The sequence below is a fragment of the Serratia sp. HRI genome (genome assembly GCF_010119335.3).
GTDB lineage: Bacteria > Pseudomonadota > Gammaproteobacteria > Enterobacterales > Enterobacteriaceae > Serratia > Serratia nevei.
On the sequence record NZ_CP083690.1, the window covers coordinates 57,672 to 114,136 of the forward strand.

General features: G+C 60.7%; 55 protein-coding genes and 1 pseudogene (1 of these 56 only partly in view). 32 read left to right on the forward strand and 24 right to left on the reverse strand.

Annotated features, from left to right (window positions below):
- The 8 genes from GF111_RS00285 to pqqF all read left to right on the forward strand — a co-directional run.
- Positions 1-708, forward strand: the 3' portion of a protein-coding gene (locus GF111_RS00285) for a LysR family transcriptional regulator (RefSeq protein ID WP_038873060.1). Its footprint begins 219 nt before the window's first position; the window shows 708 of its 927 coding nt (coding positions 220-927); the start codon falls outside the window, past its left edge; its stop codon occupies positions 706-708.
- A 133-nt stretch (positions 709-841) separates the two neighbouring features.
- Positions 842-1,891 carry a dipeptidase gene (locus tag GF111_RS00290; protein WP_147190881.1) on the forward strand — a complete coding sequence of 350 codons (1,050 nt, stop codon included), beginning with the start codon at positions 842-844 and terminating at the stop codon, positions 1,889-1,891.
- 117 nt (positions 1,892-2,008) lie between these two features.
- Entirely contained in the window at positions 2,009-2,086 is a 78-nt protein-coding gene (gene pqqA, locus GF111_RS00295) for a pyrroloquinoline quinone precursor peptide PqqA (RefSeq protein WP_004937827.1), read from the forward strand.
- A gap of 58 nt (positions 2,087-2,144) precedes the next feature.
- The gene (gene pqqB / locus GF111_RS00300) at positions 2,145-3,056 is read left to right on the forward strand and encodes a pyrroloquinoline quinone biosynthesis protein PqqB (RefSeq protein ID WP_038873055.1); all 912 of its coding nucleotides are present in this window, start codon (positions 2,145-2,147) and stop codon (positions 3,054-3,056) included.
- A gap of 9 nt (positions 3,057-3,065) precedes the next feature.
- Positions 3,066-3,821, forward strand: a complete 756-nt coding sequence (pqqC, locus tag GF111_RS00305; RefSeq protein WP_080491418.1) for a pyrroloquinoline-quinone synthase PqqC — start codon at positions 3,066-3,068, stop codon at positions 3,819-3,821.
- Complete coding sequence (gene pqqD, locus GF111_RS00310; RefSeq protein WP_016927749.1) at positions 3,821-4,099, forward strand: pyrroloquinoline quinone biosynthesis peptide chaperone PqqD; 279 nt, start codon at positions 3,821-3,823, stop codon at positions 4,097-4,099. Before pqqC ends, pqqD begins: the two co-directional genes overlap by 1 nt.
- On the forward strand, positions 4,092-5,228 hold the full coding sequence (gene pqqE, locus GF111_RS00315; RefSeq protein ID WP_147190883.1) for a pyrroloquinoline quinone biosynthesis protein PqqE: 1,137 nt from the start codon (positions 4,092-4,094) through the stop codon (positions 5,226-5,228). Before pqqD ends, pqqE begins: the two co-directional genes overlap by 8 nt.
- A gap of 2 nt (positions 5,229-5,230) precedes the next feature.
- Positions 5,231-7,552, forward strand: a complete 2,322-nt coding sequence (gene pqqF, locus GF111_RS00320; RefSeq protein WP_147190886.1) for a pyrroloquinoline quinone biosynthesis protein PqqF — start codon at positions 5,231-5,233, stop codon at positions 7,550-7,552.
- Between the two features lie 179 nt (positions 7,553-7,731).
- Here pqqF and GF111_RS00325 read toward each other — a convergent pair whose 3' ends face one another.
- Positions 7,732-10,767, reverse strand: a complete 3,036-nt coding sequence (locus tag GF111_RS00325) for an autotransporter domain-containing protein (RefSeq protein WP_047730711.1) — start codon at positions 10,765-10,767, stop codon at positions 7,732-7,734.
- Between the two features lie 223 nt (positions 10,768-10,990).
- On the opposite strand from GF111_RS00325, the gene GF111_RS00330 reads away from it, so the two are divergent.
- Together GF111_RS00330 and GF111_RS00335 are read left to right on the forward strand one after the other, a co-directional pair.
- Entirely contained in the window at positions 10,991-11,305 is a 315-nt protein-coding gene (locus GF111_RS00330; RefSeq protein WP_038873041.1) for a hypothetical protein, read from the forward strand.
- A gap of 359 nt (positions 11,306-11,664) precedes the next feature.
- The gene (locus GF111_RS00335; protein WP_038873039.1) at positions 11,665-13,758 is read left to right on the forward strand and encodes a bifunctional diguanylate cyclase/phosphodiesterase; all 2,094 of its coding nucleotides are present in this window, start codon (positions 11,665-11,667) and stop codon (positions 13,756-13,758) included.
- Here GF111_RS00335 and GF111_RS00340 read toward each other — a convergent pair.
- Positions 13,755-14,951: an MFS transporter gene (locus tag GF111_RS00340; protein ID WP_147190887.1), complete on the reverse strand. Its 1,197-nt coding sequence runs from the start codon at positions 14,949-14,951 to the stop codon at positions 13,755-13,757. The genes GF111_RS00335 and GF111_RS00340 overlap by 4 nt on opposite strands.
- 145 nt (positions 14,952-15,096) lie before the next feature.
- Between GF111_RS00340 and GF111_RS00345 the strand changes: the two genes are divergently transcribed.
- Positions 15,097-16,014 carry an ABC transporter substrate-binding protein gene (locus tag GF111_RS00345; RefSeq protein ID WP_102779662.1) on the forward strand — a complete coding sequence of 306 codons (918 nt, stop codon included), beginning with the start codon at positions 15,097-15,099 and terminating at the stop codon, positions 16,012-16,014.
- Positions 16,015-16,069: 55 nt separating this feature from the next.
- Here the strand turns inward: GF111_RS00345 and GF111_RS00350 are convergent, their stop codons facing one another.
- A complete protein-coding gene (locus GF111_RS00350; RefSeq protein ID WP_147190889.1) occupies positions 16,070-17,848 on the reverse strand; it encodes a sigma-54-dependent Fis family transcriptional regulator in 1,779 nt (592 codons plus the stop codon).
- 276 nt (positions 17,849-18,124) lie between these two features.
- Between GF111_RS00350 and GF111_RS00355 the strand changes: the two genes are divergently transcribed.
- Positions 18,125-19,645 (forward strand): aldehyde dehydrogenase family protein, encoded by a 1,521-nt coding sequence (locus GF111_RS00355; RefSeq protein ID WP_038873027.1) that lies wholly within the window; start codon positions 18,125-18,127, stop codon positions 19,643-19,645.
- Positions 19,646-19,711: 66 nt separating this feature from the next.
- On the opposite strand, the gene adhP is transcribed toward GF111_RS00355, so the two are convergent.
- Positions 19,712-20,728: an alcohol dehydrogenase AdhP gene (adhP, locus tag GF111_RS00360; RefSeq protein WP_004928541.1), complete on the reverse strand. Its 1,017-nt coding sequence runs from the start codon at positions 20,726-20,728 to the stop codon at positions 19,712-19,714.
- A gap of 268 nt (positions 20,729-20,996) precedes the next feature.
- On the opposite strand from adhP, the gene GF111_RS00365 reads away from it, so the two are divergent.
- Positions 20,997-21,197: a hypothetical protein gene (locus tag GF111_RS00365; RefSeq protein WP_038873021.1), complete on the forward strand. Its 201-nt coding sequence runs from the start codon at positions 20,997-20,999 to the stop codon at positions 21,195-21,197.
- A 65-nt stretch (positions 21,198-21,262) separates the two neighbouring features.
- On the opposite strand, the gene blh is transcribed toward GF111_RS00365, so the two are convergent.
- Both blh and GF111_RS00375 read right to left on the reverse strand, forming a co-directional pair.
- Positions 21,263-22,552, reverse strand: a complete 1,290-nt coding sequence (gene blh, locus GF111_RS00370) for a bifunctional sulfur transferase/dioxygenase Blh (protein ID WP_038873017.1) — start codon at positions 22,550-22,552, stop codon at positions 21,263-21,265.
- 17 nt (positions 22,553-22,569) lie between these two features.
- Positions 22,570-23,355 carry a sulfite exporter TauE/SafE family protein gene (locus GF111_RS00375; RefSeq protein WP_080346932.1) on the reverse strand — a complete coding sequence of 262 codons (786 nt, stop codon included), beginning with the start codon at positions 23,353-23,355 and terminating at the stop codon, positions 22,570-22,572.
- 191 nt (positions 23,356-23,546) lie between these two features.
- Between GF111_RS00375 and GF111_RS00380 the strand changes: the two genes are divergently transcribed.
- Positions 23,547-24,785 carry an FAD/NAD(P)-binding oxidoreductase gene (locus GF111_RS00380; RefSeq protein WP_147191650.1) on the forward strand — a complete coding sequence of 413 codons (1,239 nt, stop codon included), beginning with the start codon at positions 23,547-23,549 and terminating at the stop codon, positions 24,783-24,785.
- Positions 24,786-24,903: 118 nt separating this feature from the next.
- A complete protein-coding gene (locus tag GF111_RS00385; protein WP_004928553.1) occupies positions 24,904-25,197 on the forward strand; it encodes a SelT/SelW/SelH family protein in 294 nt (97 codons plus the stop codon).
- Positions 25,198-25,203: 6 nt separating this feature from the next.
- Here GF111_RS00385 and GF111_RS00390 read toward each other — a convergent pair whose 3' ends face one another.
- Entirely contained in the window at positions 25,204-26,145 is a 942-nt protein-coding gene (locus tag GF111_RS00390) for a LysR family transcriptional regulator (RefSeq protein WP_038873009.1), read from the reverse strand.
- 97 nt (positions 26,146-26,242) lie between these two features.
- Here GF111_RS00390 and GF111_RS00395 point away from each other — a divergent pair, with 97 nt between their 5' ends.
- From GF111_RS00395 to GF111_RS00415, 5 genes and pseudogenes are all read left to right on the forward strand, one after another.
- Complete coding sequence (locus tag GF111_RS00395; RefSeq protein WP_147191648.1) at positions 26,243-27,442, forward strand: MFS transporter; 1,200 nt, start codon at positions 26,243-26,245, stop codon at positions 27,440-27,442.
- Positions 27,443-27,536: 94 nt separating this feature from the next.
- A pseudogene (locus tag GF111_RS00400) lies at positions 27,537-28,031 on the forward strand (TIGR00645 family protein).
- A 189-nt stretch (positions 28,032-28,220) separates the two neighbouring features.
- Positions 28,221-28,676 (forward strand): 3-hydroxyacyl-ACP dehydratase FabZ, encoded by a 456-nt coding sequence (fabZ, locus tag GF111_RS00405; RefSeq protein WP_038873003.1) that lies wholly within the window; start codon positions 28,221-28,223, stop codon positions 28,674-28,676.
- Positions 28,677-28,706: 30 nt separating this feature from the next.
- A complete protein-coding gene (locus GF111_RS00410) occupies positions 28,707-29,495 on the forward strand; it encodes a spermidine synthase (RefSeq protein ID WP_038873000.1) in 789 nt (262 codons plus the stop codon).
- A gap of 79 nt (positions 29,496-29,574) precedes the next feature.
- On the forward strand, positions 29,575-29,769 hold the full coding sequence (locus GF111_RS00415) for a ribbon-helix-helix domain-containing protein (protein WP_038872997.1): 195 nt from the start codon (positions 29,575-29,577) through the stop codon (positions 29,767-29,769).
- 8 nt (positions 29,770-29,777) lie between these two features.
- On the opposite strand, the gene GF111_RS00420 is transcribed toward GF111_RS00415, so the two are convergent.
- Positions 29,778-30,392: a TetR/AcrR family transcriptional regulator gene (locus tag GF111_RS00420; RefSeq protein WP_038872994.1), complete on the reverse strand. Its 615-nt coding sequence runs from the start codon at positions 30,390-30,392 to the stop codon at positions 29,778-29,780.
- A 116-nt stretch (positions 30,393-30,508) separates the two neighbouring features.
- Between GF111_RS00420 and GF111_RS00425 the strand changes: the two genes are divergently transcribed.
- The 3 genes from GF111_RS00425 (at position 30,509) to GF111_RS00435 (ending at position 32,542) form a co-directional block, all read left to right on the forward strand.
- Positions 30,509-31,525 carry an SDR family oxidoreductase gene (locus GF111_RS00425; protein WP_110611208.1) on the forward strand — a complete coding sequence of 339 codons (1,017 nt, stop codon included), beginning with the start codon at positions 30,509-30,511 and terminating at the stop codon, positions 31,523-31,525.
- A gap of 76 nt (positions 31,526-31,601) precedes the next feature.
- Positions 31,602-32,003, forward strand: a complete 402-nt coding sequence (locus tag GF111_RS00430; RefSeq protein WP_147191469.1) for a VOC family protein — start codon at positions 31,602-31,604, stop codon at positions 32,001-32,003.
- Positions 32,003-32,542 carry a dihydrofolate reductase family protein gene (locus GF111_RS00435; protein ID WP_170310527.1) on the forward strand — a complete coding sequence of 180 codons (540 nt, stop codon included), beginning with the start codon at positions 32,003-32,005 and terminating at the stop codon, positions 32,540-32,542. Before GF111_RS00430 ends, GF111_RS00435 begins: the two co-directional genes overlap by 1 nt.
- Here the strand turns inward: GF111_RS00435 and GF111_RS00440 are convergent.
- The 3 genes from GF111_RS00440 to GF111_RS00450 all read right to left on the reverse strand — a co-directional run bounded on the left by GF111_RS00440 (position 32,527) and on the right by GF111_RS00450 (position 35,864).
- On the reverse strand, positions 32,527-33,921 hold the full coding sequence (locus tag GF111_RS00440) for an MFS transporter (RefSeq protein ID WP_038872982.1): 1,395 nt from the start codon (positions 33,919-33,921) through the stop codon (positions 32,527-32,529). The genes GF111_RS00435 and GF111_RS00440 overlap by 16 nt on opposite strands.
- A gap of 113 nt (positions 33,922-34,034) precedes the next feature.
- Positions 34,035-35,102 carry an oxidoreductase gene (locus GF111_RS00445; RefSeq protein ID WP_061872664.1) on the reverse strand — a complete coding sequence of 356 codons (1,068 nt, stop codon included), beginning with the start codon at positions 35,100-35,102 and terminating at the stop codon, positions 34,035-34,037.
- A gap of 12 nt (positions 35,103-35,114) precedes the next feature.
- Complete coding sequence (locus tag GF111_RS00450; protein ID WP_048321547.1) at positions 35,115-35,864, reverse strand: DeoR/GlpR family DNA-binding transcription regulator; 750 nt, start codon at positions 35,862-35,864, stop codon at positions 35,115-35,117.
- A gap of 148 nt (positions 35,865-36,012) precedes the next feature.
- On the opposite strand from GF111_RS00450, the gene GF111_RS00455 reads away from it, so the two are divergent.
- Entirely contained in the window at positions 36,013-36,888 is an 876-nt protein-coding gene (locus GF111_RS00455) for an alpha/beta hydrolase (RefSeq protein ID WP_038872973.1), read from the forward strand.
- Here GF111_RS00455 and GF111_RS00460 read toward each other — a convergent pair.
- Positions 36,815-38,032, reverse strand: coding sequence for an MFS transporter (locus tag GF111_RS00460; RefSeq protein WP_048233917.1), 1,218 nt, complete (start codon positions 38,030-38,032; stop codon positions 36,815-36,817). The genes GF111_RS00455 and GF111_RS00460 overlap by 74 nt on opposite strands.
- A complete protein-coding gene (locus GF111_RS00465) occupies positions 38,023-39,189 on the reverse strand; it encodes a serine hydrolase (protein ID WP_147191467.1) in 1,167 nt (388 codons plus the stop codon). Before GF111_RS00465 ends, GF111_RS00460 begins: the two co-directional genes overlap by 10 nt.
- A gap of 121 nt (positions 39,190-39,310) precedes the next feature.
- Between GF111_RS00465 and GF111_RS00470 the strand changes: the two genes are divergently transcribed.
- Positions 39,311-40,198, forward strand: coding sequence for a LysR family transcriptional regulator (locus GF111_RS00470; protein WP_147191465.1), 888 nt, complete (start codon positions 39,311-39,313; stop codon positions 40,196-40,198).
- 84 nt (positions 40,199-40,282) lie between these two features.
- Here GF111_RS00470 and GF111_RS00475 read toward each other — a convergent pair whose 3' ends face one another.
- From GF111_RS00475 to GF111_RS00485, 3 genes are all read right to left on the reverse strand, one after another.
- Positions 40,283-40,417, reverse strand: coding sequence for an AcrZ family multidrug efflux pump-associated protein (locus tag GF111_RS00475; RefSeq protein WP_033643027.1), 135 nt, complete (start codon positions 40,415-40,417; stop codon positions 40,283-40,285).
- Positions 40,418-40,610: 193 nt separating this feature from the next.
- On the reverse strand, positions 40,611-41,081 hold the full coding sequence (locus GF111_RS00480) for an Rrf2 family transcriptional regulator (protein ID WP_038872961.1): 471 nt from the start codon (positions 41,079-41,081) through the stop codon (positions 40,611-40,613).
- A 131-nt stretch (positions 41,082-41,212) separates the two neighbouring features.
- The gene (locus GF111_RS00485; protein ID WP_055312815.1) at positions 41,213-41,608 is read right to left on the reverse strand and encodes a DUF427 domain-containing protein; all 396 of its coding nucleotides are present in this window, start codon (positions 41,606-41,608) and stop codon (positions 41,213-41,215) included.
- Positions 41,609-41,839: 231 nt separating this feature from the next.
- Between GF111_RS00485 and osmB the strand changes: the two genes are divergently transcribed.
- Entirely contained in the window at positions 41,840-42,052 is a 213-nt protein-coding gene (gene osmB / locus GF111_RS00490; RefSeq protein ID WP_004940700.1) for an osmotically-inducible lipoprotein OsmB, read from the forward strand.
- 155 nt (positions 42,053-42,207) lie between these two features.
- Here osmB and GF111_RS00495 read toward each other — a convergent pair whose 3' ends face one another.
- Positions 42,208-43,752, reverse strand: coding sequence for a methyl-accepting chemotaxis protein (locus GF111_RS00495; RefSeq protein WP_186766925.1), 1,545 nt, complete (start codon positions 43,750-43,752; stop codon positions 42,208-42,210).
- Between the two features lie 414 nt (positions 43,753-44,166).
- On the opposite strand from GF111_RS00495, the gene GF111_RS00500 reads away from it, so the two are divergent.
- The 3 genes from GF111_RS00500 to GF111_RS00510 all read left to right on the forward strand — a co-directional run bounded on the left by GF111_RS00500 (position 44,167) and on the right by GF111_RS00510 (position 46,267).
- Positions 44,167-45,405 (forward strand): hypothetical protein, encoded by a 1,239-nt coding sequence (locus GF111_RS00500; protein ID WP_094461351.1) that lies wholly within the window; start codon positions 44,167-44,169, stop codon positions 45,403-45,405.
- A gap of 49 nt (positions 45,406-45,454) precedes the next feature.
- A complete protein-coding gene (locus GF111_RS00505; protein ID WP_080491185.1) occupies positions 45,455-45,850 on the forward strand; it encodes a polyketide cyclase in 396 nt (131 codons plus the stop codon).
- 213 nt (positions 45,851-46,063) lie between these two features.
- A complete protein-coding gene (locus tag GF111_RS00510) occupies positions 46,064-46,267 on the forward strand; it encodes a hypothetical protein (RefSeq protein WP_223294866.1) in 204 nt (67 codons plus the stop codon).
- 72 nt (positions 46,268-46,339) lie between these two features.
- Here the strand turns inward: GF111_RS00510 and GF111_RS00515 are convergent, their stop codons facing one another.
- Positions 46,340-48,058 carry a penicillin-binding transpeptidase domain-containing protein gene (locus tag GF111_RS00515; RefSeq protein WP_038875183.1) on the reverse strand — a complete coding sequence of 573 codons (1,719 nt, stop codon included), beginning with the start codon at positions 48,056-48,058 and terminating at the stop codon, positions 46,340-46,342.
- A 107-nt stretch (positions 48,059-48,165) separates the two neighbouring features.
- Entirely contained in the window at positions 48,166-50,091 is a 1,926-nt protein-coding gene (gene mrdA, locus GF111_RS00520) for a penicillin-binding protein 2 (protein WP_147191510.1), read from the reverse strand.
- Between the two features lie 293 nt (positions 50,092-50,384).
- Here mrdA and GF111_RS00525 point away from each other — a divergent pair, with 293 nt between their 5' ends.
- The gene (locus GF111_RS00525; RefSeq protein WP_033634498.1) at positions 50,385-50,666 is read left to right on the forward strand and encodes a YjcB family protein; all 282 of its coding nucleotides are present in this window, start codon (positions 50,385-50,387) and stop codon (positions 50,664-50,666) included.
- A 36-nt stretch (positions 50,667-50,702) separates the two neighbouring features.
- Here the strand turns inward: GF111_RS00525 and GF111_RS00530 are convergent, their stop codons facing one another.
- Positions 50,703-51,158, reverse strand: a complete 456-nt coding sequence (locus tag GF111_RS00530; protein ID WP_224217801.1) for a MarR family winged helix-turn-helix transcriptional regulator — start codon at positions 51,156-51,158, stop codon at positions 50,703-50,705.
- Between the two features lie 247 nt (positions 51,159-51,405).
- Here GF111_RS00530 and GF111_RS00535 point away from each other — a divergent pair, with 247 nt between their 5' ends.
- The gene (locus GF111_RS00535) at positions 51,406-52,605 is read left to right on the forward strand and encodes a multidrug efflux MFS transporter (RefSeq protein WP_060434958.1); all 1,200 of its coding nucleotides are present in this window, start codon (positions 51,406-51,408) and stop codon (positions 52,603-52,605) included.
- A gap of 171 nt (positions 52,606-52,776) precedes the next feature.
- On the opposite strand, the gene GF111_RS00540 is transcribed toward GF111_RS00535, so the two are convergent.
- The 4 genes from GF111_RS00540 to GF111_RS00555 form a co-directional block, all read right to left on the reverse strand.
- On the reverse strand, positions 52,777-53,268 hold the full coding sequence (locus tag GF111_RS00540) for a nuclear transport factor 2 family protein (RefSeq protein WP_047727596.1): 492 nt from the start codon (positions 53,266-53,268) through the stop codon (positions 52,777-52,779).
- A 9-nt stretch (positions 53,269-53,277) separates the two neighbouring features.
- Entirely contained in the window at positions 53,278-53,730 is a 453-nt protein-coding gene (locus tag GF111_RS00545) for a MoaF N-terminal domain-containing protein (RefSeq protein WP_223294865.1), read from the reverse strand.
- A 311-nt stretch (positions 53,731-54,041) separates the two neighbouring features.
- Complete coding sequence (locus tag GF111_RS00550) at positions 54,042-54,476, reverse strand: VOC family protein (RefSeq protein ID WP_147191850.1); 435 nt, start codon at positions 54,474-54,476, stop codon at positions 54,042-54,044.
- An 18-nt stretch (positions 54,477-54,494) separates the two neighbouring features.
- Positions 54,495-55,364, reverse strand: a complete 870-nt coding sequence (locus GF111_RS00555) for a helix-turn-helix domain-containing protein (protein WP_094461353.1) — start codon at positions 55,362-55,364, stop codon at positions 54,495-54,497.
- Between the two features lie 181 nt (positions 55,365-55,545).
- Between GF111_RS00555 and GF111_RS00560 the strand changes: the two genes are divergently transcribed.
- The gene (locus tag GF111_RS00560; protein WP_147191848.1) at positions 55,546-56,463 is read left to right on the forward strand and encodes a DMT family transporter; all 918 of its coding nucleotides are present in this window, start codon (positions 55,546-55,548) and stop codon (positions 56,461-56,463) included.
- The last annotated feature ends 2 nt before the right edge of the window (positions 56,464-56,465 follow it).

Below are 56,465 nucleotides of genomic sequence, written 5' to 3' on the forward strand. Positions count from 1 at the left end.
GCAGCGTTCGAAGCGCGCGCGGTGTTGCGCCCGGCGCAGGGGGCATTGGATCCCGCCGTGCTGGATCGGACCTTTACGCTGCGCGCTAACGACGGCTTCGTCGAAGCCTTCGGCCCGGCGCTGATCGCCGCCGCGGCCGAACAGGCGCCGCGTGTGCGACTGCGCTTTGCGCCCAAGCCGGAGAAAAGCGACCGCCCCCTGCGTGAAGGGCTGGTTGATCTGGAGATTGGCGTGCTGGGTGACATGGGCCCGGAAATCCGCCTGCAGGCGCTGTTCCGCGATCGCTTCGTCGGTGTGATGAGAACCTCACACCCGCTGGCGCAGCAGCCGGAGATCGGCGCCGCCGACTACGCCGCCTGCGGCCACGTGGTGGCCTCGCGCAGCGGGCGCATCCTCGGGCCGGTAGACGCCGCGCTGGCGGAGCTAGGGCTGGCACGCCATATCGCCGCCGTGGTGCCGAGCTTTCCGGCGGCGCTGGCGGTGGCGCAAGCCTCGAACCTGCTGGCGTTGCTGCCCGCCTCGTTCCTGCATGCGCAACCGGCGGGCGGCCCGCTGCGCGTCTTCGAGCTGCCGGTGAAAACGCCGCCCATCACCGTGTCGCAAATGTGGCATCCGCGCTTGGACGCCGAGGCCGATCACCGCTGGCTGCGCCAGCTACTGCTGACGGTCTGCCGCCAACGCGTGCAAGAACCGCTTCGCACAGAGTGACAATGTCACTAAATTTTGCCCTACTGAAGGCGAGTGATCCAGCCGACGGCAAAGCCCCCATAGCCTGAGGGTTGTTCCCCCTCGCGCGATGGGAGAACATAGCGTTCACGATGCCTGACTCAGTGAAGCGCCCATGACACTTCCCCCTCTCTGGCCGGTGTTCGACGGCCATAACGACCTGCTGCTCAACCTGTGGCTGCAGCATGACGACGATCCGGCCACCGCCTTCTATTCCCGCGTCACGCCGGGCCACCTCGATTTCGCCCGCATGCGGCGCGGCGGATTTTTCGGCGGACTGTTCGCGGTATTTATTCCCCCGCTCAGCTATATCGCCCAGATGCGCCACCAAACGCAGGACGAGGCGCAGGCCACCTTCGATCCGCTGGCGATCGCCGAACGGCAAATCGCCATCCTGCAGCAGCTGGAGCAAGCTTCTCAGGGGCAGCTGCGCATCTGTCGCACCGCCACCGAGATAGAACAGTGTCGACTTAACCGACAAATCGCCGCGGTGCTGCATATTGAAGGCGCCGGTATGATCGATGCGGAGCTGACGCAGCTGGAGGCCTTCTACCGGCTGGGCGTGCGCAGCATCGGGCCATTCTGGAATCTGCCGAACGCCTTCGGCACCGGCGTCAGCGGGCCGTTCCCCGGCTCACCCGATACCGGCCCCGGCCTGACGCCGGCCGGCGAGGCGCTGATCCGCGCCTGCAACCGCCGCCGCATCATGATAGACGTCTCGCACATGAACGAGAAAACCTTCTGGCAAACCGCCGCGCTGAGCCGCGCGCCGCTGGTCGCCACCCACTCCAACGCCCACGCCCTCTGCCCGCAACCGCGTAACCTGACCGACGCACAGCTGGACGCCATCGCTCAGAGCGGCGGGATGGTCGGCGTCAATTTCGGTACCGCCTTCCTGCGTGCGGACGGCAAACGTGACAGTGCAACAACCGGCTTAACAGAAATTGTTAAACACGTTGAGTATTTGATCGCTAAACTTGGTGAAGATCGCGTGGGATTTGGCTCTGATTTTGACGGGGTCAACGTACCGCACCCGTTGGCGGATGTCGGCGGCCTGCCGCTGCTGACGCAAGCGCTGGCACAGGCCGGGTTCGATAACCGGCTGCTGGAGAAGCTGACCTGGCGCAACTGGCTGAACGTGCTCGCAACCACCTGGGGCGAATAACCCGGTTACGCTTTAAAGGTTGCGATCTCCGTCACATTTCGTCAACATTGGGCCGGACGAATGCGAACGTTTCTCATTGGGTTCGAACTATTACGATGCATGCTAAGGAGCACCGCTATGACTACCTGGACTAAACCTGAGTTTGTTGACCTGCGTCTGGGTCTGGAAGTGACGCTGTACATTTCCAACCGTTAATCGCCCGTCTGCCCGCCTTTCGCGCGGGCATTTCTTTCCCTCTCTTTCTGGTTTAGACATGCAGATAAAAGTTCTCGGCTCAGCAGCAGGCGGCGGCTTTCCCCAGTGGAATTGCAACTGCGACAACTGCCGGGGCGTTCGCGACCGCAGCATCAACGCCAAGCGCCGCACCCAGTCTTCCATCGCCGTCAGCGACGACGGTAAAAACTGGGTACTGTGCAACGTTTCCCCGGACATTTGCCATCAGCTACTGGCCTCGCCCGAATTGAATAATCCCGATGTGCTGCGCGGCACCGGTATCGGCGCGATCGTGTTGACCGACAGCCAGATCGATCACAGCGCGGGCTTGCTCAATTTGCGCGAGGGCTGCCCGCATCACGTCTGGTGCACGCCTGAAGTGCATGACGATCTCAGCACCGGCTTCCCGGTGTTTCCCATGCTCTCCCACTGGCACGGCGGGCTGATTCACCACCCGGTGACGCCCGGGGAGCCGTTCCGCACGGCGGTCTGCCCGACCGTGCGCTTTACCGCCATTCCGCTACTCAGTAACGCGCCGCCCTATTCGCCGTACCGCGATCGCCCGCTGCCGGGCCACAACGTGGCGCTGTTTATCGAAGATACCGCGCGCGGGGTCGGGCTGCTGTACGCACCGGGCCTGGGTGAGCCGGACGAGGCGCTGATGCCGTGGCTGCGCCGCGCGGACTGCCTGCTGATCGACGGCACGCTGTGGCGCGACAACGAGCTGGCCAACGCCGGCGTGGGCCGCAATACCGGCAAGGACATGGGGCATCTGGCGCTGGCGGAAGAACACGGGCTGGCGGCCCTGCTCGCCACCTTGCCCGCCAGGCGCAAAATCCTGATCCACATTAACAATACCAACCCAATCCTCAATGAAGACTCGGCAGAGCGGCAAAGTCTGACCGCCGCCGGCATTGAAGTGAGCTGGGACGGCATGAATATCGAACTGTAGGGAACCGCCATGACGCAACCACTGCCCCTGACTCCGCCGGCATTTGAAGCGGCGCTGCGCGCCAAAGGCGCTTATTACCATATCCACCACCCGTACCACATCGCGATGCACAACGGCGAAGCAACCCGCGAGCAGATCCAGGGCTGGGTGGCCAACCGGTTCTACTACCAGACCAGCATTCCGATCAAAGACGCGGCGATCATGGCTAACTGCCCACAGCCGGAAACCCGCCGCAAATGGGTGCAGCGCATCCTGGATCACGATGGCTACAGCGGCAGCGAAGGCGGCATTGAAGCCTGGCTGCGCCTGGGCGAAGCCGTCGGGCTGCAGCGCGACGCCCTGCTCTCTGAAGAGTTGGTGCTGCCGGGCGTGCGCTTTGCGGTCGACGCCTACGTCAATTTCGCGCGCCGCGCCTGCTGGCAAGAAGCGGCCTGCAGCTCGCTGACCGAACTGTTCGCGCCGCAAATCCACCAGTCGCGCCTCGACAGCTGGCCGCAGCACTATCCGTGGATCGACGCCGCCGGCTACGACTATTTCCGCAGCCGCCTCGGCCAGGCCAACCGCGATGTGGAACACGGCCTGGCGTTGGCGCTGGACTATTGCGACACCGTTGAAAAGCAGCAGCGCATGCTGGAGATCCTGCAGTTCAAACTGGATATTCTGTGGAGCATGCTGGACGCCATGAGCATGGCCTATACCCTGAACCGCCCGCCTTATCACAGCGTGACCGCCGCGCGGGTATGGCACAACCAGAGGCTGGTGTAATGACGCTGAACCCTGAACACACCCCCGTTTTCCGCCGCGGCTATCGCCTGCAATGGGAGCAAGTGCAAAACAGCCACGTGATCCTCTACCCGGAAGGCATGGCCAAGCTGAACGACAGCGCCGCCGCCATCTTGCAGCTGGTCGACGGCCACACCACGCTGAACGGCATCATCGCGCAGCTGAACGCCCGCTTTCCCGGCGCCGAGGGGTTGGCGGATGACGTGCTGGAATTTTTCCAGCGCGCCTACGAACAAAAATGGGTGACCTTCCGTGACTGAAGCACGCGCGCCGGCGGTGAACCCGCCGCTCTGGCTGCTGGCGGAGCTGACCTACCGCTGCCCGCTGCAGTGCCCCTATTGCTCCAACCCGCTCGATTTTGCCGCGCAGGAAAAAGAGCTGACCACCGCGCAGTGGATTGAGGTGTTTCGCCAGGCGCGGGCGATGGGCAGCGTGCAGCTCGGTTTTTCCGGCGGCGAGCCGCTGGTGCGTAAAGACCTGCCCGAGCTGATCGCCGCCGCGCGCGATCTCGGCTTTTACACCAACCTGATCACTTCCGGCATCGGCCTGACCGAGAAGAAGCTGCAGACCTTCGCCGACGCCGGGCTGGACCATATCCAGATCAGTTTTCAGGCCAGCGACGAAACGCTGAACGCCGCGCTGGCGGGTTCCGCCAAGGCGTTTCAGCAGAAGCTGGCCATGGCCAAGGCGGTCAAGGCGCTCGGCTATCCGATGGTGCTCAACTTCGTGTTGCATCGCCATAATATCGGCCAGATCGACCGTATTATCGAACTGGCGATCCAGCTGGACGCCGACGACGTCGAGCTGGCGACCTGCCAGTTCTACGGCTGGGCGCACCTCAACCGCGAGGGCCTGCTGCCGACCCGCGAGCAGATCGCCGACGCGGAAGCGGTGGTAAAACACTATCGCGAACGCATGGCCGCCGAGGGCAAGCTGGCCAACCTGCTGTTCGTCACGCCGGACTACTACGAGGAGCGCCCCAAAGGCTGCATGGGCGGCTGGGGGGCAATCTTCATGAGCGTAACGCCGGAAGGTATAGCGTTACCCTGTCACAGCGCCCGTCAGTTGCCGATCGCCTTCCCGTCGGTGCTGGAGCACGATCTGCAGCATATCTGGTACCACTCGTTCGGTTTTAACCGCTATCGCGGCTATAACTGGATGCCGGAGCCCTGCCGTTCCTGCTCGGAGAAAGAGCAAGACTACGGCGGCTGCCGTTGTCAGGCGTTCATGCTGACCGGCAACGCCGACAACGCTGACCCGGTATGCGGCAAATCGCCGCACCACGGCACCATTCTGGCGGCGCGGGAAGCGGCGAACCGTTCGCAGATCGGTATCGATCAGCTGCGTTTTCGCAATCAAACCAACTCCCGTCTGATTTTCAAGGGTTGACGATGGCACTCGCCGGCGCCTCCTGGCAGCTCGACAACGGTTTGGCCGTCAAGGCGATAAGCGATCCTGCCGCCGCTAGCGCCGCCGCGCTGGTGCGCATTGAAGCGGGCAGTTTTCAGGCGCCCACCGCCTGGCCGGGCCTGGCGCATCTGCTGGAGCATATGTTGTTTCGCGGCAGCGAGAACTTCAGCGCGCAAGATAGTTTGATGGGCTGGGTACCGTCGGTCGGCGGCCGACTGAATGCCACCACCCAGGCCACGCAAACCGCGTTTTTCTTCGAGGTGGGCGCCGATCATTTGGCGCAGGGGCTGGCGCGGCTGAGCGATATGCTCGCCGCCCCACAGCTGGCGGCCGAGGCGATCGCACAGGAGATTGAGGTCATCGACGCTGAATATCGCCTGCTGCGCGCCGAGGTGGAAACCCGCTGCGAAGCCGCACAGCGGCAGATGTTCACCGGCCTGGACGCCATGCACCGCTTTCATATCGGCAGCCGTGCCGCTTTCGGCAGCGACATTTCCGCCCTGCAGCAGGCGCTGCGGCAGTTTCACCGGTGCTATTTTCGCGCGCCAAACCTGACGCTGTGGCTGCAAGGCCCACAATCGCTGGCGCAGCTGCATGCGCTGGCCCAGCGTTACGGCAGCCGCTTGCCATCGGGCAGCGCCATACCGCACAAAGCCTCACCGCCGCTGACCGCTGCGAAAGATTACACCCTGTCTCTTCCCGGCACGCCGCAGCTGAGACTGGTGTTTGCCCTGCCGTGTTCCCATGCGCGCGGTTGGCTGCGGCGGCTGGAGCGCCTGCTGCTGGACGAAGCCCCCGGCGGGCTGCTGGCCCGGCTGCGCGCTCAGGCGTGGTGCGATGCGGTTCGGCTCAATTATTCGCGCTGCAGCGAGAACAACGCGCTGCTGAGTTTTATCTTTACCGTCAATCACGGTTCAGCTGCTGAAGCTGCCCACATCGAAAGCGCGTTGTTGGCGTGGCTGCAGGCGCTGCAGGTGCTGGCACCGGCTCAGCTTGCGCATTACGAGCGGCTGGCCAATCGCGATTTCCACCGTTTGGCGCCGCTCGATCAGCTGCGCGCCAGAGCGTTTGGGTTGCCGCCGACGGAGCCGAACGACGATTGGCCACGGCATATTGCGGCGCTGATTAGCGCGCCGCGCCGCCGCCTGGCCGTGCGGCCCGATGGCGGCGGCGAACCCCGTGAAATTCAAGGGTTGCCGCTGGCGCTTGGCCCCTTCGTTGGCGCCGCGCTGACGCCCGCAACGGAACCTTTTCGCTTTTTCACCGCCGCGGCGGCGCTGCCGAGTCCGACCTTGCCTTCCGGCCTGGCGCCGCTGCGGCATCTGCTCCCTGGCGAAGCGCAGCCGGTGCTGTTGCTGCGGCCGGCGCCGTCCAGCCCCTTCAGCGATGAACAGGCCTGCGGCATACAGGCGGCGCTGCGCGCCGGGGCGGCCGAACTGGCGCATCAGGAGGGACATTTAAGCTTCGAACGCCACCAGGGCGTGTGGCTGCTGCAGTTGGCGGGCAGCCACGCGCTGATCTGCCATGGGCTGAGCGTCGTAAACCGGGCGCTGGCGGTGTTGTCGCCGGCCGTTCTCAACGAGGCGGCGAGAAACCTGCGCCATACGCAGCGGAAAGAGCAAAACGATATCGCCATTCGCCGTCTGTTAGCCCAATTGCCGGCGGCGCTCAGCGCGCCAACCGCAGCGGCGCAATGGCATGCCACCTTGATCGGCGGCGATGGCGAGTTAAAACGGCAGCTGTCGCACCTGCTGTACGGTTTCCCCTATTCCGTGGCCGCTGAGCCGCCGCTGCCGACACCTCACCATCATCGCCCCGTCACGCTGACGGAAAGCGGCCCCGAAAGCGCCTTACTGCAGTTTTACCCGCTGCAGAACGGCGAAGCCGAAGGCCGTTGGGCGCTGCGCGTGCTGGCTCAGCTTTACGCCCCGCGTTATTTTCAGCGGTTGCGCGTGGATCGCAACGTGGGTTACGTGGTGCAATGCGCCTTCCACCGCTGTGCCGATACCGAGGGCATGCTGTTCGCCCTGCAATCCCCGACGTTCAACGTTGAACCGCTGCGGCAGTTAACCGACGAATTCTTACTGCAGATGCGCCATGAGCTGGCGCACATTGGCGCTGGCGAGCTGGCGCAAATACAACAGGCGCTGCGGCAAAGCCTGCAGCGCCTCAGCACCGAATCGTTGCAGCGCGCCCGAGAAATTGCCTTGGAAGATCGCGAGGCCATTGCTGACGCTGCGCCAGTCACGCTGACCCAACTGTTGCACTGGCAGCAGCGGCTTTTCCAGGGCGATGACATTTAAAGCTGCACTGCCCAGTTAGCCCGTCGTGAACAACACAATGGGGATGCGATACCGGTCAGCACCATGCTGATCACCCAGGAAATGTCTGTGCCCGGGATCAGATTGGCGTAACTAAGGCCTGGAGAAAAGCCCCCATCGTTGCGATGGAGGCTGAGTAAGGTCAAACGGGGTAAACGCGATCAGAAGCGCCAGGTCAGACCGGCGTTGACGCTGTTATCCTGGTGGTTTGACGATAGCTGCCCGCCGTAGCCGAGGGACAAGACGGCGTTTTTGTTTACCGCAACATCGACGCCCGCTTTCAGCACCGCGCCATCGCGGGAAACCGGCACGCTGTTCACGTCGAACGCCGCATCGGTACGTTTGAACATCAGTTGCGTTTTGCGCTCCAGCTTGCCGTACTGATGCTGCCAGCCCAGTTCGCCGCGCAGCGCGATCGCCACGCTATCGGCCTGCCATTGCGTATCTGCGCGCAGCCCCAGCGTCGAAGCGGTGGCTGATTGACTTTGCTTGTCGCCGCGCAGCGCCGCCGCCCCGCCGTGCTCATTGATCCCCTCGTTACGATAGTGGGTATAAGCCAGGTTGGCGAATGGCTCAAGATTGACCGTGTCGTTCGTCCAGTCGTAACCGCTTTCGATAAACAGCTGGCCGGTGCGCGCGTTATAGCTGGCCTTCTCGCGATCCGACTGCGCGCCGTAGTTCACCGAGCGCGAGGTATCGATACGATGCCAGGTATACGTGCCCCCCGCCCGCAGCGCCAACGCACCGAAACGTTTGTTGCCGTACAGCCCCAGATGGTAGTTGTCGCTGTGAGCATCTGACTGATAACCGCCATCCAGTGAGGTGCGGGTATACCCGGTCATCACCCCAAGCCGGCCGTCGTCAAACAGCTCGCCATCCAGGCCCAGCAGCACGCCGTAGGTGGACGTTTGGTAACCGGTGGCATTATCGTTGCCGGAAGCATGCCCCCAGTTGCCCAGCAGTTTCGCCCAGGCGCCGTTGTCATCCGCTTTGATATCGGAAGCGATACGTCGGCCTTCCGCCTGGCGCAGGCGCTCGGTGGCGGCATCGCGTAGGTAACGGCTTTCGTTAATCTGGGCGGAAGCCATATCCGCATGGACCTGGCCGGACAGTTGGCGGGTCGCCTGTTGCAGCTCTCTGGCCGACGTGAAGCCGAGGAAGCTTTCATACACCGGATGGCCGGTGACGATGCCCGCTTCTTCGGTAACGGCTTGTGCTTTGCCTTGATCATCTTGCAGTGCGCTCAGCGCCTCAGCGGTAGGGGCAGCCACGCTGCGCTTCACCGTTTCCGTGACCGGCTCCGTCGCGTTGAGCGTTTCCACCGCGCGAGCCACCGCTTTCTCGTTCTCAGTGCTGGCCAGGGTGTCAAAACGAGCGGCGGTGCGGGTGATGCCAAGGCCGACGTCATTACCCTGATAATCCAGCGTCACATTAACAAACGGATACGCTGGATTGGCATTTTCGAACCGGCCGTTGACGCCGTCCGTCGTCGTCAGGATGGTGTATTTGTTGCCCAACAAACTTTGCGCCTCATTCTGCGACAGCAGGTTTTTGCTGTGCTCCAGGCTGACGTTCACGCTGCCGCCATTGAGAAACGCGCGTCGTGCGTCGATCTTGTCGCTGCGGCCATTGCCCGCCACTTCCACGTTATACTGCGAACCGCGATCAAAAATGGCATCGTGCAACACGTGCAGCGTGCCGATGCCGTTACCCGGCGCGACGCTGCCGCCCCGAGCCGCTCTGAAGGCGCTGACGGTGCCCTCACCGGCCAACGTGCCGCTATTTTCGATATAGACGTTGGACGCCACCGAACCGTTGATCGCCAACACGCCCTGTTTCACCCAGGTATCACCGCGATAGGTGTTATTACCCAACAACGCCAGCGTACCGGCGCCCGTTTTGGTCAAGCCGCCGTGCCCGCTGATGTCGTTACTCCACGCATCGAAGTCGCATTCGCTCGACGTGCAGCGCCGCTCAACAGAGGTACCGGGTTCGACGATATTTCCCAGACCGGGGATATTCACCACGAACTGTTTTTCACTGTAGGAGCCCGGTACATAATATTCCTGCGGGATATCCTCTTTGGTAATAAACATTTTCGGGCCGTTGATCGCATTGCGCAAATTGACACGTCCCCAGCCGAACAGATTATCAATACCGGCGACACCCAAATCGGTGGCGGTGGTTTTAATTACCGCGGATATTTGATCGGCGCTCATATAAGGGAAACGTTGCATCAATACTGCGGCAACGCCGGTAACGTGCGGCGCAGCCATTGAGGTGCCTGATTTATTGCCGTAGCCGGGATTAAGCGAAAGCTCGCCCTTATTATAAGCTTCGCGATTAACGGCGCCGCCGGTATTGGACTCCAGCCGGCCGACGGTGCTGTAAATATCGGATCCCGGTGCGGAAACGCAATAACTGGCCGTTTGCCCGCAGCTGGTCGAAGAGACGCTTAACGTGTTTTCGTCGCTCAGGTTGGTCACGATCAGGTAATTGTTCAAGACGTCCGGGAAGGCGTAAGGCAGTGATTTTTGCGCTTCGGGAATATTGTAGTTGTTGTAATTGCCTGCCGAGAAGACGATCAGCTTACCGTGCCGGGCCGCCCGCAGCAGCGTTGGCATCGCGCTGTGCGCGCCGGTAGGCACCGGCTGTTCGCTGCCCCATTCCACACTGGCCTTGTTGCGCATCATCTCGCCGATCACGTCGCTTTTTACGAATGCCACGTAGTCCGGCCTGCCGTTCGGCAACCAGATGATATCGCCTTTGGCGTCACGGCGAATGTCCGGTGCAATCCCCCAGCTGTTGTTGATGACGCGAGCCGCGCTCTGAATCAACTCCTCACGGCCGTTGCGGTTACCGTAGTCATTCAATTTGGTGCCGATAATATCCGCGTCGAAAGCCACGCCGTGCATGCCGCCGCCGTCTCTTTTCGCTGCGGCAATACCGGCTACATGGGTGCCGTGATCGCCGAAAGACATATTGTCTTGTTTATCGTACGAGAAATTATAACTGCCGTTATCCAATCGCGTCAGTTTGCCGGCGAATTCAGAATGGGAAAGAATGGCGTTGTCGATAATGCCGATGGTGACGCCTTTTCCAGTATAGCCTCTGGCATAGGCAAACTCGGCGGAAATAGCCTCAAGCCCCCATTGGCGGTTAAACTCGGCGGTTTTCCAGCTGTCAGGCGCGCCCAAGCGACCGGGATCCTGATAAGCGGCAAGAGAAGAATGAATGGATAAGCCATAACAACCCAGAAAAACGCAATACGCTAACTTCAATTTCTTATTAAGTTTCATTTTACGCTCCATGTTTATTTATACCCAGAAGAAAACTTACGTTTTAACCGCCCTGCGACCTCCCTCGATCGTGAAATAACAGATAGCGCATGCAGACCCGATACGGGCCGCATGAAAAGACATGCTGAGTGACGAAAATAGTGCGAGCAGACAAGAGCATGCCGCCGCGCCTGGCACCTATGGCGCAGAGAGGCAAACAGGAGGCGAATGTACGTTTATCGGTGCCGCTACGCCGGGGCAGTTCGGCCATCCGGCCGAAGCGGGAGAATCAGAGAGTGGGTGCATCTCGCTTAATCATCCAATTTTGTTAATGATTTTCATTCGCGAGGCTATCCCATTCGTAAGCAAAGTGTCAACATATGAAACAAAACATTTCTTGATTTGCATCATGATTTTTCCGCTAAGCCCCAGTAAACGGGCGCTGAATAGTGCATAAAATGGCGTTCATCCCCGTCTGGACTGCGGTTTTTGTCAGTATTACCGCATAGAGAAGGCAGAATACCGGTCGGGAGTACATCATGGCGACTGAACATTTAGCCATAGAGAAACATCAATAATGATTAATTTTCACGGCAATAACGCGGCGTGGTCCGATCACTTATTTTTCGCTGCAATATAAGGGTTGCTTATAAATAACAGGAGTATTCCTAATGCGTTCACGCTGGATGTATTCCATGCTAGCGGGCCGATTTTTAGCCGCGCCCGCTGGCTATTCCCATTTTCATTGGCAAGACTATATTGAAAGAAGCTCTGCTCTAGAGCGAGAATATGGGTAATTTTCCGAGGAAATACCGCATGACCCTGTTGCCCAAGCAGAGCAATAACAAAAATCCGATTGATCTCTATGGCGAAATCGTAGACGACTTGCCCGGCCTGATTTGCTTCGGCAACCGCCTTGGCGGTTACTTCAATAAACAGTGGCGCGACTACACCGGCGCCATCGCCGGGGAACACGGCGCCGCCGACTGGCTCGATGCCCTGCACCCCGACGATCGCGAGCGGCTGGCCGCGCAATGGCGCCAGGCGATCGTGGCCCTCTCCTCGTTCGCCGGAGAGGCCCGCCTGCGCGATCGCAGCGGCGCCTACCGTTGGTTCATGCTGGCGTTTAACGCCCGGCAGGACGGCATGGCGCTGGAGCCCAGCTGGTACCTGACGGCGACCGACATTCACCCGCAAATGCTGCAGCGCCAGCAAAACGTTCAGGCGCTGTCTATCCAGCAAGACATGCTGGACGCCAGCGTCGACTGCATTAAAGTGATCAATCACGACGGCACGCTGCGCCACATGAACCGCTCCGGCAGCCTGGCGCTCGGCCTTGATCCGGGGCAAAAAGAGTTTGGCATGCCCTGGCTGGGGCTGCTGTCGCCCGAGATCCGGCGCCGCGGCCGCAAAGCGCTGCGCAGCGTCAGAGCCGGAAAAAATGCGCGCTTCACGGGATTGAGCGTGACGCCGCAGGGCAAAAAACAGCACTGGGACAACATTCTTACGCCGGTCAGCGACGAACACGGCACCGTGGCCGAGATCTTGTGCGTCTCACGCGACGTGACTTCGCAACGCGTGATGGAGCAACGCCTGTTGCTCGCCAGCGAATATGACGAACTGACCGGCCTGCCCAACCGGCGCCTGTTCAAGAAGAAACTGAAGCAAGAAATGAAGCGGGCCCTGCACGGCAACAAGTCGCTTGGGCTGATGCTGCTGGATCTTGACCACTTCAAGCTGGTGAACGACACGCTGGGCCACGCGGCAGGCGACCATCTGCTGCGGGTTTTGGGCAAAAGGCTCAGCGCCTGCATGAATACGCACTCGTTCGTCTCTCGCCTCGGCGGCGATGAGTTCGCCGTGGTGATCAGCGACGTCGAAAACGAGCAGGATATTTTCCGCATCGCCAACAAGTTTCTGCTGCAGCTGGAGACGCCGATCACCCACGGCGGCAAGACGCTGCATTGCGGCATGAGCATCGGCGGCGCCATCTACCCCAAAGACGCCCGCGACGCTTCGGAACTGATGAAATGCGCCGATACTGCGCTGTATGAGCTGAAAGACGGCGGCCGGGGCGGTGTCTATATGTTCGACCGCAAGATGATGGACAAGGCGCGCGCCCGCGCCAGCCAGCTCAACTACGCGCGCCAGATCGTGCGCGACAACTGCATCCGCCCCAGCTACCAACCGAAGGTCAGCCTGACCGACGGTAGCATCGTCGGCTTTGAAGCCTTACTGCGCTGGCACTGCCCGATCAACGGCGTGCAGCTGCCGGCGACGGTGAGCGAGGCGTTCAACGACTACGAGCTGGCGACCAAGATCAGCGAAGCCATGCAGCTGAAGGTCTTCGCCGATATCGCCCGCTGGCGCGCGGCCGGCGTGGCGGTGCAGCCCATCTCGCTGAACGTGTCGCCGATCGAGTTTTTACGCGACAACTACGCCGAAACGTTCCTGCAGCGCCTGCTGAAGTTCCACATACCCCATCATCTGATCGAACTGGAGGTGACCGAACACGCGTTCAACAAGCACGGCTCGAAGTACGTGCTGCGCGCATTGCAAATGCTCAAGGAGATGGGCATCCGCATCGCCCTGGACGACTTCGGCACCGGTCACTCCTCGTTCAGCCATATCATGGATTATCCGCTGGACTGCATTAAGCTGGACTGCGACTTCGTTCAACGTATGAATACCGAACCGGCGATCCTGGCGATCGTGGAAAGCATCGGCATTCTCGGTCAAAAGCTGTCGATCGATATCATCGCCGAGGGGGTGGAAACCGAGCAGCAGCGGCAAACGCTGTGCGAAGCCGGTTTCCATATCGGCCAGGGTTTTCTGTTCAGCCGGGCGGTGGAACCCCAGCGGGTGCCCGAGCTGCTGCAGGCAGCACCGCAGCCTGTCGACGGCCGTTAAACGCCCTGCTGTTCGCCGAACGGCGCCAGCTGCATGCCGATAAGCGTCACCACGCAGACGATCGCGCCGGCGTAAAAGGTGGAAGCGGAACCGACCCGCTCCCACAGCATGCCGGCCCCGAGACTCGCCAGCAGCAGCGCCACACCGCTGACCAAGTTGAACATGCCGAACGCGGTGCCGCGCAGGTGCGCCGGCGCGGTATGCGTCACCATCGCAGCCAACAGCCCCTGCGTCATGCCCATGTGCACGCCCCACAGCGCCACGCCAAACAGCACGCCCGCCCAATGATCGCTCAACGCCAGCACCACATCGGCGGCGATCAGCACCAGTAAACCGGCTTTTAACATTCCTTTATGGCTCATGCGGTCGGAAAGTTTACCGAACGGATAGGCCGAGCAGGCGTAGACCAGGTTCATGGCGACCATCACCAGCGGGATCAACGCCAGCGGCGTGCCGCCCTGCTGCGCCTTCAGCACCAGAAACGCCTCGCTGAAGCGCGCCAACGTGAAGACGGCGCCGATGCCCACTACCCACCAATAGCCACGCTCCAGCAGCCGCAGATTGGCGCGGGTAATCGGGTTGGTACGCTTGTCGGTTATCGCGGCGGCCGGCTCTTTCAGGCCGAAGAACAGCAGCGCGATCGCCAGCGCCGCCGGGATCGCAGCCACCCAAAAGATGGCGCGAAAATCGTTGTGCCACAGCAGCATCAAGCCGACGGCCAGCAGAGGTCCTAAAAAGGCGCCGACGGTATCCAGCGACTGGCGCAGCCCAAAGGCCGCGCCGCGAATTTCCGGCGGCGTCACATCGGCCACCAGGGCGTCGCGCGGCGCGCCGCGGATGCCTTTGCCCACGCGATCCAACAGACGCGCGCTCATCACCATGCCGGACGACGACGCGACGGCAAAAAACGGTTTGCTGATGGCGCCCAGCCCGTAGCCCAGCAGCGCCAGCCCTTTACGCTTGCCGAGGTAATCGCTGAGCACGCCGGAGAATACCTTGACGACCAATGCCGTCGCCTCCGCCAGCCCTTCGATCAGCCCGATGACGATCACGCTGACGCCGAGCGTCGTCGCCATAAACAGCGGCAGCAGGCTGTGGATCATTTCCGAGGAAACGTCCATCAGCAGGCTCACCCCACCCAAGATCCAAACGCCGCGCGGTATGCGGCCCAACGTAGCGAAGCGCGACAGCATGGTTCGTCCTCGATGTCTCAGCGCCGGCGGCGCATCATGATTTTTCCAAGATTGGATAGTTGATTTTGTTCGTTCACAGACCTTTAGCCTTCAGAGATAGTGCAACGACCCTGTGACAATCCTAATAATGAAGGTAATTAACATAATGATAGATAGCAAAAAGATGATAGTGATGGCGGCGCTGCTGAGCTTTTCCGCCGCGGCCGCGCCAGGGGTAGATATCGTCGCCAACGAAACGCCGATCCATACGGTGAAGAACGCCGAGGCGGTCGCCAAAATCCCCGCCGGTTTCAAGTTCGTGGAGCCCGGCACGCTGACGGTGGCCATTTCCCTGCTGGGCAGCGGCCCGCCGTTCGGCCTCTATGCCCGCGACAATAAAACGGTGATCGGCAGCGAGGCGGACATCGCGCGCCTGGTGGCCGACGGTTTGGGGTTGAAACTCAAGCTGGTGCCCACCTCGTGGGAAGACTGGCCGCTGGGGGTGGCCTCCGGCAAATATGACGCCGCGGTTTACAACATCACCGTAACCAACGAACGCAAGACCAAATTCGATTTCGCCACCTATCGTCAGGATACGCTGGGGTTCTACGTCAAATCCGACAGCAAGATCACCCAGATCAACACCGCGCCGGATATCGCCGGTAAAAAGATCATCGTCGATTCCGGCACCAACCAGGAAGCGGTGCTGCTGGCCTGGGACAAGGAGAACCGCGCCAAGGGACTGGCGCCGCTGCAGCCGGTGTACGTCACCGACAAGGCCGCCTCCACGTTGGCCATTCAGTCCGGCCGCGCCGACGCCACCTTCGGGCCCAACGTCTCCGGCGCTTACCAGGCGCGGCTGACCGGCAAAACCCGGCTGGTAGGCATCGTGCCCGGCGGCTGGCCGAAAACCGCCAACATCGCCGTCACGCTGAAGAAAGGCAACGGCCTGGTGGACGCGGTGCAGGCATCGCTCAACGGCGCCATCGCCAACGGCAGCTATCTGCAGGTGCTGGATCGCTGGGCGGAGAGCGACGAGAAGATTGCCCATTCCGAGATTAACCCGCCGGGACTGGGAGACTAAAACATGCACCGGCCCCGCATCGAGGGGCCGGCTATTGATGATCAATCATGATGTTTCATTCCGCCGCCGCTTTCTGCTTTCCCAGCTTGCGGTACAGCGTGCTGCGCGAAACGCCGAGCGCCTTCGCCGCCCGGCTGAGATTACCGCCCGCCCTGCCGATCGCCGCCTGCAGCGCCTCCAGGCCGGTATCGGCGTTATCCTGGCGCGGCGCCAGCACCGCGATGGACTGCGGCAGATCGTCCAGGGTGAGCACCGCATGATCGTCCGCCAGCGCCAGCAACACCTTGAGCGTACTCAACAGCTGCCGCACGTTGCCGGGCCAAGGGTAGCGCGCCAGCATCGCCAGCGCCTCCGGCAGCAGGCGAATGTCGCGCCGCTCGCCGCCCAGCTCTCGCCACAGCTGCAGAATGAAGGCTTCCAGCTGCGCCCGCTCTCTGAGCGGCGGAATGCGCAGGCTGTATTCCTGTATGCGGTACAGCAAATCCTCACGAAACGCCCCCGCCTGTACCTGCCGAGGCAGATCGTGGTGCGTGGCGCAGACCAGCGCGAAATCGACCGGATAAGCGCTGCGGCTGCCGAGCGGCGTGACCGTTTTTTCCTGCAACACCCGCAGCAGCCGCGTCTGCAGGCCCGCCGGCATGTCGCCGATTTCATCGAGGAACAGCACGCCGCCGTCCGCCTCGCGGATCTTGCCGATATAGCCTTTCGGGTTGGCGCCGGTAAACGCCCCCGGGGCATAGCCGAACAGTTCGGACTCGATCAGCGGCTCAGGCAGCGCCGCGCAGTTGATCGCCACGAAGTTGCCGTTGCGCCAGCGGCTCTCTTGAAACAGGCGTCGGCTGAAGTGCTCCTTGCCGCAGCCGGTTTCGCCGGTCACGCACAGGGAAAGACCGGCATTGAGAATGCGCAGCGCCTTCTGATGCTGTTCGTCATGCCTTTCCGCCGGCGGCGAAACCGAACGCAGGGCGCTGACGCGGCGCTGCGGCGCCTCGAGCAGGGAATAATAATGCCGTTGATTGCCGGCCAGCGTCTGGTGCGGTGCGCCGGAAGGCTGTCGCAGCAGATCGGGGAACAGCTGGGCGAACTCAACCGAGCCGAATGCGGCCGGTAAAAGCTGGAACTCCAGCATCGCCAGCCGATTGGCGGCGACCAGCACTTCGTCGTGAAACACCAGCAGCAGCTCCTGCGCACTGCCCAGGCTACCGGCGTCGGCGTGCAGGCGCAGCGTCCAGTGACGATCGGCGATCGCGCTTCTGACCCAGCGGTGTTCGATATGTCGCACCGCCTGCATGATCAGGCGCTGTGCATCGCGATACGGCCGCTGCGCGGGGGCGGAAAGATCCAATATCCCGGCAATGTGGCCATCCGGCCGGTAGATCGGCGCGGCGGTGCAGTTCAATCCGGCATTTTGGTTGAGGTAATGCTGATCGCCGCGCACTTCGCAGAACGCGCCCAGCGCCAGCGCGGTGCCGATGGCGTTGGTGCCCCGCTCCGCTTCCCCCCACGGGTTGCCCGGCGCCAGCGCAAAGCGCGATGCCTTATGCAGAAAATCGGTATTGCCGCGGGTTTCCAGCACCAGCCCGTCGGCGTCGGCAATGACCACAATGGCGGGCTGGCGCGTAATTTGCGCGCCCAGCTGCTCGATCAGCGGCTGCACCCGTTGCGGCACCCAGTCGTTGCGGCTGCGCCGCTCTTCGAGCAACCCGGCTTTGATGAACGAGATGTGCTGATCGGCGCGCGCCAGGCCGTAGCTCCGGCTGCGCTGCCAGGATTCCGCCAGCGGATGGGTCAACAAACTGGCGCCCTCAGTGGGCAAGCGGTCGTCAGGCAACATGCGTTTCTCCCCCCGTTCGCGAGTGTTGCAAATATGTATCATAGATGTGTACCAGGCGTTGCGACACGGGACACAAAAAATCATCGCCGGCGGCGGTACCGCTCTATTCGCCAAGCCATATCCGTTTTTAACACGCTAATAAATAAGTTCTTTTAACGAGCATCTTCGCCATTCATCAATCTGGCACGGGGCGTGCTTCTCCCTGCTGCGGCGGCATGCCGCACTCACAGGCGCAGCGCAATAGCGCCGGTTATCATCTGCAGAGAGGTGCTTCACATGAAATATGTCCACCCCGGTTTGCCTGGCTCGCTGGTTTCGTTCCGCAAACGCTATGGCAACTACATTGGCGGCAAATTCGTCGAACCGGTATCCGGCAACTACTTCACCAACACCTCGCCGGTGACCGGCCAGCCGATCGCCGAATTCCCGCGTTCCGACGCCAAGGACATCGAGCTGGCGCTCGACGCGGCGCATGCGGCGGCGGACGCCTGGGGCAAAACCAGCGTGCAGGAGCGCTCCAACGTGCTGCTGGCGATCGCCGATCGCATCGAAGCGCGGCTGGAGATGCTGGCGCTGACCGAAACCTGGGACAACGGCAAACCGATCCGCGAAACCCTGAATGCCGATCTGCCGCTGGCGGTCGACCATTTCCGCTACTTCGCCGGCTGCCTGCGCGCGCAGGAAGGCACCGCGGCGGAGATCGACCAGAACACCGTGGCCTACCATATCTATGAGCCGCTGGGCGTAGTCGGCCAGATCATTCCGTGGAACTTCCCGCTGCTGATGGCCGCCTGGAAACTGGCGCCGGCGCTGGCGGGCGGTAACTGCGTGGTGCTGAAACCGGCGGAACAAACCCCGCTTGGCATCAGCGTGCTGATGGAAGAGATCGGCGATCTGCTGCCGCCGGGCGTGCTCAATGTGGTGCAAGGCTTCGGTGCCGAGGCCGGCGAAGCGCTGGCGCGCAGCAAACGCATCGAGAAGATCGCGTTCACCGGCTCCACACCGGTCGGCCGCCATATCCTCGCCTGTGCGGCGGAAAACATCATCCCCAGCACCGTCGAGCTGGGCGGCAAATCGCCGAACATCTATTTTGAAGACATCATGCAGGCGGAGCCGGAGTTTATCGACAAGGCGGTTGAGGGGCTGGTGCTCGGCTTCTTCAATCAGGGGGAGGTTTGCACCTGCCCTTCACGCGCGTTGATCCAGGAATCCATCTACCCGCAGTTTATGGAGAAAGTGCTGGCACGCATCGCCACCATCCGCCAGGGCGATCCCTTCGACACCGAGACCATGATCGGTGCCCAGGCGTCAAAACAGCAGTACGACAAGATCCTGTCGTACATCGACATCGCTAAAAACGAGGGCGGAAAAATCGTGGTGGGCGGCGAACCCGCCCAGCGTGGCGACGAAGTGCAAAACGGTTTCTACCTGCAGCCGACGTTGATTACCGGCAACAACAGCATGCGCTTCTTCCGCGAGGAGATCTTCGGGCCGGTGATTGGCGTCACCACCTTCAAGGATGAGGCCGAAGCCTTGGCGCTGGCCAACGACACCGAGTTCGGGCTGGGCGCCGGGCTGTGGACCCGCGACATCAACCGTGCCTACCGCATGGGCCGCGCGATCAAAGCCGGGCGCGTGTGGACCAACTGCTACCACCTGTATCCGGCGCACGCCGCGTTCGGCGGCTACAAGAACTCCGGCATCGGGCGCGAAACCCACAAGGCGGCGCTGTCGCACTATCAACAGGTGAAAAACCTGCTGGTCAGCTACGACGCCAAACCGCTGGGCCTGTTCTGATTAGGGCGTAACAACAAGAAGGCCACCCGCAGGTGGCCTTCTTATTTGCATGGTTGATGGCGTGATTTATTTCGCCATGCCGAGATCGATCACCATGCGACCGCGAATGGTGCCCGCCTTCATCTCGTCGAAGATGGCGTTGATATCGCCCAGTGGCCGTTTGGTCACTTTCGGCGTCACTTTTCCTTCGGCGGCGAACTGGAACGCCTCTTTCAGATCTTCGCGCGTGCCCACCAGCGAGCCCACCACCTGAATGCCGTCCAGCACCAGGCGCGGAATGCTCAGATCCATGCTCTCCGGCGGCAGCCCCACGGCCACCACTTTACCGCCGGCGCGCACCGCATTCACCGCCGAGTTGAAGGCCGCTTTCGCCACCGCCGTCACCACCGCCGCGTGAGCGCCGCCGGTTTGCTGCTGAATGATCTCCTCCGCGTTTTGCGTTTTGGAGTTGATGGTCAGATCGGCGCCGATCTGTTTGGCGAACTCCAGCTGGCCGTCGTTGACGTCGATGGCGATCACCTTGGCGTTAAACACGTTCTTGGCATACTGCAGCGCCAGGTTGCCCAGCCCGCCCAGGCCGTAGATGGCGATCCACTGCCCCGGCTTGATATCGGAAATCTTCACCGCCTTGTAGGTGGTAACGCCAGCGCAGGTGATGCTGCTGGCGGCGAAAGAATCGAGCCCGTCCGGCACTTTCACCGCGTAGTCCGCCACCACGATGCACTCTTCCGCCATGCCGCCGTCAACGCTGTAGCCGGCGTTTTTCACCGAACGGCACAGGGTTTCGTTGCCGCTGACGCAGTATTCGCAATGGCCGCAACCCTGGTAAAACCAGGCGACGCTGGCGCGGTCACCCACTTTTAACGAGGTGACGCCCTCACCGACGGCGGAGACCACGCCGATGCCCTCATGCCCCAACGTAATGCCCGGCACCTCGCCGAAATCGCCGTTTTTCACGTGCAAATCGGTGTGGCACACCCCGCAACACTCCATTTTCAACGCCGCCTCGCCGTGCTTCAGCGGGCGCAGCACTTTATCCTGAATGTCTACGGTATGGTTTTTCGTCACTACGGCAGCTTTCATGGTGTTTTCCTTAGCAGAATGGGAGGTACAGTTGTTAATGTAGTGACTGTATTCGATGAGGGCAAGCGCCGCGTGTTTTGTGTAAAAACAAATAATTAAATATGAATCAGCATGATTATTTCATAAAAAACAATTAACAGACGGCGCGATCTCATTCGGATTGACAGCCGCCCCAGCGGCGGCGGATGATAAAAATGGCCAGGGTTGCACACGTGTCATCAACGAGGCGTGATTGGGCCACCAACGCAAAATGGAGAGGCAACTGCACATGTTTTCCAAAATACAGTTCCGCTGGTGGAGCGTGCCACTGGCGTTGCTGCTTACCGTTGCGCTGTTTATGGCGCTGGATAGCTGCGGAGTAACCCAGGGGGTTAGCGGCCTATTGCGTTCGCTGCTCGTGGGCAGCGTCAGCGTTATCTTGCTGTATGGCATCAACCGGATTGCCGCAAAACAAACATCCAGCCGCTGACACCACGGCCCCGCTGCCGGTGCCAACGATTTCTGTCCAATCCGCCTGAAATTTTGCTGTTCGACTCATCCCTTAAATCGATTCACGGGGATTTTCAGATAGTGTTGCCCATCGTCTTCACAGTCAGGCAGAACGCCGCCGCGAATATTGACCTGCAGCGCCATCAACATGAGTTCCGGGTGCGGCAGCGTGGCGTCCCGCTGCTTTCTTTGCGCAATAAACCGAGATTTATCCATGTTGACCACCCAAGGATTGTTCTCGCGCTGCTCTCTCACGGTGCTTTCCCAGCGGGCCTCACGCCCCGCCGGGCGGTAATCATGGCCGGTAAACAGGCGGGTATCCGCCGGCAGGCTCAAGATCCGCTGCAATGACTCCCACAAGGCCTCCGCATTGCCGCCAGGAAAATCGGCCCTTGCGGTACCGCTGTCCGGCATGAAGAACGTATCGTGGATAAACGCCGCATCCGCAATGCAGTAGGTGACGGAAGCCAGCGTGTGCCCGGGAGACAGCAGAACCTCAGCGCGCAGGTTGCCGATAAAAAAGACGTCCCCGTCCGCGAACAGCACATCCCAGACGGTGTTGGCCGCAGGCAGGTCTTTTAAATTATAGATCTCTTCCCACAGCCCCTGAACGGCGGTAATTTTTTCACCGATGCCGGTGAAGGCGCCGGTTTTCTGCGCCAGCCAGGTGGCGGCCGAAAAATGATCGGCGTGCGGGTGCGTATCCAGCACCCAGGCCACTCCCCACCCCCGTTGATGGATAAAATTCAGGATATCCTTGGCCTGTTGATGCGAGACCGTGCCCGATCGGCGGTCAAAATCCAGCACCGGGTCGATAATCGCACAGCGGCGCGCCTCGGGATCGGCAACAACATACTGCAGGCTGCCGCTTTCCGGCTCATAAAACGCGTGAACTTCCGCAGTGGCCCGCACGGACCGATGCTTGTCATACCAACTGAGCGCCTTATCGGCGTCCGCGCCGTATTCGTCGCATTGGCGGCGAAACTGCGCTTCATCTATCTGACCTTCGCGCAGCGCATACAGCAGGGAAAGGCAGGCAGAGCGAGCCCCGCTTCTGCAGTGCGCCAGGGTTTTCTTGCCTTGTCGCAACAGAAACTGGAAGGTGTAAACGGTCTCCCAGGTCAGCGTATCGAACGTATAAGGGAGATAGACGTAACGCATTCCCCCTTGTTCTGCCAACGCTTTCTCTTGCAGATGGTCAAGATACTCCCCCGGCTCCTCGTCCGGCCGATTGTTGACGATAAGGCGGTAGCCCTGTTGAGACAGCGCCTTGAAATCACTCGCTTCAGGCGCGCCCGAAAAGGAGAGTTGAGGGTGGTAAATGCAGATGCGCATGTTTTTTTCCTTCCGTTTCATAGGCTTTTAAATAACATATACAGGGCCAGCGCCAGCAGCATGACGGCATAGAGCACATTGATAATGTCCTCGCGTTTTTTCAGACGCTCGGCGAGCGCCACCCCCACCACGCCCCCCAGAACGCCGCCGACGATGAGCCAGCACGTAATCGCGATCGATACCTTTCCGGACATGGCGTAGCTGGCGCTGGTCGATAGCCCCATGGCCGCCACGACCACCAGTGAGGTTGCCACTGCTTCAACCATCGAAAAGCGGAAAAACCAAACCAGCGCCGGCACAACCAAAAATCCGCCGCCAATGCCCAGAAAGCCCGCCAGCCCGCCCAGAGCGAGGACGCTGGGCCATACGATGGCGGGATGAACGGCAGCATGGGGGGATGGCAAGGGAGTGCCGGCAAGGTGATTTCTTTTCAGCGTCAATCCGGCGACAACCAGCATCAACAGGGAGAAAGGCAGGGTCAAGTAATGTCCGTCCGTGATTTTTCCCATCTGAGACCCCGCCAGAGCCCCCATGACAGCGACCAGCGAAACGACAACCCCGGTCTGCCACCTGACGTTGCCTTTGGCAGCATGCGCGGCGAGGTTGATCAGCGCGTTAATGGCCACAGACATGGCGCTGGTGCCTATAATCAAATGCGTATCCGGCACTTTCACCATATACAGCAATAATGGCACGCAGACGATTGAGCCTCCGCCGCCGGTCAGGGCCAGGAGGAATCCCACAATTCCCCCGGTGACCACTAACAGCATCACGATATAAAAACTGAAATGGAAAAAATCCACTGCCCTAATCCCTTAATGATGCTCGTGCCATTTATTAACGATCAGTTCATTGGCAATGTCAAATAACTTATTTCAATTTGTTATTACATATAGCAAAATGGAATATATGATTTTTTATATAACCACAAGTTCTATGAATTAGCTTTTAATCTGGACAACAACCCCCTACTTTCTTATGAAAGGAGGCCTGCATGAAACCAGAAAAAATAAACACCCAGAAAAACGTCGTTGTTATTGGCGGCGGTTCATCCGGAATAGGTATCGCGGCAAGCATAAGGAAGCGAGTTAAAAACATCGATATAACGATAGTGGAACCTAACGACTGGCATTATTATCAACCGGCATGGACCCTGGTGGGCGGCGGGCTCTTTGATATCAATAAAACACGGCGTTCCCTGCGCGCTGTCCTGCCCGCAGGAAGCGCATGGGTACAGGATAGCGTTATCAGGGTTGAGCCCAGTCAAAAATACATCGTGACTCGCCAAGGGCAGAAAATAAACTATGACTTTCTTATTGTTGCGTGTGGCCTCGTTTTACGCTGGGATAAAATAGAGGGCCTTGAAGACACCCTGGGACTAAACGGCGTCACCTCTAATTATCGCTTTGATCTTGCCGAATATACCTGGAAACTGGTTCGGGAAATGAAAAGCGGCCAGGCGATATTTTCTCAACCGACGCTACCCATAAAATGTGCCGGCGCACCGCAAAAAGCCTTGTATTTATCATGCGATCACTGGAGACGCCAAGGCATTCTGAATAATATTAACGTCAATTTCTGCCTTGCAGGTACGGCGGTTTTCGGCATTCCGCAATTTGTCCCCCCGCTGAACGCGTATTTGGGGAAATACCGTGCACAGGTCAATTTCAATCATAATTTAATCCGTGTTGATGGCAAGAATCGGCAAGCGACATTCGCCGTGGAGACCAATGCAGAAGGAACCCGCGAGTTAACCCTGCCCTTCGATATGCTCCACGTGGTGCCGCCTCAATCGGCTCCGGCGTTTATTTCGCAAAGCGGACTCGCTGAGGGTTCCGGCTGGTGCGATGTGGATAAATTGACGCTGCAGCATAAGCATTGGCCGGATATTTTTGCGGCAGGTGACTGTTGCTCAACGCCAAACGCCAAAACCTTAGCGGCAGCTCGAAAGCAGGTGGTGGTGGTGGCGGAAAACGTCGCGGCACTGATTCATGGCGCCCCCCTCACTGCCCATTATGATGGCTATGGTTCCTGTCCATTGACGGTCGAGAAAGGCAAAGTTGTGCTGGCAGAGTTTGGTTACGACGGTAAATTGCTGCCTACGTTTCCCCTGCTCGACGCAACCCAACCCAGCCGTATGGCCTGGTGGCTGAAAGCCTGGTTTTTACCCCGGTTTTATTGGGCGGGCATGCTGCGTGGGGTTGAATGGTTTGCCGGCAGCAAGCGACCGTGACGCACACTCAGCCACCCATGCCACAGCAGACGCTTGACTATTTGGCGAGACAAAGCCACCATCGTTTGCAGATCCATCAGGCTGATTGCGAGCCGTTACCCCTACCGGTCGATCATCGATGAAAAATGCCCCCGCAGTGACGATCCACTACTGTTCACAATGCAACTGGCTGCTGCGCGCCGGCTGGATGGCGCAAGAGCTGCTCAATACCTTCGGCGACGATCTCGCCTCCGTCACCCTGATGCCGGGCACCGGCGGGGTCTATCAAATCAGCGTCGATGGCGTGATGATTTGGGATCGCAAAATTGACGGCGGCTTCCCCGATGCGGCGCAGCTGAAGCAGCGGCTGCGCGATCACAGCTTCCCCGATCGTTCTCTCGGCCACAGCGACGGTAAGAAAGCCAGGCACTGAACGGCGTCAGCCCGCCGCCGGCGGCCGCGCGCCGAGAATGCGCGGCATCACTTCTTTCATCATTTCCATGAACTTGCGCAGGCGAGCCGGATAATAGCTGGCGTAGGGATACAGCAGGTAGATCGGCAGCGGCGCGGCGCGCCAGGCCGGCAACACCGTTTGCAGCGCCCCGTCGGCCACATCGTCCCGCACCAGCCAGGACGAGACTATCGCGACGCCCAGCCCCTCCAGCGCCGCCTTGCGCACCGCGTACAGGCTGTCGGTGCTCAACCTCGGCGTGATATCGAACCGCCCCTGCTCGCCGCGCTCAACATGGGTCAGCACCACTTCATTGCGATAAAAACTGTTCAACGCCAACCACGGCAACCGCGCCAAATCGTCAAGACAGCGGACCGGCTCTCGGCTCGTCAGCAGCGCCGGTGACGCTACTGTGCTGCGCGGCACCTCCGCCAGCAACACCGCCACGACCGACGGATCGGTCACCGCACCGACGTGAATGGCGCAATCCACGCCTTCGGGAATAAAGTCCGGAGAATGATCGTTCAGCGTCCACTCAACGTAAGTTTGCGGGTAGCGCCGCAAGTACTCGCCCAACGGACCGATCAACTGATCCTGGCCGAAAGCATGCGGCGCTCGCACGCGCAACACGCCGACCGGTTCGTCGCGCGCGCCGCCCAGCCCTTCCTCCAGACTTTGCCATTGTTCGATCAGCCCCCGCGCCTGTCGGTAACAGCGCTCGCCGTCGTCAGTCAGTTTGAGGGCGTGAGTCGTCCGCTGGATCAGTTTGGCGCCCAGCAGTTGCTCCAACGCCTGCAGGCGCCGACTGATCGTCGGTTGTGAGGTGTCGAGCTGCAGCGCCGCTGCCGACAGGCTGCCGCTTTCGACGATGCGCACCAGCGTATGCAGCAAAGTTATGCGGTCGCCGTTGGGTAAATTAATTTTATTCATACGTTAAGTGTATAACAGTTTTACCTGCGAGGGGGCTACAGCGGAATGAAGCAAGGGGTAAAAATGGCCGCACATTCACTTCGCAGGGATCGTTGTCATGAGCACTTCCGCCACCTACGGCGCCCCGTCCGCCAACGTCGTATTTCTGCTGGCGGCCGGCGCCGGCCTCAGCGTCGCTTCAATCTATTACAGCCAGCCCATGCTCGGCATGATGGCCGCCGATTTTCACGCTGGCGTCGCCGATGCCGGCATGGTGCCGACGCTGACCCAGTTGGGTTATGCGCTGGGCATTTTGCTGTTGGCGCCGCTTGGCGACCGGTACGATCGCCGGCGGATCATTCTGATAAAAGGCGTGCTGCTGACGCTGACGCTGCTGCTTTGCGCGTTTTCCGCCTCGTTCCCGCTGTTGTTGCTCAGCAGCCTGGCGATAGGCCTGACCGCCACCGTCGCGCAGGACATTATCCCCGCCGCCGCCACGCTGGCGCCGGAGGCCAGCCGCGGCAAAACCGTCGGCGCGGTGATGACCGGGCTATTGGCCGGCATTCTGCTGTCGCGCGTGTTCAGCGGCGCGCTCGCCGAGTACGCCGGCTGGCGCAGCGTTTACGCGCTGGCGGCGCTGGGCGTTTTGCCGATCACGCTGGCGATCTGGCACATGTTGCCGCGTCTTCGCCCCCATAACGCGCTGAGTTACCCCGCACTGCTGCGCTCGCTGGGGCATCTGTGGGCCGCGTATCCCGAGCTGCGGCGCGCAACGCTGGCGCAAGGTTTTCTGTCATTGGGCTTCAGCGCTTTCTGGTCAACGCTGGCGTTGATGCTGGCGGAGCGCTACCAGATCGGCAGCGCGGCGGCCGGCGCGTTTGGCCTGGCGGGGGCGGCGGGTGCGCTGGCGGCCCCGTTGGCGGGAAGTCTGGCCGATCGGCACGGCCCTGACGCCGTGACCCGCATCGGCGCGGGACTGGTCCTGGCCGCCTTCGCCCTGATGTTTCTGCTTCCGCTGTTGCCGCTCCCGGCGCAGCTGGCGCTCATTGCGCTGAGCGCCGTCGGATTCGATCTGGGCATCCAGGCGACGCTGATCGCGCACCAAACCATCGTCTACGGTCTCGATCCGGCGGCCCGCAGCCGCTTGAACGCCCTCTTGTTCACCGGCGTATTCATCGGCATGGCGAGCGGCGCCGTCCTCGGCAGCCGCATTCTGGCAAGCGCGGGCTGGCCGGGCGTCGTGGCGCTGGCGACGGCTGCGGGGGCCGTGGCGCTGTGGATCCGCAGCGGGCGCAAAACGGCGCGCGTAGCGGCCTGAGATCGCCCTTTACCGGCGCAAGCGGTTGATTTCGCCCGGGTCTCCTGCGTTATACTGAGCGCTCTTTTAGCCACGTAATTAATAAAATTTTATGATTGAACGCTTGCTCGAAAACACGATGTACGCCTCCCGTTGGCTGCTCGCACCGGTTTATGTCGGCCTTTCACTGGCTCTGGTCGCCCTGTCGATCAAGTTTTTTCAGGAGATCCTGCATGTCCTGCCCAACATTTTTTCTATCGCCTAAGCCGATCTGATCCTGACCCTGCTGTCGCTGGTCGACATGGCGCTGGTGGGCGGGCTGTTGGTCATGGTGATGTTCTCCGGGTATGAAAACTTCGTCTCACAGCTGGATATCACCGAAGGGAAAGAAAAGCTGAGCTGGCTGGGCAAAATGGACGCCACCTCGCTGAAAAACAAAGTCGCCGCCTCCATCGTCGCCATCTCCTCCATTCACCTGCTGCGGGTGTTTATGGACGCCAAGAATGTGCCGGACAACAAGCTGATGTGGTATGTGATCATCCATCTCACCTTCGTGCTGTCCGCTTTCGTGATGGGCTATCTGGACAAGGTCATCCGTTCCAAGCACTAACCACGCGTTACCACACCCGATCGCCAGCATCGGGTGCTTCCTTCCTCTCCATTCTGCGCCTGTTTCTCCGCCATCATGTCTTTCATCTGGCACATCTGATGATAATTTTATTATAATCCTATTACACTCACCATGGACTGAACGCCGGCCATCGCACCGGTTTCGCCGCAGACAGGATCACGCGCCCCCATGCCATTGAATGGTCATCCCCTGCAATTCAACGATATTCAGGCGATTTTGCCTCATCGCTATCCCTGCCTGTTGGTCGATCGCGTGCTGCCCGCCGGCACCTGCATTGCCGAAGGGCGGCTGAGCGCCATCAAGAACATCACCGCCAATGAGCCGACATTCTGGAGCGGCCACGCTCACTTCGCCGGTTTTCCCGGCGTGCTGTTGGTAGAAGCGCTGGCGCAAAGCACCGGCCTGCTGGCCCATTACTATCTCGGGGCGCTGAACGAAGGGGAACATTACTATTTCGCCGCCATCCAGCGGGCGCGGTTTTATCGCGCCGCCCGCCCCGGCGATCAGGTGCTGATGGAGGTCGCCTTTGTGCGCCGGCGCGGGGCGATCGCCCGCTTTACCGGCCGTGCCAGCATCGACGGCCAACGCATTTGCACCGCCGATTTCATGTGCGCCCGTAAATAGGCCGCTTGCCAAAGGAGCCCTGCGAATACCATGTCTCTGGTTGACAGCTTACTCAGAACCCTCGATTTCTCTCCGCGCGGCCAGGTGATTGCCCGCGAAGCCGATGCCTGGGGCGAAATCATCGTTTCCGATCACAAGGACTACCGCACGCTGCGATTTGACGGCATCTGCGAGCAGAGCAAGATGAGCCTCAGCAACCCCGCGCAGCCGATCCACAACTACATCAAAGCGATGCTGATGGCGGTGGCCTGGCAGCCGCCGACGTCGGCGTTGATCCTGGGGTTGGGCGGCGGCAGCCTGCTGCGTGCGCTGCACGCCCTCGATCCGACGATGCGCCTGGACGTGGTCGAGCTGCGCGCCGCGGTGATCGCCGTCGCACGCCGTTATTTTACGCTGCCGGCCACCGACACCATCAGCCTGCGCACCGCCGATGCCATGGACTTCGTGCGCCCGCCCGCCGAGACGCGCTACGATCTGATCTTCTCCGATCTCTATTCGGCGTTTGCCATGGATCCGCAGCAAGGCAGCCAGACCTTCCTGGAAAACTGCGCTGCGCGGCTGAACGACGGGGGCTGGCTGGTGCTGAATTACCACGATCTGCCCGACGAAAATAGCCTGCTGTACCACAGCCTGCACCGGGTATTCAGCACCGTGCTGTTTTGCGTCGCCCCCAGCGGCAACGTGATTATTTACGCCACGCTAGCCCGGGTGACGCTGCCGCTGAGCGCGCTGCGCAATCTGGCCGCCGGCAGCGGCGAACTGTTCAACTGCGAGCTCGGCTATCTGTCGCGCAAAATAGAGCGGCTGCATTTCCGCTAAAGGTGGGGGCGACGCGGTCTGGCTGGCCACTTCGCCCACGTGGTATTATCATTCAGTTATCATTCTCTGGAGGATCCTGATGGAAAAGAAAACGGCGCGGCTCACGGTGCTGATTGACCCGGACAAGAAAAAAGCCCTGGAAGACCTGTGCCTGCAGCAGGACGTTACCCCTTCCCAGGTGGTACGCCAGCTGATCCGCGATTACCTGCATAAGCATCAGGTGGACTATCCCAGCCAGCCGACCCACGCCAACCCGCGCGTAGAGAGCAATTGAGGCCGCGCCTATTCCGACGGCGCGGACAATAGCCCCCGTAAAAATACCATCAGGATTTTTCCGTACGGCTCACCGCCTTGCATGGCTTTCTGCAATGCCAGTCCATGCGCCATGGCCATAAACGCCGCCGCTAATTCTTCCGGCTCTGCCGGCGGCGTTTTATCCAAGTGATCAAACAACGCTTCCAGCGCTGACGCTATCGCCGCCTGATGATGTCGCCAGATTTTGTTATATTCGGCGGCAAACGTTGGGCTGCGCCGCGCATGAAGTTGCAACTCGACCGACAGCATGCCCCAATCTACGTCCAGATTCAGCGTCGCCGCCCAGGTTTCCAACGCCGCCAACACCTGCTTCGGCGTACGTGCATCGGATTGCGTCAAACTCGCCAATTGCCCCGCCTCCGCCTGCATATGGCGTTGTAAAAGCGCCAACAGCAGTGCCTCTTTGGTGGCAAAATTAGAATAGAACGCGCCCTGTGAATACCCCGCCTGACTCGCGATATCTCGTATGGAAGCCGCACCGTAGCCGTTGGCGATAAACAACTGCCTGGCGGTTTCTATAAGCCGGTCGCGGGTTTGCCGTTGGCTCTCCTCACGCGTTAAACGTTTTTTCGTCGTTTTCATTGAGATAGTTCCCTTTCTCTGCCCTAGAACAGCACTCAAGATATCACTTGATATTTTTAATGTCCGCCACTAATTTAAATATCAACTGAAATCCGAATAACTATTGAGATTTTAAAATGCAAAAAACAAAAACGGCTTTCGTCACAGGCGCTACTGGGCTACTCGGTAACCATCTGGTACGCGCCCTGTTGGCGCAAGGGTGGCATGTTCGCGCGCTGGTGCGCTCGGATGAAAAATGCCGGCGGCAGTTCGGTGAAGCTCCTGAGATTGAGCGAGTCACCGGAGATATGCTGAATGTGGCCGCTTTCGCCGAGCGCCTGACAGGATGTGACGTTCTGTTTCACACCGCCGCTTATTTTCGCGAAAACTACCAGGGCGGCCACCATTGGGACAACCTGCACGCCGTCAACATCGAAGGGACGAAGTGCTTGCTGGAACACGCCCGGTGCGCGGGCATTCGACGTTTCGTCCACACCTCTTCCGTCGCCGTATTAGCTGGAGAAGCCGGGCAGTTGCTGGACGAGACCTGTCTGCGCCGTGAGGAAGACGCCGATGATTACTACCGCAGCAAAATTATGGCCGACCACGCCGTACTCGACTTTTTACAACGGTATCCCGATATGCACGGCAACATGGTATTACCGGGATGGATGTGGGGCCCCGCTGATTTAGGCCCCACCTCTTCGGGGCAGTTAGCTCGCGACGTCCTGCTCGGTAAATTGCCGGGCCTGATTCCAGGCAGTTTTTCAGTGGTCGATGCCCGCGATGTGGCGCTGGCGCTGATCTGTGCCGCCGAGCGTGGAGAGCGAGGGGCGCGCTATCTGGCGGCAGGAAGGCATATCTCCATGCAAGCGCTGGTGCAGATGTTAGGCAAAATCGCCAATGTCAAAACGCCAACTCGCGTTTTACCCACCCCGCTGTTGTACGCGCTGGCGACAATGCAGGAAGCCTATTCCCGCCTCAGCGGCAAGCCTATCCTGCTGAGTCTGGCGACAGTAAGGTTGATGAGGCAAGAAGCCGACCGGTCCCATTACAATTCGGCTAAAAGCGAACGCGAACTCGCGCTGAGCTTCAGACCGCTGGAGCAAACGCTCGGTGATACGTTGAGCTGGATCCACGCCAACGGATTTTGACGTCGTATGGCCTGTCCATCCTGCGGTATCGCTGCTACTGTTTGATGCGTTCATCCCTCTTCAGAAAGGAAGCGCCATGTTCAGTCATATTACCGTCGGCGTCAGCGATCTGGACGCTGCCGCCGCATTCTACGACGCCATTCTGTTGCCGCTGGGATTACAGCGGCGGGAAGTGACGCCGGACGGCGGTCCCGTCGCCCGCTGTTGGGTGATGCCGGGGCAAGCGCTGCCGCGTTTCTATGCCTACCAACCCTTCGACAGACAGCCCGCCAGCGCCGGCAACGGCAGCATGCTGGCCTTTCTCGCCGCCGATGAGCTGGCGGTCAAGCGCGCCTACGCCGCCGGCCTGCTGGCGGGCGGCTGCAGTGAAGGCGAACCCGGCGAACGCGCGCACTACGGCAAAGGCTATTTCGGTGCTTACCTGCGCGATCCCGACGGCAACAAGGTGCATGTGGTTTACCGGGGAGATCTCGCCTGATGAAATGCTCGGTTTACATCGCCACCAGCGTGGACGGCTTCATCGCCGGAGCGGACGGCGACATCGACTGGCTGCTGCGGCCCGAGTACGCGGTTTCATTGCTCAACGGGCTAAGCTATGAGGCGTTTATCGCCGACATCGACGCGCTGGTGATGGGGCGCCATACCTATGAGAAAGTCCGCGCCTTTCCCGAGTGGCCCTATGGCGAACTGCCGGTGGTGGTGCTGTCGACGCAACCGCCCGCACAACAAGATACCGCGCACGTTCGCTGGATGACTGGCGAACCGGCGGCCATCGTGGCGCAGCTGGCCGAGCAAGGTTGCCGTCACCTGTATATCGACGGCGGCCAGACCGTTCAGCGCTTCCTGCAGGCCGGGTTGATCGACGAGATGACTATCACGCGCGTGCCGCTGCTGCTGGGCGGCGGCATTCCCTTATTCGGCGCCGATGGCCCGGAGCAGCGCCTGCGCCTGCTCGCCGTCACCCCCTCGGATAACGGGTTCGTGCAAGAACGCTACGCGGTTCAGCGCGCGTCGTAACGCAGCATCAGCCGGCGGCCGCCGAGGGCGATGAGCAACGCCGCCAACGCCAACAGCGCCGCCACGCCGTAAGTCACCTGCATCCCGTAAGCCGCGGCGGCCGCCGCGCCCGCCACCCGCTGCGAAGCCAGATAAAACAGCGCCCCCATCGCCGAAGCGCCGGTGATCGCCCCGAGGTTGCGCGCCAGGTTCACCATACCGGCGATAAGCCCACGTCGCTCGGGAAACAAATCCTTCATCAACATGGTGTTGTTGGCCACCTGAAACAGCGCATAGCCAGCGGTCAGCAGCGCGATGGGCGCCACATAGCCGAGCACGCCGACGCGGCTAAGCAGCGACAGCAACGCCGCACCGGCGGCCACCGCCGCCAGCCCAAACTGGGCGATGCGCTGCGATCCAAAACGATCCACCAAATAACCGGCCGGAATGCCGGTCAGGATCGCCACCGCCGGTCCCGCCGACATCACCAGCCCGACCTGCGCGGCGCTTAGCCCCAGCGCGCGTGACAGATAGAACGGCCCGACCACCAGCGTGGCGGTCATGACCGTCATCACCAGCGCGCTGGCCGCCAGCCCCGCCGTCAGGGCCGGATGACGGAACATCGTCGGTGCCAACAGCGGCGAGGCGGCGCGGCGTTCCACGCCGATGAACAGCGCCCCCGCCAACAGCGCCCCCAGCATCAACGCCAGGTTGAGCGCGCCGAAATTGCCGCGCCCGAGGGTCATCGCCAGCGAATAGCAGAGCAATGCGCCGCCCAGCAGTAGCGTACCGGCGCGATCGAACGGTTCCTGGCGCGCTGCCGGGCGTGCCCCATCCGGCAAGTATCGCCAGGCGAGCCACAGCGCCAACAGGCCCAGCGGCAGATTGATCAGAAACATCGCCCGCCAGCCGAAGCCGGCGATCAGCGCGCCGCCCAACGACGGCCCCAGCGCGGTGCCCACTGCCGACATCGTGCCGAGCAGCCCCATCGCGCGGCCGATTTTTTCCGTGCCCAGCGCCTCGCCCGCCAGCGCCATGGCGATCGACATCATGACCGCGCCCCCCAGCCCCTGCGCCAGGCGCGCCGCCAGCAGCAGCCAAAGCTGTGGGGCCAGCGCGCAAGCCAGCGAAGCGGCGGTAAACAGCGCGATGCCCGCCAACAGCAGGCGGCGGCGATTAAGGCTGTCGCCCAAGCGACCGATGCCGATGATGCAGGTGGTGACGGCCAGCAAATAACAGAGCAATACCCACTGCACCGCCTGGAACGAAGCATGGAACGCGGTGGCGAGCGCCGGCAGCCCGACGTTGGCGATGCTGATGCCGAGCGATGACAGCAGCATGCTCAGAGACAGTGCGGCCAATATGCCGCGCACGCCCTGCGGCGAAGGATGGGATAACATGATAAACACTCCTGACATAGACTGAGGATTAGCCTATGCCAGGGGTTGGGATGGCGGAAGACGCACGACATGCACTGTATCCATGCGTCTGACGCCTTATCTGCCGCGAACCGTTACCAGGCGGCGATTTCTGCCTCGGTGAGCGGCAGAGCTTGGGTGACGCCGGTTTCCGCCGCCAGGGTGGCCGCCTCCAGCACCGCCATCACCGCCAGCGCCTGCGGGGCGGTAACCGGGTTGGCCCCGACGCCGCGCAGCGCGTCGCGGACCTGGACGTAATATTGACGCTGGTCGCCATCCGGCGTCGGCAGCGTGCGCACCGGCTCCGTGCCGATAAACAGGCTCATCGCGTCGTCGTCTTTGCCCCACTCCGCCGAGCCCGGCGTCACGCCGGCCAACAGTTGGCTCTCCTGCCCGTCGGCGCGCGCTTTGACCACGCTGCCTTTCTCGCCGTGTACGGTAAAGCGCGCCACGCCCCCCGCCACCAGCATGCTGCCGTGCAGGATCACGCGGTGCGTCGGGTAGTTGAGCACCACGTGGGCCCAGTCGTTAACCTGCGCGTTGGGGCGCAGCGTGGCGATGTTGGCCTGCACGCTGTGTGGCAAACCGAACAGCTGCAGCGCCTGATCGACCATGTGCGGCCCCAGATCGAACCACAGCCCGCTCCCCGGCAGGTTCTGTTCGCGCCAGCGCACCCGCACTTCAGGGCGGTAGCGATCGATGTGCGACTCAAAGTGCGTCACCTTGCCGATCAGCCCCTGTTCGATCACCTGCTTCACGCCCAGGTAGTCGCTGTCCCAGCGGCGGTTCTGGAACACCGACAGCAGGCGATCGTGTTTTTTCGCCGCCGTAATCAGCGTGCGCGCCTGCGCCAAATCCAGCGTAAACGGCTTATCCACCACCACGTGCTTGCCCGCCTCCAACGCGGCCAGCGCCAGCGGCGCATGGGTGTCGTTCGGCGACGCGATCACCACCAAATCCACCTCCGGCCGGCGGATAGCTTCCAGCGGATCGGCGATCACCTGCGCGTGCGGCAGATCGGCATGCACCTTGGCGGCATCGCGCGAAGCCACCACGCTCAGCTCCAGCCCCGGCACCGCGTTAATCAGCGGCGCGTGAAACGCCTTGCCGACGAAGCCGTAGCCAATCAGCGCCACCTGCAACGGTCGTGCGGTATCGTTCATCAGTGTTCTCCTCTAGCGGTCGTCGGCGACGACACAAAGTTCAATCAGTGATTGTTCGTCCAGGTTGTCCCACGGGCGATCGGTAAACAGCCGTTGGATCTGCGCCAGATCCGCAACGTGATGCGGTTCGCAGCGATCCAGTTTCATATGGTCGGCCACCAGCCAGCGCTCGCCGCTGTTGGCCAGCATGGCGCGTTTGACCTCAGCATCGGCCTCTTCGCCGGCGCTCAGCCCCAGCTGCGCATGCACCGCGCAGGCGCCCAACAAGGCGATGTCCGCGCGGTAGCGCGCCAACAACGCCAGGGTGGCGCCGCCGGCGAACAGCCGCTGGCGCGCATCCCACTGGCCGCCAAGCAGGATCAGGTTGATCTCCGGCCTGTCGCTCAGGCACTGCGCGATATCCAGCGAAGCGGTGATCACCGTGGCCGGCCCACGCAGCGCCTGCGCCACCGCCAGCAGCGTACTGCCCGCATCCAGCATCAGGGTGCTGCCGGGTGGGATCTGCGCGGCCACCGCGCGGCCGAGCCGCTGCTTGACCTGCGGCAACAGCGCCGCACGCGCCTGGCGCGGCATGTCGGACGGTTCGAGCGCGATCGCCCCGCCGTGATGTTTCTGCGCCAACCCTTGCCGCTCGAGATCGGCCAGATCGCGGCGCACGGTATCGACCGAAACGCCGATGGCGCCGGCCAATTCCGCCACCGCCGCCTGCCCGCGTTCGCTGAGCAAATCCAGTAAATGGCGCTGTCGTGCCGCTTTGTGCATGGGTATATTCCGCAATAAAAAGCATAAAACAGCAATATACAGCAGAAAACAGCATCGGAGAAGCCGCAATGATGCGCACCGGAGATCAAACATCTTTTCGCCTGTGGGACGATGATGAAGGCATAACGCATAACAATCCGGAGAAGTGATGAGCATCGATCTGACGTTTGAAGACCTGAGCGCGCGCGCCGTGCAATACAACGCCCGCGCTTCGGTGGAAGATTTTGACGCCTGCATGGCGGAATACGCCGCGCTGGCCCAGCGCGCCAGGGCACAGACGCCCGGCATTTACGACCTGCGCTACGGCATGAGCGCCGCAGAGCGCCTCGATCTGTTCCCGGCCTGCACGCAGCCCGCCCCGCTGCTGATCTTTATTCATGGCGGCTACTGGCATTCGCAGCGCAAAGAGGAAGCCTGTTCGATGGCCGCCGCGTTTGCCCGCCGCGGCGTGGCGGTCGCCACGCTGGAATACACGCTGGCGCCGGAAGCGACGCTGGCGGAGATCGTGCACGAGGTGCGCAGCGCCGTCGCCTGGCTTTATCATCACGGGGCGCCTTTCGGCATCGATCCGGCACGCATTTTCGTCAGCGGCAGTTCGGCCGGCGGCCACCTGTGCGGCATGCTGATCGCCGACGGCTGGCAATCACGCTATCGCCTGCCGCCCGACGCGATCAAAGGCGCGCTGGCGCTGAGCGGCCTCTACGATCTGCGCCCGCTGTGCGATGTCTATATCAACGACTGGCTGCACCTGACGCTCGAGCAGGCGCAAACCCTTAGCCCGCTGTTTTTACTGCCGGCGAAGGAACATGCGCCGCAGATATTGCTCGACGTCGGCCAGCGGGAAACCCAAGGGTTTAAAAACCAGACGCAGGCCTATTATGACGCCTGCCTGGCGCGCGGCCTCGACGTCCAGCTGCTGGCCGATCGCCACTGCAACCACTTTACGCTGGTCAACGAACTGGCCGATGCGGAAAGCGCGATGTTTCGGCAGGTGATGGCGATGATTGACGCAACGCAACCGTAGCCTGCCGTTGCAGCCACAGCCTGGCGGCGATCGCAATCGCCGCCAGTGCGGCAAACATGGCCCCACACAGCAGGCTGCCCTGTAGCCCCCAGGCAGCGATAAACCAACCGCCCACCAGCGACCCCACCGCCACGCCCAGGTTGATAAAGGCGATATACAGCCCGGTGGCGAACGCCGGCGCCTGCGGCGCTTCGGAGGTCAGCCAGACCTGCGTCACGATCAAACCGCTGGTGTGCGCCGCCCCCCAATACAGGCAAAGTGCCGTCATCGAGCCGATATTCGCGCTGCCGTAGCGATACAACAGCGCATAAGCCGCAATCAAGGCTATCGGATGCAGCAGCACCGTCACTGCGCGGTGGCGGCTCAACCACTTGCCGGCCAACAGGTTGCCCGCGACGCCGCCCACACCGAACGCCACCAGAAGCCAGCCGATGGCGGCGTCGCCAATACCGGCTTCACGGCTGAGGTACTCGGCTGCGTAAGCGTAGACGGCAAACATGGCGGCAAAGATCAGTACGCAGGTAATGATATTCAACCACAGCGTGCCGCTGCGCAGGATTGCCAACTGCTTGCCGTAGCTGAGACGCTGTACGGCCGCATCAGGCAAGCGCCACAGCAATCCCAGCGCCGCCAGAAGGTTGACCAGCGCGCAAAATCGGAACGATGCCTCATAGCTGAACTGCCCGGCGATCCATTGCGTCAGCGGTATGCCCAATACCATCCCCATGCTGGTGCCGATAAACGCATAAGCGGTTGCTTTGGTGGCCAGATGCGGCGGATAAAGCGCCGCGGCCGCCACCATGGCCAGTGAAAAGTAGATCGGATGAAACAACGCCGGCAAAATACGCAGCAGCATCAGCATGGCAAAGCTGTCCGCCTGAGCGGCCAGCGCGCTGGCTGCCGCAAACACGGCCAACGCGATCAACAACATGCGTTTGCGATTGAACCGCGACGCCAGCAGCACCAACAGCGGCCCGAACAGCGCAATGGTCAGGGCGAAGACCCCGACCAGCCAGCCGGCCTGCGCCGTGGAGATGCCATAGCGCGTGATGATCTGCGGTAAAATACCCACCACGCCGAACTCAATGCAGTAAACGCCGAACAACCCCAGCGCGATGAAGAAAATCGGTGGCATCAGGCCCATGACGGCACTCCCGTGGCGGCATAAACCGCCTGACAAATCTCGCCGACAAAGGCGCCGGACATTCCTTCCAGCGCCGTGTTGGTAAACGCCACCACGCTGAGCTGCCGGGCAGGATCGACGAACCACGAGTGACCATAGGTGCCGCCCATCCGCCAGCTGCCCACAGACTCCGGCGTTTGCGCGGCGACGGGATCTTTCAGCACGGTGATGCCCAGGCCGAAGCCGCGCCCTGGCCAAAACGGCATCGGCAGATCGCCGATTTGGTTGGTGGTCAGCGCCGCCACCCAATCAGCCGGCAGCACCTGCCCGCCCCCCTGGCGCAACGTTTCCAGCAGGCGCAGGAAATCCTCCGCCGAACCGACCATGCCGGCACCGCCGGAGGCGTACGCCTGCGGATCCAGCGCACGCGCCGGCGACAGATGAAAACCGGCGCTGCCGTCGATGAAGGGTAAACGATCCGGCTGGCGCAGGCGGCGTGGCTCGCCGGGATGGTCAGCGTAAGCGGCCGCCAGGCGCGCGGCGTCCACCGCCAGGAAATCGGTATCCGTCATCGCCAGCGGCCCGGTCACCCATTTTTTGACCGCCTGCGCCAGCGGCAGGCCGCTCGCCCGTTCAATAACCGCGCCCAACACATCGGTGGCGATGGAATAACGCCACTCCGCGCCGGGCGGTGCCAGCAACGGCGCGGAAGCAATGCGCCGCACATTTTCCGGCAGGCTGACCGCCGCCTCATCCATCCCGTCGGAGACGCCCAATCGTGCGTAGCATCCGCCTTCCGGCTGAAAAAAGCGGTAGCTTAACCCGGCGGTATGGGTCATTAAATGGCGCAGCGTCAACAACGGGACGGTGCCGTCCGCCAGCCGCGGACGAAAATCCGGCAGCCAGCGGGTAACGGGATCGTCCAACCGCATGTCTCCTCGCGCCATCAGCGCCAGCGCCGCCGTGGACACGATCGGTTTGGACACCGAAGCCAGCCGAAACAGCGTATTGCACGCCATCGGTTTGCCCGCTTCGCGATCTGCCATGCCCGCCGCGCGTCGATAAACAATCTCACCGCCCTGCGCCACCAAAACGACCGCGCCAACCAATCGTTTTTCGCGCAAGGCTTTCTCTATCGCGCCGTCGATCGCGTTGGCGGAGGATCCGTATTCACTCATCTTTATTGCTCCAGGTAGTCAGCCCATGCTGTCGCCACCGAGCATAGAGCGTGGCGATTAACGGAAAAACAGGCTAGATTTCCTTTCATAGCGGACAATTTCGTCCTCAATGAGGCAAGCAATGGATAATCTGTCTGGGGTGAGCGTCTTTGTGCAGGCCGCGGAGACGCTGAGTTTCGTTGAGGCCGGCCGCGTGCTCGGCATTTCTGCCTCCGCGGTGGGGAAAAGCATCGCCCGCCTGGAAAATCGGCTGGGTGCACGCCTGTTCCACCGCAGCACGCGCAGCATGACGTTAACCGCCGAAGGCCAGCTGTTTCTGCTCCGCTGCCAGCGTATTCTCGGGGAATTAGCGGCGGCGGAACGGGAAATCAGCGATACGCACAGCGCGCCGCGCGGCAAGCTGCGTGTCAGTTTGCCGTTGGTGGGCGGCCTGTTGAATCCGGTGCTGGCGGAGTTCGTCCGGCGTTACCCGGAGATTGAGCTGGAAACCGATTTTTCCGACCGCCGGGTCGATGTCATCGAAGAAGGCTTTGATGCCGTAGTTCGCGTCGGCGAGACCGAGGACTCACGGCTGATGAGCCGCCAGCTGGGCACGTTTCATCTGCAGCTGGTGGCCTCGCCGGATTATTTGCGCCAGATGGGGATCCCGCATCAACCGGCGGAACTGCAAGGCCATGCCTGCCTGCTGTACAAATTTCCCTCGACCGGCAAAGTGGAACCCTGGCCGATCGCCGGATGGGAAAAGCTGCTCGCCGAGGGTATCAACACCCGGCTGGTCTGCAACACCGTCGATACCCTGATTTACCTGGCGGAAAGCGGCCAGGGCATCGCCTGTTTGCCGGATTTTGCCGTGAAGCGCGCACGGGAACAGGGGCGATTACAGCAGATATTGCGCGAGCATAGTCACCACAGCGGCAGCTTTAAAGTCCTGTGGCCTTCCAGCAAGCACCTGACGCCGAAACTCAGGGTGTTCATCGATACGCTGAGCGCCCGACTTTTTCTGGAGTAGAGGGGGATTTACGCTATGAAGCAAGGAGGGTACAGGATAATTCGGAGGGGAGCCGGAGGACGAGAACCGCCCCCTGGCGTGCCATCAGCCGTTTTTGCGGCCGATAGCGGAAAAGACGTTGAACACTTCACCCAGGCCGTAAATCGCGCCGAGCAAGACGGCTACCATTACCGGCACCAGGACCACCACGGTGGCCAAGCTTTCAATCATTTCTAACATCGTTCTCTCCTGGTTTATAAGCACAGCGAATCTGCGCCGGAAGAAAAGGTTTCCGGCCAATCGGTTGAGTATCGTGGGGAGGCAGTCTAAAACGTGAGCTACATCACACTTGATGCGAGCTAATGTAACTTACACAATTACATTAAAGCAATGCAAAAAATGCTCTGCGCGTAGCGGGAATTGGCGAGGGTTTTTATTGCGTATCCGCTTGATATTGCGGTGAACAAGGGATAAAAGGATAGCCTGCGCGCCGCTCGACCTGCCCGGCCATTTCGGCGATGCTGGTTTGCGCCAGGCTGGCTTCCAGCGCGTGACCGACGCGCGCGAACTCTTGCTCCAGCACCGGGGTAATCGCGTGGCCGATATAGCACGCATCGTTAGGCCGGGTACGGTGCAGCATAAAATACGGCTGATCCTCTACCGCGCGATACACGTCCAGCAGCGAGATCGCTTCCGCCGGCCGCGCCAGCAACGCCCCGCCGCCTTGCCCCATCTGTGAATAGGTCAGCCCGGCCTCCGCCAGCGCGCCGAGGATGCGCCGCACCACCGTCGGGTTGGTGTTGACGCTGCGCGCGATATCTTCAGAACGCACCGTCTGGCCGCGACACAGCGTGATGTTGGTCAGAATATGGATGGCAACGGCAAATCGCGTAGAGGTAGACACCTTGGCACCTGCTCAGAGTTTCGTTTATATCGGATTAAAACATAAGGAAAGCGTATCAATTTCCGGTAATACACATAATGAGTAGGGACAATAAGAATGTCAACCTGCCCCCGCCCGATGGCGGCGCCGGCTCACGCTTCGGTGCGGATCTCCGTCACTTTATCGGGATAAAATGCCAGATAATCCTTGATCGCTACCACGGCGTTGTAGGGCATTTCATAACTCCAGGCCACATTGGCCTCCTGCGCGCCGTTAAGCACAAGGGAGAAATAACTGCAGTCGCCCTTATAAGGGCAGCAGCTGACGTGCTCGTTTTTCTGCAACAGCGCCCGATTCACATCCTCACGCGGAAAGTAAAACACCGGCGGATAGGTGGCTTCCTGCAGGATGAGCACGTTGCGGCTGTCGGCCAGGGTCTGACCGGCTGTACGCACAACAACCCGCGCCGGATGGCGGGTCAAGGTGATTGGGTGGTCCGGGCCGGGGATTTTCACCGGTTTGCCGGAGGCGGAAACGAGATCGGACATGGCGTCCTCCAGAGTGTGCGCCCCGCCCCCCGCGAGGTGTCTTTCCAGTATAGACCCACGATTTTACCGGCGGCCGCACATTCGGCGAGCAATCGCTTTTCACCGCCGAAAAATTAAGAATTTTTACCTGTTCGATTTTCTTACGGAGGAATACATTCATCCCAACTTCTACCGGCAGGTTAATAGGATTATTTTTAATCCATTAATCAGTCAATTTACCAGGAACTCATTATGAATATTAAACGTGCCGCAGGTGTGTTGGTGGTGGTGATGGCAACGCTTTCCGTTACCGCATGTGGGCATATGTCCAATCGCGATCGCAACACGGCGATCGGCGCGGGCGTGGGCGCCGTCGGCGGCGCGGTGCTGACCGACGGCAGCACGCTGGGCACCCTTGGCGGCGCAGCGCTCGGCGGCATTATCGGCCACCAGACCAGCCGTTAATCAGCCCGTCAAAAATAATCTCTGCAGGCCGATGCTTTTTAAATCCATAAGCGTCGGCCTGCGCTTTTATTTAACCGCTTAACTTTCTCAGTGTGCGAAAATAATAAATAACGTTAAGCGCAGCTTTATTATTCATTAGCCTGCATCGGAAGTATTTATTGCGCCGGCAGCCTGAAACGCGCCATCGCTTTTTCTAACCGTTCCGACTCGCCCTGCAACAGCTGCGAAGCCTCGGTCACCGCGTTCACCACCGTGCCGGTTTGCCGCACCACCTGATTCAGCGCCGAGATGCGCGCCGTCACGTCCTGAATGCTCTCCCCCTGATTGAGCGATGCCAAGGAAATGTCCCCCATCAGCGCACTGCATTTGTTCACCAGATCGATAATCTGGCGCAGGTTGCCCGTCAGTAGCTCCACCGCCTGCGAACCTTGATCGATTTGCTGCAGCGAACGGTTGATCAACTGCTGAATATCGCGCGTCGAATGGCTGCTCTTTTGCGCCAACAGCCCCACCTCTTTGGCCACGATGGCAAAGCCGCGGCCATGAACGCCGGCGTGCGCCGCCTCGATTGCCGCATTCAGCGCCAAAATATTGGTCTGGAACGCCACGCTGTCGATCAGCGCGACGATGCCGCGCATCTCGGCCGATTGGTTGACGATCCCTTGCATCGAAACATTGACGGTTTGCATCATCTGTTCACCGGCGCCGGCGCACTGCCGGGCCTGTTCGGTTCGTTGGCTGGCCTGCTGCGCGTATTGGCCGTTTTCCTCCACCCGCGCCGCCAGCTGCTGCACCTGCTCGGTCGCCAACTGTAATTCGCCGTTCTGCTTCGCTGACTGCGCCGTCAACTGTCGATTGCCGTCCGCCAGCCGCCCGACGCCGTTCAGGATCCCGCTCGCCGCATCGCGTACCTCGCTGACCAGGCGCTGCAGGCCGCCCTGCATGTGGCCAATGCTGGTCTGCAGCTGGCGCATCTCGCGGTTGAATGCCCGCTCAGGCGGCAGCGGCCGCGAAAGATCGCCGGCGGCCAGCACATTGAGGTGCGCGATCGCCCGCCGCAGCGGCGCGATCACCCAGCGAGAGACGCCGACCCACACCCCCACCGCGATCAGCGCCAGCGCGGCCAGCGCGCCGAGCGCAAAGGTCCTGGCCTGCTCCAGCGCCGCCAATTGCCGCACGTTGACATCATCGCCACGCCGTTCGTTCAGCGCCTGATAAGCGAGGTACTTCTCGTTAAAATCCGCCTGAAACGCCTGGATCGGCACGGCGAAAAACGCATCGATACTGCTGCCCTGCAACCCTTGCGCCTGCTCTTTCAGGCCGTCATAGAACAGGCGATAGCTGTCTTTCAGGGCGCCCGCCGCCTCGGGCGCCTCCGCGCTCAAGCGCTCGAACTGGACGAAGGCCTGCTCTGAGGCCTGCAGCGCCGCCAACGATTCATCCAGCAGGCTGTGCCAACTGCCGTCGGAGCCGGTGGCTTTGTCCTGCAGGTAATAGATGCCCGCACGGTTCAAACTGTCGCTGGCCGTCAGCAGCGACAGTCTGGCGCGATCCATCGTCGCCTGCTGGCGATGCAAGCCGTTGCCCGCCACCAGGTTAGCCTTGGCGTCGCGCAGAATATTGGAAATAAATACGGTGGAAAACAGTTGCAGCAGAGAAAATAGCGCAATAACGCAAATTACGCCGCTTAATAAGCCCATGCTCTTGCCGAAGCCAAACGCGCGCGGCAGCGCCGCCGCAGATTTTACCCTGCGGCCCAGTGTCAGTTTTATGTTCATGATTTTTAGTCAGTAATACCAGGATGCCGCGAGTCTAACGGGCATTGATGACACTAATATTTCAGCCTGCTCTGTGCCGCCCCCGCCGACCTAGACAACCCAATAATCGGTATTGCTCGTCAACTCTCATTTTTATTTCTTGACTTGTTTAATACCGGATTTATAGTTTTCCCATTAAAAAAGAAACAAAGTTTCATATATTAACCGGCACTGAATTTAATATATGAAACGCCCGATAAAATCGTCTCAAATATAAAACCGATGAGCGTAAGCACCCTGTTCACAGGTGAAACTCGCTCGCCTTAATAAACAGTCTACTTTCTTCAGGGGCCAGGCATGCGCAAGATTACGCTTTGTTTTTTCCTTGTTTCACCAGTGAGTTATGCAACCGTCGCCGCAATACCCAACGACGCTGCCGCCACCGTGGTGCCGGTAAAAAAAAGCCGTCCGGCATTTCCGCATATTCATTGGCAAAGCGAGGATAATAAAAAGAATATTGATATCGGCGGCGCACTGCGCGCCAATTATCGCTATGAAGACTGGCACAGCAGCAATTATCGGAATCCTCCGCATTTACGCTTTGACGCCTTTCGCATCGATGCCGCCGGCCAGGTAAACGATGCGTTTTTCGATAGCGGATTCTGGTTTCAGGATCGGCGCAAATACGCCATCGACCGCGCCTATGTCGGCTACCACCTGTCTGAGCGCTCCGCCGTACAGCTCGGCGCGCCGTTCAAACCGTTCGGCCTGATGCCCTACCCGCAGTTCGGCTGGTCGTACGGCATTCCGTTTTACCTCGGCTTTGGCGTCAACACCGGGCTGGGCGCCAAATACCAATACCAACATGACGATTGGGCCTTCGACGCCGCCTACTACCCGCGCATGATGCCGACCGGCGTGCGTTACGCCCCCGACGTCGCCAGCTACGACGATCTGAAGAACACCAACTATGCGTCACAGCACCTGCAGCGCAACGAAAAACGCGATCAGGTAAACCTGCGGCTGACGCGCGCTTTCCATCAGGGCGGCTGGAACAATGAGCTCGGCGGTTCGCTGGCGGCCTCGCGGCTCTACAACCAGGCGACCGGCGATAACGGCAGCTTCTGGGCGGCAGGCTTACATACGCTGGTGAATTACGATCCCTGGCATCTGTCCGGCCAGGTGATCCGCTACGGTTACGACGCCAAAGGCCCGGCCGGGGCCAACAATTCGGTGATCCTGATGGGGGGCAACGGCCTGACGCCGGCCTATCTGATCCCGTCGCAGGCCACCACCGCCGCCATCAACCTGGCGCGCGACGTCGACGTGCCCTGGGGGCCGGTGAAAAAGCTGCGGTTCTACAACGATTACAGCGTGCTCTGGAAGGACAGGCACGGCGGCTCCGACTCTAAAATGAACACGCTGGGGGTACAAGTATTCGCCATGCCGGTGATGCTGTGGGTGGATCTGACCTGGGCGCAGAACGCCAACCCGTGGGGCGGCGTAGAAAACGCCACCGGCTGGACCGGCACCCAGTCCCCCGGCAGCAATAAATGGTATTTTCGCACCAACGTGAACATCGGTTACTACTTCTAAGCGCGGCGGGATCTACACTGAAGTATCGCCGCCAACCGGAGAAACCACGATGCTGAGCGCACAAACGCTGCATGTTGCCATCAACCGCTCTTGTGACGAGGTGTATGCCTTTCTCAGCCAGCCGGAAAACTTCCCCTTGTGGGCCAAAGGGTTAGCCAACAGCTTGCGGCGGGAAGATGAAGACTGGGTGGCGGACACCCCACAGGGGCGGATCCGCATTCGCTTCAGCGCGCCGAATGACTTCGGCGTACTGGATCATTGGGTGACGCTGCCGGACGGCGGCGTGGTCTACGTGCCGCTGCGCGCGCTCGCCAACCGGCGCGGCACCGAGGTGATCTTCACCCTGTTCCGCCAGCCGGACATGGACGATGCGATGTTCGCCCGCGACGCCGGGCTGGTGAACGCCGATCTGCAGGCGCTGAAGCATTACCTTGAGTCCAGCTAACCGCTTGTTGGCACATTTATTTCAATGAAAGACAGCAATTGCGTTCGGTAAAGTAAATGTTGTTTTTAGATGTTGATATAAATATTAATCAATGAATCAGGGCCTATCCATAATGAAATCTGCCGTAGACGTTATACCCACAAATTAATACTCTCATTAGCGCTCGTCGTGTAACGGCAAGCATGAAACTCTATTTTCATTAATTAAGGAAGAATGATGAAGTTATCAAATCTGATGCTGCTCACAGCGATTTTAGCCACCACCGTTAGCCTCCCTCTCACCGTTAATGCTACCGAACGCCCGGCAGGCTACTGCTCAAGAATCTACTCACCGGTACCTTATATCACCAAAGAAGGTAAAACTATTCAGGCACCCAATGCTTGCGTAGCGAAATGGTGGGCAACCCAAGGGAAATAACGCGTAAGTCAGACTCGTTGCATTAAATATTGGGTCAGAGATTCTCTGGCCCAATATTTCCCGCTTAAATCATTACCCCTTGACCGACGACACCACGTTAAGCGGCTGGGCATCCGGCAGAATATTCATGTGCTCCAGCACCTGGGCCATGATCTTGCCGAACACCGGCCCGGCCACCGAACCGCCGAAGTGCTTGCCGGCTTTCGGGTTGTTGACCATCACCACCAGCGCCACCTGCGGATCGCTGGCCGGCGCCACGCCGGCGGTGTAGTTGATGTAGCCGCCGTCGTATTTGCCGCTCGGGCCCATTTTCTCGGCGGTACCGGTTTTGATCGCCAGCCGGTAGCCCGGCACCGCGGCGCTCACCCCGCTGCCGCCCGGCAAGGCGTCGCTCTCCATCATATGCACCACGGATCGTACCGTATCCGCCGGCAGAATACGTTGCCCCATCACCGGCGGCGTCACCTTGGTGATCGACAGCGGCCGATAAATGCCGAAGGAACCGATAGCGGCGTACTCGCGCGCCATCTGCAGCGGCGTCACGCGCAGCCCATAGCCGAAGGAGAAGGTAGCGCGTTCGATATCGGCCCAGCGTTCACGATGCTGCGGCAGATAGCCGCTGCTCTCGTTGCCGATGCCAAGCTCGGTCGGCCGCCCCAGGCCAAAGCTGCGATAGACCGCCGGCAGCACCGTGGCCGGCAGCGCCAGCGCAATGTGCGATACCGCGATGTCGCTCGATTTTTGCAGGACGCCGGTGATGGTCAACTTCGACCAGTGGCCGACGTCTTTGATCAGGTGACCGTTCACCCGATACGGCGTGGTGTCCAGCACCGTATCCGGCCGGATCAGCTTATGCTCCAGCCCCACCATCACCACCACCGGTTTCACCGTCGAGCCCGGTTCGAAGCTGTCGCTGCTGCACACGTTGCGTATGTCTTTCGCCGGGGTGCTGCCATAGTTGTTCGGGTTGAACGACGGGTAGCTGGCCATGCCGAGGATCTCGCCGGTGTCGATCTTGACCAGCACCGCACAGCCGGAATCGGCCTGGTTGGCCACCACGCCGTCGCGGATCTGCGCATAGAGCACATACTGGATAAATTTGTCGATGCTGAGCGTCACGTTCGGCGGCGGCACCGGATCCACGCTTTTTAGCACGCCGATCACCGCGCCGCTGCCGTCCTTCTGATAGACCCGCAGGCCGTTTTTGCCCTGCAACAGCGGGTTGAAGCCCAGCTCGATACCCTCCAGCCCTTGATTGTCCTGGCCGACGATGCCGATCAGCCCGGCGGCGTCCTGGCCCATCGGATAAAAGCGGCTGAAATCCTGCTCGGTGCTGACGCCGGTCAGATGCAGTTTGCTGATGTAGGCGGCGTTGTCGTCCTCCACCTTGCGCGCCAGATAGACGAAACGCTTGTGTGCGTTGCTCTGGATCAGATGCTGCACGTCCGCCAGCGGGATCTTCAGCACGTTGGCCATGCTCTGCCAGCGCTCGTTGCCGGTGTCGGTCTGGGTATCGAGAATGTGTTTCGGATCCAGCACGATGTCTTTGGACGACACGCTGACCGCCAGCGCCTCATCGTTGCGATCGGTGATCATGGCGCGGTTGGTCGGCACCACCTGGGTACGGATCGAGCGCTGGTCGGCCTGATCCGCCAGCTGCTGGTGCTCCAGCAGCTGCAGATAGCCGACCCTGAACGCCAACAGAAAAAAACAGACCAGCATGCCGGCGCAAATCCAGCCGAAACGAACTGTGGAATAGGTTTTACCGCTTTTTTTGGTCGATGGCGCCACTGTTGTGTTAACCCTGCGTTTTTATTCGGTTTATGGTGTTATTTCAGTCTACCTTGCCGGAAATGGTCAGGAGATTGCAGTTTGTAAGAAAGTAAAAACAAACCGCATCACCGTTGCACATCCGCACTGTCGTTTAACTGCGGTTTACTTTGCGCCGGATTGCCGGGCTGCGGCGCGTTGGCCGGGTCAAAAATGTGGTCGAGTATCGCGCGGGCGGTCGGCCCCGCCACCACGCCGTCGCCGCCGCCGTTTTCCAGGATCAGCGCCATCGCCACCCGGGGGGTTTTGTAAGGCGCGAACAGCGTATAGAAGATGTGATCGCGCAGCCGCACCGGGATCATTTTGGCGTTGTAGGTCTGGTTTTGCTTCAGGCTGAACACCTGCGAGGTGCCGGATTTGGCGGCGATCTGATACGGCGCAGTGTGGAACAGCTTGTAACCGGTGCCGTTCGGCAAGTTAGCCATACCGTACATGCCGTTACGCACGATGCCCCAGTAAGGCGAGTGGGGATCGCCGATCTGCGCCGTTTGCATCGGCGGCTGGTAGCGCGTCACCCGATTGCCCTGCTGCAGCGAATACAGCAGATGCGGCGTTTTCACCTGGCCGTTGTTGATCAGCGTGGTCAGCGCTTTTACCATCTGGATCGGCGTCGCCACCCAATACCCCTGGCCGATGCCCACCGAAACCGTATCCCCCTGATACCAAATCTTTTTGTGCACCTTCAGCTTCCAGTCGCGGCTCGGCAGCACGCCGCGATACTCTTCGTTCAGATCGATGCCGGTGGACTGGCCGTAGCCGAACTGGCTCAGCCAGTGGTGGATACGATCGATGCCCATCTCATACGCCACCTGATAAAAGAAGGTGTCGGCGGACTCCTCGATCGCTTTGGTGACGTTGAGCATGCCGTGGCCGGTTTTCAGCCAGTCGCGGTAGCGGCGTTCGGTGCCGGGCAGCGTCCAGGTCGGCGCACCGAAAAAGGTGGTGGTGGGTGTGATCACCCCGGCAAACAGCGCCGAAACGGCCATGTAGGGCTTCACCGTCGACGCCGGCGGGTACAAGCCCTGAGTGACGCGGTTGATCAGCGGCAAATCCGGGTTGGTCAGCAGCGTCTTATAGGCCTGATAGCCGATACCTTTGACGAAAGGATTGGGATCGTAGCTGGGGCTGGAGACCATCGCCAGGATGCCGCCATCGCGCGGATCTTCCACCACCACCGCGGCGCGCTGCCCCTTCAGCACCGATTCGATGTACTGCTGCAGCGGCAAATCCAGCGTCAGGTAGATGTTCTTGCCGGCCTTCGGCGGCTGCTCCTTCAGCAGGCGGATCACCCGCCCGTGGTTATCCACCTCCACCTCCTGATAGCCGGTGGTGCCGTGCAGTTCGGACTCGTAATAGGCCTCGATGCCCTGTTTGCCGATGTTGCGGTCGGCGGCATAGTTCTCGCTCAGCCCGGCCTTGTCCAGGCGTTTGATATCGCTGTCGTTGATCTTCGACACATAGCCCAGCACGTGCGCCAGCTGGGCGCCGTAAGGATATTCACGCTGTTGATAGGTATCGATCGTCACCCCGTCGAAACGGTATTGATTGACGGCAAAGCGCGCCACCTCGGTGTCGCTCAGCCCGGCTTTGAGCGTCACCGGTTTGTAGCGGCTGTTGTGGTGCATGTCGTCGCGAAACGCGCTGATGTCCTCCGGCGTCAGGTCGACGATCGGCGTCAGCGCCCGCAGCAGCGTCGCCATGTCGGTGATTTTGCTGGGCGTGACCTCGATACGATACAGTGTCACGTTTCGCACCAGCGGAATGCCGTTGCGATCGAAGATCAGCCCGCGGCTGGGGGCGATCGGCAGCATCTTGATGTCATTCTGGTTGGAACGCGTCTGGTAAAAGCCGTGCTGGCGGATTTGCAGCCGGTAGAGATTGACGATCAGCGCGCCAAAACAGACCACCACCAGCGCCAGCGCTACGCCTGCCCGGCGGATAAACAGCCTCTCTTCCGCAGAGTGGTCGCGAATTTTTTCTTTTAACAGGGCCATGCGGTGCCGATACCTTTTGCGTCACATTTCCCCGCAAAATCAGGGAACTGAAAAGCCGGCAAGCATAGCGTTATCGGGCGCACCGCCCCATGAAAAGGTTGCTAATGAAATGGCATAACTGTTTCAGCATATTGGAATGTTACCGTCGGCGTTTTTTCACCGCGCTTCCCATTGAGCCGCCGTTCGCCCCAATGCTACAATGTGATCTTAATCACACTATTCCCGATATTCCCCCGCATTTCCCTGTCGGTGCCCTGCCGGATGCGGCTTTTTGTTACATAGGATCGAGTTCGATGAGTACCATTGCCACCGGTTTAGTCATGATGCGCTGGGAGTTGCTGAGCGCCGTGATGATGTTCTTCGCCAGCCAGTTAAACGTCGTTTGCCGTAAGACCAGCCGCAACGGCATGGCGTTCATGTTCAGCAGCCTGGGCCTGTTTACCGCCTGCTGGTTCGTGATGGGCCTGATGGGCATCCACCTTACTCTGGAAGCCTTCACCCAATTCTGGTCTTCGGCCTGGGATCGCTACGTGGACGTGGTCAGCACCATGCCGGTCGATTGGCCGATGCCATAATCTCGCCGCAGGGGCGGCGCACCGGCCGCCCGCCGATTATTCCGTTTCCGTTGACGGTGCCGCCGCCAGCCGCGCCATCAAGGCCCCCGCCTCAATCAACAGCGCCTGCTCCCGCTCCGTTAAACAGCTCTCCATCGCCGCCAGCAGCCACGCCTCGCGCCGGCTGCGGCTTTGCTGCAGCAGGCCCAGCCCGGCGGGCGTCAGGCGCACCCGCACCCGGCGTTTGTCTTCGGCGTCCGGCGTGCGCACCAGCAAGCCATCGGCCTCCAGCTCACGCAAGGCGGCCGCCAGGTTAGAGGAGCGCATGCGCTCCGATTCCGCCAGCAGCGACGGCGTCGCCTCGCCGCCGTGGCGATCGATAGCCCCCAACAGCATCAGCTGGGCCCAGGATTTTTCGTCGCTGCGCGATTCGCGCCGCAAACGGCGCACCAGCGACATTAACTGCGTGCGCAGCAGCGTCACGTCTTCAGGATGATCTTTTTTCATTGGCATCAGTCGATAACGTCCAGTTTGTCCCTACTTTCACATCGCCGGATCGCGCGGTGCCCTTCCTGGCTACCGCGCCGCTCTGGCCTAACCTGGTTACCTATGATAATATAGCTATTAATATATAGCAAAAAAGACACTGCATCGGCAGGGTTACGTTTGCTCACGCATTTGCCCCTCGCCGATTAATTTGTAGTGTTATTATTACCTTGCTTAATAAAACCCTCCTTATTCAACGTGGTACGGTAAGCCGATGGAAGCGTGGAAAGTCAATCTGATCTCGGTCTGGCTCGGGTGTTTCTTCACCGGGCTGGCGATGAGCCAAATCCTCCCTTTTCTGCCGCTGTACGTCGAACAGCTCGGCGTCAGCGATCCGCAATCCCTCAGCCTGTGGTCCGGGCTGGTATTCAGCGGCACCTTTTTGGTCTCGGCAGTGGTGTCGCCGCTGTGGGGCAGCCTGGCCGACCGTAAGGGCCGTAAGCTGATGCTGCTGCGCGCCTCGCTGGGCATGGCGATCGTCATCGCGCTGCAGGGGCTGGCCACCAACGTCTGGCAGCTGTTCGCGCTGCGCGCCCTGATGGGGCTGACGTCCGGCTATATTCCCAACGCCATGGCGCTGGTCGCCTCGCAGGCGCCGCGCGATAAAAGCGGCTGGGCGCTGGGCACGCTCTCGACCGGGCAGATCTCCGGCGTGATCGCCGGGCCGCTCTTGGGCGGGCTGATGGCCGATCATCTGGGGCTGCGGGTGGTGTTTTTCGTCACCGCCGGGCTGATGTTCGTCAGCTTCTTGGTGACGCTGTTCCTGATTAAAGAGCGGCGCATCACGGTGAAAAAAGCGGATCAGCTGAGCGGCAAGGCGGTATTCCGGTCGCTGCCCTATCCGACGCTGATCGTCACCCTGTTCGTTTGCACCCTGATGATTCAGCTGGCCAACTCCTCCATCAGCCCGATCCTGACGCTGTTCATTCGCGAACTGTCGGGCAACGTCAGCAATATCGCCTTCGTCAGCGGCATGATCGCCGCCGTGCCCGGCATCGCGGCGCTGATATCGGCCCCGCGCCTCGGGCGGCTCGGCGATCGCATCGGCACCGCGCGCATCCTGATCGCCGCGCTGCTGTTCACCACCGGCCTGTTCGCCGTGATGGCCTGGGTCAATACGCCGCTGCAGCTGGGCATTCTGCGTTTCCTGCTGGGCTTCGCCGACGGCGCGCTGATGCCGGCGGTGCAGGCGCTGCTGCTGAAGTATTCCTCCGATCAGGTGACCGGGCGCATCTTCGGCTATAACCAATCCTTTATGTACCTGGGCAACGTGGTTGGCCCGCTGCTGGGGTCGGGCATTTCGGCGATGATGGGGTTCCGCTGGGTGTTCGCCGTGACGGCGATGTTGGTGCTTTGCAATGCGCTGCAGCTGCGCCATCAGTTCAAAAAAGTGGAAAGTCAACGCGCGGGATAACGGGAAATGTGGGGAAACGCCTCAAGCAGTGGTGGGACAATGACGCCCATCAACCGTGCCACCACTGCCAAAGGCGGCCGTAGCCTACTCGACGCGGCAGGCATTTAATATTTATGTAAGTAAATAAAGTGTTGCGGGCGTGTTGAGGGCCGCCGCAGCGGCCCTTGCGGATCAGAACATGGTATTGTCGTTGGCCGATTTTTCCGGCACATCCTGATTGACGTCCCAATGCTCGGTGATTTTCCCCTGATCGTTCACCCGATAAATATCCACGCTGGCGGTGCCGCGATCCTGCGGGTTATTTTGGTATTTGACGTGAACGTAGACCAGATCGCCGTTGACCGCGCTGCGGTATATTTTGGCGCTGTACTGCGGGTTGTCCTTAAAGGTCTGGCTGAAGAAATCGAGGAACGGCTTGATGCCGTCGCCGACGAACGGGTTATGCTGCTTGTAGTTTTCCACAATCAGCCTCTGCGCTACGCCGATGTCGTGGCGGTTGAAGAAGCCCGCGTACAGATCTTCCACCACCTTCAGCTTCTGCTGGGCATGATGATAACCGCCTTTGCCGGCCGATTTGTAAGACGCCGCCTGATCCGTTGACAGCGCCGGGTAACTCGCCAGCAGGCCGCCGACGATCGCACAGGTGATCAATGCCTTTTTCATAACTGCTCCTTATTTTCCTGAGTGACCTACGATTTTCAGCTGCCCTTTCAGATGGGTGAAGCTGCCGTCCTTGGCGGCGATGTTGGTGTACACCTCGCCACGCTCGAAGTCCTCGATATGCGTCACGTTGTCGCCGGACTGCGGCTCATGCCAGTAGACCATGTAGACCTTCGGCCGAATCTCCACCGCGGTGTACTGTACGGTATCGGTGATGCCCTGCGACGCCTCGCCGATGCCGGTGAAGGTCATGGTCTTGTCATCGGTAAAATCCAGCTTGAAGGCGAAATCGCCAAAGGTCACCTGCACCACTTTACCAACCGCAATAAACTGCCCGTGTTTTTCCGTCATCGTCGCCGCCTTACTGTTTGTCAGGGAGGTTTGCGCCGCCGTAGCGGCAGGCAATGCCAGGGGGAAGGTCAGGGCTATCGCCAACGCGATACCCGTTCGCTTCACTGTTTTCATCGTTCCTTCTCCTTTCCGTGGTTGAAAACGAGAATCATTATTATTTCTTAACGGTTAGCGGAAATATAAGAATAATCTCTATTCCTATCAGGCACCTGGCGGCAAAAAAAAGACGGGGGGAAATCGCCGTAAAATGGCGTGGCAATAGCGCGTTCTGACCCTTGGTTTTTACGCAATGTACGGGATTACTGTTTTCAGGATGGGGGATAGTTCGGGGATTTGATAGGTCTATAGCGCAGATAGCTTTAAGCTAATGCGAATTTGTTCTTAAGCCGCCCGCCGCAGGGAAACAGCGGCGAACGGCGCGGCGTTTAACGCAGCCAGGGCGTATAGGTGACGCCGACCAGCAACCCTTCCGGGCTGAGCAAACGGGTAACGCTTTGCCCCCACGGCTCTTCACGCTTGGCGACCAGCAGCCGATAACCGCGATCGATTAGCCCTTGAGTGGCTAACGCCATGTCGGCCACGTCAAATTCGATCCACGCCTGCGGCGCCGCGAGATCCGCCGGCCAGCGATCGTCGCCAAAGCAGGACTGCGCCGCCTGCGCCAGCGGCCACAGGGCGAAGTGTTTCACGCCGTCCAGCGCACCCTGCTCGGCCAGCAGATAGCTCTCGTTGCCCGGCATCGGCTTGAGCGGCAGCCCCAGCGCCTCGACATAAAACGCCTTGCTCTCGTCGCTCTCACGCGTGATCGGCCCGAATCCGGCGACGAACAACACGCCCAAGCCCGCAAATTGTTGATCCATGCTTGCACTCCCTTCCGGTTAGCGCCCCTGCCGCACCTGCAGCGGAGCAAATCCATAGGCCGCCTTGAAGCGGTTGCTGAAATGGCTGGCGGAGCTGAAGCCGCACGCCAGCGCGATCTCGGTGATCGGCTGCTGGCTGTGCCGCAACAGCTGTTCCGCCCGCTGCAGCCGGGCGCGCATCACAAACTGGTGCGGCGCCAGGCCGGTGGCGTGCTTGAACATGCGGGCGAAGTGGTACTCGCTCAATCCGGCCTGCGCCGCCAGATCCGCCAGCAGCAGCGGCCGATCGAGGTGGTTTTCGATATATTCCCGCACCCGCCTGGCCACCGCAGGTGCCAGGCCGCCGCGCGCCTGCGGCAGTTTCCACTGCAGCTGGCTGTAGCGTTGGATCAGATGCGACATCAGCAGGTTAGACGCGCTGCTGAGTGCCAGCAGATTGGCGCTGTCCCGCCAGTCGCAGTTGAGCAAAAACTGGCGATACAGCAACGTGATCTGCGGATCTTCGCCGAAGCTGCGCGGCTCTACGCTGATCGCCGCCGGGCTGCGATCCCAGGTCTGCTCCGCCAGCTGCCGCAGATGCCCGTCGGTGCAATACAGGTGCACGAACGACAGATCGCTGCGCACGTCCCAGGTGGAGGCGTATTGGCGCGGCATGATGCAGAACCGATCCGGCCCGCCGCCGTTGCGCCAACCGCCCGGCACCTGCTGGTAGCACTCATAGCCGTCGGCGACGTACAGGCTCAGGGTATGGTGGTCGGCGCTTTCCTGCGTGACGCGATCGTTGCAGTTGGACCAGGCGGCCAGCTCCACGCCGGTGCCCAGCAGCACGCTGCCGTGCAGCCGCGCCTTGTGCTCACGCAGTGTTTCAAACGCCTGATAGTTGGACATCGCCGGCCCCGTTGTTCGACATGCCGACAGTGTAAAGAGTGGCGCCGCCGCATACCAGCCGCCGCCCCGCGCTTTTGGCAAAAAAAGCGCAAGAATATGCAACTGGGCGCAAAGCGCTGCAAGCGCCGCCGCGTGCCAAAGCGGATACTGCGCCATCGGTTTTTTCGGAGTAACAAATAGAATGAATGCGCTGTTGTACCTCGCCGTGGTGCTGATTTGGGGCACCACCTGGATTGCGATCACCCTGCAACAGGAAGGCCCGGTGGCCATTCCCGTATCGATCGCTTACCGCTTCGCCATTTCCGCCGCGGTGATGTTCGCCGTGCTGTTGCTAACGCGCCGCCTGCGCCGCCTCGCCCCGCGCGATCATCTGTTCTGCGTGCTGCAGGGCTGCTGCGTGTTCGGCTTCAACTTTTTCTGCTTCTACCACGCGGCGGCCTACATCAGCAGCGGGCTGGAATCGGTGATCTTCTCGATGGCAGTACTGTTCAACGCCCTCAACAGCCTGCTGTTTTTCCGCCAGCGCCCCAGCCCCAACCTGCTGCCGGCGGCGCTGCTGGGGTTGACCGGCATCGTGGCGCTGTTCTGGCAAGATCTGGCCGCCACCCGCATGGCGCCGGAGCTGCTCAAAGGCATCGGCCTGAGCGCGCTCGGTACCTACGGCTTCTCGCTGGGCAATATGATCAGCGCGCGTCATCAGCGCCGCGGGCTGGATATCTTTTCCACCAATACCTACGCCATGACCTACGGCGCGCTGTTGATGGCGCTGATCGCCCTGGCGCAGGGCGCCTCGTTCCAGATCGAATTCAGCAGCCGCTATATCGGCTCCCTGCTGTACCTGGCTGTCTTCGGATCGGTGATCGCCTTCGCCGCCTACTTCAGCCTGCTCGGCCGCATCGGCGCCGGCGCGGCGGCCTACAGCACCCTGTTATTCCCGCTGGTGGCGCTGACCATCTCGACGATCTACGAAGGCTACCAGTGGCACTTCAACGCCGTGCTGGGGCTGTGCCTGATTCTGCTGGGCAACCTGGTGATGTTCGCCAGGCCGGGGCTGAGGTGGAGACGGGCAGGTATGCCAAAACAAAATTCAACCCTTTGAAG

Coding starts and splice junctions, on each gene's coding strand:
- GF111_RS00550 (WP_147191850.1), bottom strand. CDS start 54,476: ATGGATCAACAATTTGCGGGCTTGGGCGTGTTGTTCGTCGCCGGATTC.
- GF111_RS00555 (WP_094461353.1), bottom strand. CDS start 55,364: ATGTCCAACTATCAGGCGTTTGAAACACTGCGTGAGCACAAGGCGCGG.
- GF111_RS00350 (WP_147190889.1), bottom strand. CDS start 17,848: ATGTTGCCTGACGACCGCTTGCCCACTGAGGGCGCCAGTTTGTTGACC.
- GF111_RS00390 (WP_038873009.1), bottom strand. CDS start 26,145: ATGAATAAAATTAATTTACCCAACGGCGACCGCATAACTTTGCTGCAT.
- GF111_RS00435 (WP_170310527.1), top strand. CDS start 32,003: ATGAAATGCTCGGTTTACATCGCCACCAGCGTGGACGGCTTCATCGCC.
- GF111_RS00420 (WP_038872994.1), bottom strand. CDS start 30,392: ATGAAAACGACGAAAAAACGTTTAACGCGTGAGGAGAGCCAACGGCAA.
- GF111_RS00430 (WP_147191469.1), top strand. CDS start 31,602: ATGTTCAGTCATATTACCGTCGGCGTCAGCGATCTGGACGCTGCCGCC.
- GF111_RS00425 (WP_110611208.1), top strand. CDS start 30,509: ATGCAAAAAACAAAAACGGCTTTCGTCACAGGCGCTACTGGGCTACTC.
- pqqC (WP_080491418.1), top strand. CDS start 3,066: ATGACGCAACCACTGCCCCTGACTCCGCCGGCATTTGAAGCGGCGCTG.
- GF111_RS00510 (WP_223294866.1), top strand. CDS start 46,064: ATGATGAAGTTATCAAATCTGATGCTGCTCACAGCGATTTTAGCCACC.
- GF111_RS00505 (WP_080491185.1), top strand. CDS start 45,455: ATGCTGAGCGCACAAACGCTGCATGTTGCCATCAACCGCTCTTGTGAC.
- pqqF (WP_147190886.1), top strand. CDS start 5,231: ATGGCACTCGCCGGCGCCTCCTGGCAGCTCGACAACGGTTTGGCCGTC.
- fabZ (WP_038873003.1), top strand. CDS start 28,221: ATGCCATTGAATGGTCATCCCCTGCAATTCAACGATATTCAGGCGATT.
- blh (WP_038873017.1), bottom strand. CDS start 22,552: ATGCGCATCTGCATTTACCACCCTCAACTCTCCTTTTCGGGCGCGCCT.
- GF111_RS00330 (WP_038873041.1), top strand. CDS start 10,991: ATGCTGAGTGACGAAAATAGTGCGAGCAGACAAGAGCATGCCGCCGCG.
- GF111_RS00335 (WP_038873039.1), top strand. CDS start 11,665: ATGACCCTGTTGCCCAAGCAGAGCAATAACAAAAATCCGATTGATCTC.
- mrdA (WP_147191510.1), bottom strand. CDS start 50,091: ATGGCCCTGTTAAAAGAAAAAATTCGCGACCACTCTGCGGAAGAGAGG.
- GF111_RS00560 (WP_147191848.1), top strand. CDS start 55,546: ATGAATGCGCTGTTGTACCTCGCCGTGGTGCTGATTTGGGGCACCACC.
- GF111_RS00340 (WP_147190887.1), bottom strand. CDS start 14,951: ATGCTGTCGCGCTTCGCTACGTTGGGCCGCATACCGCGCGGCGTTTGG.
- GF111_RS00540 (WP_047727596.1), bottom strand. CDS start 53,268: ATGAAAAAGGCATTGATCACCTGTGCGATCGTCGGCGGCCTGCTGGCG.
- GF111_RS00500 (WP_094461351.1), top strand. CDS start 44,167: ATGCGCAAGATTACGCTTTGTTTTTTCCTTGTTTCACCAGTGAGTTAT.
- GF111_RS00455 (WP_038872973.1), top strand. CDS start 36,013: ATGAGCATCGATCTGACGTTTGAAGACCTGAGCGCGCGCGCCGTGCAA.
- adhP (WP_004928541.1), bottom strand. CDS start 20,728: ATGAAAGCTGCCGTAGTGACGAAAAACCATACCGTAGACATTCAGGAT.
- pqqA (WP_004937827.1), top strand. CDS start 2,009: ATGACTACCTGGACTAAACCTGAGTTTGTTGACCTGCGTCTGGGTCTG.
- GF111_RS00470 (WP_147191465.1), top strand. CDS start 39,311: ATGGATAATCTGTCTGGGGTGAGCGTCTTTGTGCAGGCCGCGGAGACG.
- GF111_RS00460 (WP_048233917.1), bottom strand. CDS start 38,032: ATGGGCCTGATGCCACCGATTTTCTTCATCGCGCTGGGGTTGTTCGGC.
- GF111_RS00535 (WP_060434958.1), top strand. CDS start 51,406: ATGGAAGCGTGGAAAGTCAATCTGATCTCGGTCTGGCTCGGGTGTTTC.
- GF111_RS00465 (WP_147191467.1), bottom strand. CDS start 39,189: ATGAGTGAATACGGATCCTCCGCCAACGCGATCGACGGCGCGATAGAG.
- GF111_RS00365 (WP_038873021.1), top strand. CDS start 20,997: ATGTTTTCCAAAATACAGTTCCGCTGGTGGAGCGTGCCACTGGCGTTG.
- GF111_RS00545 (WP_223294865.1), bottom strand. CDS start 53,730: ATGAAAACAGTGAAGCGAACGGGTATCGCGTTGGCGATAGCCCTGACC.
- pqqD (WP_016927749.1), top strand. CDS start 3,821: ATGACGCTGAACCCTGAACACACCCCCGTTTTCCGCCGCGGCTATCGC.
- GF111_RS00485 (WP_055312815.1), bottom strand. CDS start 41,608: ATGTCCGATCTCGTTTCCGCCTCCGGCAAACCGGTGAAAATCCCCGGC.
- GF111_RS00475 (WP_033643027.1), bottom strand. CDS start 40,417: ATGTTAGAAATGATTGAAAGCTTGGCCACCGTGGTGGTCCTGGTGCCG.
- GF111_RS00445 (WP_061872664.1), bottom strand. CDS start 35,102: ATGAACGATACCGCACGACCGTTGCAGGTGGCGCTGATTGGCTACGGC.
- GF111_RS00495 (WP_186766925.1), bottom strand. CDS start 43,752: ATGGGCTTATTAAGCGGCGTAATTTGCGTTATTGCGCTATTTTCTCTG.
- GF111_RS00440 (WP_038872982.1), bottom strand. CDS start 33,921: ATGTTATCCCATCCTTCGCCGCAGGGCGTGCGCGGCATATTGGCCGCA.
- GF111_RS00345 (WP_102779662.1), top strand. CDS start 15,097: ATGATAGATAGCAAAAAGATGATAGTGATGGCGGCGCTGCTGAGCTTT.
- osmB (WP_004940700.1), top strand. CDS start 41,840: ATGAATATTAAACGTGCCGCAGGTGTGTTGGTGGTGGTGATGGCAACG.
- GF111_RS00530 (WP_224217801.1), bottom strand. CDS start 51,158: ATGCCAATGAAAAAAGATCATCCTGAAGACGTGACGCTGCTGCGCACG.
- GF111_RS00525 (WP_033634498.1), top strand. CDS start 50,385: ATGAGTACCATTGCCACCGGTTTAGTCATGATGCGCTGGGAGTTGCTG.
- GF111_RS00385 (WP_004928553.1), top strand. CDS start 24,904: ATGAAAAATGCCCCCGCAGTGACGATCCACTACTGTTCACAATGCAAC.
- GF111_RS00355 (WP_038873027.1), top strand. CDS start 18,125: ATGAAATATGTCCACCCCGGTTTGCCTGGCTCGCTGGTTTCGTTCCGC.
- GF111_RS00415 (WP_038872997.1), top strand. CDS start 29,575: ATGGAAAAGAAAACGGCGCGGCTCACGGTGCTGATTGACCCGGACAAG.
- GF111_RS00395 (WP_147191648.1), top strand. CDS start 26,243: ATGAGCACTTCCGCCACCTACGGCGCCCCGTCCGCCAACGTCGTATTT.
- GF111_RS00450 (WP_048321547.1), bottom strand. CDS start 35,864: ATGCACAAAGCGGCACGACAGCGCCATTTACTGGATTTGCTCAGCGAA.
- GF111_RS00410 (WP_038873000.1), top strand. CDS start 28,707: ATGTCTCTGGTTGACAGCTTACTCAGAACCCTCGATTTCTCTCCGCGC.
- GF111_RS00290 (WP_147190881.1), top strand. CDS start 842: ATGACACTTCCCCCTCTCTGGCCGGTGTTCGACGGCCATAACGACCTG.
- GF111_RS00380 (WP_147191650.1), top strand. CDS start 23,547: ATGAAACCAGAAAAAATAAACACCCAGAAAAACGTCGTTGTTATTGGC.
- pqqB (WP_038873055.1), top strand. CDS start 2,145: ATGCAGATAAAAGTTCTCGGCTCAGCAGCAGGCGGCGGCTTTCCCCAG.